48 protein-coding genes and 1 pseudogene are annotated in these 57,364 nt (G+C 48.6%); 11 read left to right on the top strand and 38 right to left on the bottom strand.

Annotated features, from left to right (window positions below; translation table 11 throughout):
* Positions 1-422: 422 nt before the first annotated feature.
* The 10 genes from J8X26_RS05550 to J8X26_RS05505 form a co-directional block, all read right to left on the bottom strand.
* The gene (locus J8X26_RS05550) at positions 423-2,435 is read right to left on the bottom strand and encodes a DNA topoisomerase III (RefSeq protein ID WP_208950347.1); all 2,013 of its coding nucleotides are present in this window, start codon (positions 2,433-2,435) and stop codon (positions 423-425) included.
* Positions 2,436-2,445: 10 nt separating this feature from the next.
* Positions 2,446-3,186, bottom strand: a complete 741-nt coding sequence (locus J8X26_RS05545) for a PFL_4669 family integrating conjugative element protein (RefSeq protein WP_208950346.1) — start codon at positions 3,184-3,186, stop codon at positions 2,446-2,448.
* A gap of 266 nt (positions 3,187-3,452) precedes the next feature.
* Positions 3,453-4,712: an STY4528 family pathogenicity island replication protein gene (locus J8X26_RS05540; protein WP_208950345.1), complete on the bottom strand. Its 1,260-nt coding sequence runs from the start codon at positions 4,710-4,712 to the stop codon at positions 3,453-3,455.
* A gap of 102 nt (positions 4,713-4,814) precedes the next feature.
* On the bottom strand, positions 4,815-5,048 hold the full coding sequence (locus J8X26_RS05535) for a hypothetical protein (protein ID WP_208950344.1): 234 nt from the start codon (positions 5,046-5,048) through the stop codon (positions 4,815-4,817).
* A complete protein-coding gene (locus tag J8X26_RS05530; RefSeq protein WP_208950343.1) occupies positions 5,045-5,626 on the bottom strand; it encodes a DUF2857 domain-containing protein in 582 nt (193 codons plus the stop codon). Before J8X26_RS05530 ends, J8X26_RS05535 begins: the two co-directional genes overlap by 4 nt.
* An 84-nt stretch (positions 5,627-5,710) precedes the next feature.
* The gene (locus J8X26_RS05525) at positions 5,711-6,469 is read right to left on the bottom strand and encodes a DUF2786 domain-containing protein (protein WP_208950342.1); all 759 of its coding nucleotides are present in this window, start codon (positions 6,467-6,469) and stop codon (positions 5,711-5,713) included.
* A complete protein-coding gene (locus J8X26_RS05520; protein WP_208950341.1) occupies positions 6,453-6,704 on the bottom strand; it encodes a TraR/DksA C4-type zinc finger protein in 252 nt (83 codons plus the stop codon). Before J8X26_RS05520 ends, J8X26_RS05525 begins: the two co-directional genes overlap by 17 nt.
* Positions 6,694-8,430, bottom strand: a complete 1,737-nt coding sequence (locus J8X26_RS05515; protein ID WP_208950340.1) for a ParB family protein — start codon at positions 8,428-8,430, stop codon at positions 6,694-6,696. Before J8X26_RS05515 ends, J8X26_RS05520 begins: the two co-directional genes overlap by 11 nt.
* Positions 8,430-9,797, bottom strand: coding sequence for an SPI-7-type island replicative DNA helicase (dnaB-PI, locus tag J8X26_RS05510; protein WP_208950339.1), 1,368 nt, complete (start codon positions 9,795-9,797; stop codon positions 8,430-8,432). Before dnaB-PI ends, J8X26_RS05515 begins: the two co-directional genes overlap by 1 nt.
* Positions 9,790-10,671: a ParA family protein gene (locus tag J8X26_RS05505; protein ID WP_208950338.1), complete on the bottom strand. Its 882-nt coding sequence runs from the start codon at positions 10,669-10,671 to the stop codon at positions 9,790-9,792. Before J8X26_RS05505 ends, dnaB-PI begins: the two co-directional genes overlap by 8 nt.
* Positions 10,672-10,926: 255 nt before the next feature.
* Between J8X26_RS05505 and J8X26_RS05500 the strand changes: the two genes are divergently transcribed.
* Positions 10,927-11,265 (top strand): DUF1294 domain-containing protein, encoded by a 339-nt coding sequence (locus J8X26_RS05500; RefSeq protein WP_208950348.1) that lies wholly within the window; start codon positions 10,927-10,929, stop codon positions 11,263-11,265.
* Positions 11,266-11,342: 77 nt separating this feature from the next.
* On the opposite strand, the gene J8X26_RS05495 is transcribed toward J8X26_RS05500, so the two are convergent.
* The 24 genes and pseudogenes from J8X26_RS05495 to J8X26_RS05380 all read right to left on the bottom strand — a co-directional run bounded on the left by J8X26_RS05495 (position 11,343) and on the right by J8X26_RS05380 (position 41,817).
* Positions 11,343-12,428 (bottom strand): GDP-mannose 4,6-dehydratase, encoded by a 1,086-nt coding sequence (locus J8X26_RS05495; RefSeq protein WP_208950337.1) that lies wholly within the window; start codon positions 12,426-12,428, stop codon positions 11,343-11,345.
* A gap of 145 nt (positions 12,429-12,573) precedes the next feature.
* Positions 12,574-13,728, bottom strand: a complete 1,155-nt coding sequence (locus tag J8X26_RS05490; RefSeq protein WP_152328021.1) for a glycosyltransferase family 4 protein — start codon at positions 13,726-13,728, stop codon at positions 12,574-12,576.
* 144 nt (positions 13,729-13,872) lie between these two features.
* Positions 13,873-15,252: a phosphomannomutase CpsG gene (gene cpsG, locus J8X26_RS05485; protein ID WP_152327725.1), complete on the bottom strand. Its 1,380-nt coding sequence runs from the start codon at positions 15,250-15,252 to the stop codon at positions 13,873-13,875.
* Between the two features lie 14 nt (positions 15,253-15,266).
* Positions 15,267-16,688, bottom strand: coding sequence for a mannose-1-phosphate guanylyltransferase/mannose-6-phosphate isomerase (locus J8X26_RS05480; RefSeq protein WP_208950336.1), 1,422 nt, complete (start codon positions 16,686-16,688; stop codon positions 15,267-15,269).
* Positions 16,689-16,805: 117 nt separating this feature from the next.
* Positions 16,806-17,795, bottom strand: coding sequence for a glycosyltransferase family 2 protein (locus tag J8X26_RS05475; RefSeq protein ID WP_152327724.1), 990 nt, complete (start codon positions 17,793-17,795; stop codon positions 16,806-16,808).
* Between the two features lie 8 nt (positions 17,796-17,803).
* On the bottom strand, positions 17,804-19,267 hold the full coding sequence (locus J8X26_RS05470; protein WP_152327723.1) for a lipopolysaccharide biosynthesis protein: 1,464 nt from the start codon (positions 19,265-19,267) through the stop codon (positions 17,804-17,806).
* Positions 19,268-19,285: 18 nt separating this feature from the next.
* Complete coding sequence (locus tag J8X26_RS05465) at positions 19,286-20,302, bottom strand: polysaccharide pyruvyl transferase family protein (protein ID WP_165059130.1); 1,017 nt, start codon at positions 20,300-20,302, stop codon at positions 19,286-19,288.
* Positions 20,303-20,306: 4 nt separating this feature from the next.
* A complete protein-coding gene (locus tag J8X26_RS05460) occupies positions 20,307-21,545 on the bottom strand; it encodes a glycosyltransferase (protein ID WP_165059128.1) in 1,239 nt (412 codons plus the stop codon).
* Between the two features lie 48 nt (positions 21,546-21,593).
* Positions 21,594-22,619: a cellulase family glycosylhydrolase gene (locus J8X26_RS05455; protein WP_165059126.1), complete on the bottom strand. Its 1,026-nt coding sequence runs from the start codon at positions 22,617-22,619 to the stop codon at positions 21,594-21,596.
* An 80-nt stretch (positions 22,620-22,699) separates the two neighbouring features.
* On the bottom strand, positions 22,700-23,896 hold the full coding sequence (locus J8X26_RS05450; protein ID WP_208950335.1) for an O-antigen ligase family protein: 1,197 nt from the start codon (positions 23,894-23,896) through the stop codon (positions 22,700-22,702).
* Between the two features lie 156 nt (positions 23,897-24,052).
* Entirely contained in the window at positions 24,053-25,042 is a 990-nt protein-coding gene (locus J8X26_RS05445; RefSeq protein WP_165059123.1) for a glycosyltransferase family 1 protein, read from the bottom strand.
* A gap of 14 nt (positions 25,043-25,056) precedes the next feature.
* Complete coding sequence (locus J8X26_RS05440; RefSeq protein ID WP_165059121.1) at positions 25,057-26,214, bottom strand: glycosyltransferase; 1,158 nt, start codon at positions 26,212-26,214, stop codon at positions 25,057-25,059.
* A gap of 89 nt (positions 26,215-26,303) precedes the next feature.
* Positions 26,304-28,475, bottom strand: coding sequence for a polysaccharide biosynthesis tyrosine autokinase (locus J8X26_RS05435; protein ID WP_208950334.1), 2,172 nt, complete (start codon positions 28,473-28,475; stop codon positions 26,304-26,306).
* Between the two features lie 18 nt (positions 28,476-28,493).
* A complete protein-coding gene (locus J8X26_RS05430) occupies positions 28,494-28,928 on the bottom strand; it encodes a protein tyrosine phosphatase (protein WP_208950333.1) in 435 nt (144 codons plus the stop codon).
* Positions 28,929-28,930: 2 nt separating this feature from the next.
* The gene (locus J8X26_RS05425; protein ID WP_165059116.1) at positions 28,931-30,064 is read right to left on the bottom strand and encodes a polysaccharide export protein; all 1,134 of its coding nucleotides are present in this window, start codon (positions 30,062-30,064) and stop codon (positions 28,931-28,933) included.
* A 97-nt stretch (positions 30,065-30,161) separates the two neighbouring features.
* Positions 30,162-31,592, bottom strand: coding sequence for an undecaprenyl-phosphate galactose phosphotransferase WbaP (gene wbaP, locus J8X26_RS05420; protein WP_165059114.1), 1,431 nt, complete (start codon positions 31,590-31,592; stop codon positions 30,162-30,164).
* A gap of 170 nt (positions 31,593-31,762) precedes the next feature.
* Positions 31,763-33,853, bottom strand: coding sequence for a YjbH domain-containing protein (locus J8X26_RS05415; protein ID WP_244370355.1), 2,091 nt, complete (start codon positions 33,851-33,853; stop codon positions 31,763-31,765).
* Positions 33,853-34,596, bottom strand: coding sequence for a capsule biosynthesis GfcC family protein (locus tag J8X26_RS05410; protein WP_165059111.1), 744 nt, complete (start codon positions 34,594-34,596; stop codon positions 33,853-33,855). The genes J8X26_RS05415 and J8X26_RS05410 overlap by 1 nt, the downstream gene beginning before the upstream one ends.
* Positions 34,593-35,249, bottom strand: coding sequence for a YjbF family lipoprotein (locus J8X26_RS05405; RefSeq protein WP_152327710.1), 657 nt, complete (start codon positions 35,247-35,249; stop codon positions 34,593-34,595). Before J8X26_RS05405 ends, J8X26_RS05410 begins: the two co-directional genes overlap by 4 nt.
* 74 nt (positions 35,250-35,323) lie before the next feature.
* On the bottom strand, positions 35,324-35,539 hold the full coding sequence (locus J8X26_RS05400) for a hypothetical protein (protein WP_152327709.1): 216 nt from the start codon (positions 35,537-35,539) through the stop codon (positions 35,324-35,326).
* Between the two features lie 265 nt (positions 35,540-35,804).
* Entirely contained in the window at positions 35,805-36,500 is a 696-nt protein-coding gene (locus J8X26_RS05395) for an EAL domain-containing protein (RefSeq protein ID WP_165059109.1), read from the bottom strand.
* 88 nt (positions 36,501-36,588) lie between these two features.
* Positions 36,589-37,092, bottom strand: a complete 504-nt coding sequence (locus J8X26_RS05390; protein ID WP_259229273.1) for a helix-turn-helix transcriptional regulator — start codon at positions 37,090-37,092, stop codon at positions 36,589-36,591.
* A gap of 1,129 nt (positions 37,093-38,221) precedes the next feature.
* Positions 38,222-38,992 (bottom strand): hypothetical protein, encoded by a 771-nt coding sequence (locus J8X26_RS05385; RefSeq protein ID WP_165059107.1) that lies wholly within the window; start codon positions 38,990-38,992, stop codon positions 38,222-38,224.
* A gap of 130 nt (positions 38,993-39,122) precedes the next feature.
* Positions 39,123-41,817, bottom strand: a pseudogene (locus tag J8X26_RS05380) (cation-transporting P-type ATPase).
* Positions 41,818-42,095: 278 nt separating this feature from the next.
* Here J8X26_RS05380 and J8X26_RS05375 point away from each other — a divergent pair.
* From J8X26_RS05375 to J8X26_RS05365, 3 genes are read left to right on the top strand one after another with little or no spacing between them, the layout of a single operon-like run.
* Positions 42,096-43,196 carry an efflux RND transporter periplasmic adaptor subunit gene (locus J8X26_RS05375; RefSeq protein ID WP_165059105.1) on the top strand — a complete coding sequence of 367 codons (1,101 nt, stop codon included), beginning with the start codon at positions 42,096-42,098 and terminating at the stop codon, positions 43,194-43,196.
* 1 nt (position 43,197) lies between these two features.
* Positions 43,198-46,263: an efflux RND transporter permease subunit gene (locus tag J8X26_RS05370; protein WP_165059103.1), complete on the top strand. Its 3,066-nt coding sequence runs from the start codon at positions 43,198-43,200 to the stop codon at positions 46,261-46,263.
* A complete protein-coding gene (locus tag J8X26_RS05365; RefSeq protein ID WP_165059101.1) occupies positions 46,260-47,225 on the top strand; it encodes an acyltransferase in 966 nt (321 codons plus the stop codon). The genes J8X26_RS05370 and J8X26_RS05365 overlap by 4 nt, the downstream gene beginning before the upstream one ends.
* A gap of 1 nt (position 47,226) precedes the next feature.
* On the opposite strand, the gene J8X26_RS05360 is transcribed toward J8X26_RS05365, so the two are convergent.
* Positions 47,227-47,775, bottom strand: a complete 549-nt coding sequence (locus J8X26_RS05360; protein ID WP_208950331.1) for a helix-turn-helix domain-containing protein — start codon at positions 47,773-47,775, stop codon at positions 47,227-47,229.
* Positions 47,776-47,873: 98 nt separating this feature from the next.
* On the opposite strand from J8X26_RS05360, the gene J8X26_RS05355 reads away from it, so the two are divergent.
* Positions 47,874-48,542, top strand: coding sequence for an AzlC family ABC transporter permease (locus tag J8X26_RS05355; protein ID WP_208950330.1), 669 nt, complete (start codon positions 47,874-47,876; stop codon positions 48,540-48,542).
* Positions 48,539-48,862 carry an AzlD domain-containing protein gene (locus tag J8X26_RS05350; RefSeq protein WP_208950329.1) on the top strand — a complete coding sequence of 108 codons (324 nt, stop codon included), beginning with the start codon at positions 48,539-48,541 and terminating at the stop codon, positions 48,860-48,862. The genes J8X26_RS05355 and J8X26_RS05350 overlap by 4 nt, the downstream gene beginning before the upstream one ends.
* A gap of 48 nt (positions 48,863-48,910) precedes the next feature.
* Here J8X26_RS05350 and J8X26_RS05345 read toward each other — a convergent pair whose 3' ends face one another.
* A complete protein-coding gene (locus J8X26_RS05345; protein ID WP_152327699.1) occupies positions 48,911-50,272 on the bottom strand; it encodes an APC family permease in 1,362 nt (453 codons plus the stop codon).
* A gap of 571 nt (positions 50,273-50,843) precedes the next feature.
* On the opposite strand from J8X26_RS05345, the gene J8X26_RS05340 reads away from it, so the two are divergent.
* Together J8X26_RS05340 and J8X26_RS05335 are read left to right on the top strand one after the other, a co-directional pair.
* Entirely contained in the window at positions 50,844-51,815 is a 972-nt protein-coding gene (locus J8X26_RS05340) for a sensor domain-containing diguanylate cyclase (protein WP_152327698.1), read from the top strand.
* Between the two features lie 101 nt (positions 51,816-51,916).
* Positions 51,917-52,726: an AraC family transcriptional regulator gene (locus tag J8X26_RS05335; RefSeq protein WP_208950328.1), complete on the top strand. Its 810-nt coding sequence runs from the start codon at positions 51,917-51,919 to the stop codon at positions 52,724-52,726.
* On the opposite strand, the gene J8X26_RS05330 is transcribed toward J8X26_RS05335, so the two are convergent.
* Positions 52,716-53,351: a LysE family transporter gene (locus J8X26_RS05330; RefSeq protein ID WP_208950327.1), complete on the bottom strand. Its 636-nt coding sequence runs from the start codon at positions 53,349-53,351 to the stop codon at positions 52,716-52,718. The genes J8X26_RS05335 and J8X26_RS05330 overlap by 11 nt on opposite strands.
* Complete coding sequence (locus tag J8X26_RS05325; protein WP_208950326.1) at positions 53,348-54,640, bottom strand: hypothetical protein; 1,293 nt, start codon at positions 54,638-54,640, stop codon at positions 53,348-53,350. Before J8X26_RS05325 ends, J8X26_RS05330 begins: the two co-directional genes overlap by 4 nt.
* A 171-nt stretch (positions 54,641-54,811) precedes the next feature.
* Between J8X26_RS05325 and J8X26_RS05320 the strand changes: the two genes are divergently transcribed.
* The 3 genes from J8X26_RS05320 to J8X26_RS05310 all read left to right on the top strand — a co-directional run bounded on the left by J8X26_RS05320 (position 54,812) and on the right by J8X26_RS05310 (position 57,277).
* Complete coding sequence (locus tag J8X26_RS05320; RefSeq protein WP_152327694.1) at positions 54,812-55,471, top strand: DUF1345 domain-containing protein; 660 nt, start codon at positions 54,812-54,814, stop codon at positions 55,469-55,471.
* 163 nt (positions 55,472-55,634) lie between these two features.
* Entirely contained in the window at positions 55,635-56,453 is an 819-nt protein-coding gene (locus J8X26_RS05315; protein ID WP_152327693.1) for a transporter substrate-binding domain-containing protein, read from the top strand.
* The gene (locus tag J8X26_RS05310) at positions 56,453-57,277 is read left to right on the top strand and encodes an amino acid ABC transporter permease (RefSeq protein WP_152327692.1); all 825 of its coding nucleotides are present in this window, start codon (positions 56,453-56,455) and stop codon (positions 57,275-57,277) included. The genes J8X26_RS05315 and J8X26_RS05310 overlap by 1 nt, the downstream gene beginning before the upstream one ends.
* Positions 57,278-57,364: the final 87 nt, after the last annotated feature.

Genomic DNA, 57,364 nt, shown 5'->3' with positions numbered 1-57,364 from the left:
GGCATTGGCATGTGATTACCCGAAGGCGTTCCTCTCAAATCACCGGAACATTGGCAGTTGTCAGAGACAACGATTGGCCTGTTCAGTTTTAAACCGCGGCGAGAAGAAGTCAATATAGAGGGTCTAAAAAATTGAAAATGGGGAAGCACAAATAAACAGCGGCACCCTAAGGTACCGCTGTTGCGATCTGCACCATCGATCTGAGGTTAAGCTGTTTAAGCAGCTCCGGGGCATGTTCAGGACCCGGCACGGTTTTCACGGAGGTTATGTGCCTTACAGACTCTTCTCTCAGGTGTGGGAGCGGCCTGTCAGACTGTTCGGCCAGAACGCAATGCATGTAGCATTCTGGCCGACCGCAGTCACGGGGTGCGGCTTCAGAGCCACGAGAAACATAGCAAAATACATGCCCCGCCCGCAATCGGTTAATTCTGCTTTGGTTTACGGGACTTAGGCTTAGACGGTTTTTTCTTCGCCTGGTCAGGGGCGTTGACCACGCCTTTGCAGGTAGGATATTTCTCACAGCTGTAGAAAGTCCCCTTCTCACCGCGCCGCAGCCGGGTTTTACTGCCACAAAGAGGGCACAGTGGCGTCGGGGGGACGCGGATAGTCACATTTTGAACCAACCCCTGAGCAACGAGCTGCCGTGTCCAGCCCGTCTGTCGGGCCATAAAATCTTCCAGCCGCATCCGACCCGCGGCAACCTCGTCGAGCGCCTGTTCCCATAACGCCGTCATGCCGGGCTCTTTCAACGGCGCGGGCAAGGCGTCAATCAGATCCATCGCCACATCGGTCGCCCGCAGATAGCGGCCCTTAATAACGATATACCCCCGCTTGAGGAGGGTGTCGATGATACCGGCGCGGGTCGCTTCTGTTCCCAGACCCGCACTTTCTTTCAGAACCTTTTTCAAATGCAAATCGGTCACGTAAGATGCCGCGTTCATCATCGCCGCTATCAGCGTATCGAAAGTGAAATGCAGCGGCGCTTTCGTTTTAAGACTCTGAACCTCAGCGGCCGTCACGGTACATACGCCCCCTTTATTCAGCGCAGGGAGCGCGTTGTCGCGCTCATCCTCGGCGTTCTCTTTGCCGTCAGCGGCTGAGTTGAACAACGTCTTCCAACCAGGCATGACGACCACCCGACCGGTTGTGCGAAAAAGCTGTCCCCCGATGCTGAGGTCCAGCCGTGTCACATCGCTCTCATGCAAAGGCAGGAACTGGGCGAGGTAGTGGCGGCGTATAAGTTCATACACACGTTTCTCTGCATCATTCATTTTACTCAGGTCGCAGGCATGCTTAGTCGGAATGATCCCGTGGTGAGCAGTGAGCTTTTTATCGTTCCAGATACGTGAGGCAAAACGGGGATCCAGAGTCGCTATGACTGGCGTCAGCGAGGGATCAGTTTTGGCCAGGGCGGCAAGTACCTGAGGGATTTCTTCACGCATCGACTCCGGCAAAAAACCACAGTCGGTACGGGGATAGGTCGTGGCCTTATGGGTCTCATACAAACTTTGGGCGGTATCAAGCACCTGCTGTGGTGACATTTCCCACCGTTTCCCGCAGGCCTGCTGCAGAGCGCCTAACGAAAAGGCCAGTGGGGCAGCTTGTGTCTCACGCTTTTTTTCCTGATCAATAACCTGAGCCTGCCCCGTCTGACGGCACAGCTGGGCAACCTGCTGGGCAATACCCTGGTGGACACAGCGTTTTTCCTCATCGGTGTACATTTTCGCAGGTACCCACTGTGTAGCAAACGTCACGCCACCCGCATGCAAGACCGCACTGACCTGCCAGTAAGGTTTCGGAGCAAAAGCGGCAATGACCCTGTCACGGGTCACCAGCAGTGCCAGCGTCGGTGTCTGCACCCGCCCTACTGACAGCACACCGTCAAAGCCTTTTTCACGGGCCTTCAGCGTATAAAGACGGGTAAGGTTCATGCCTGTAAGCCAGTCAGCACGAGCTCGCCCCAGTCCCGCATAATACAGCGCCTGAGTCTCGCTACCGGGTTTGATGTTACTGAGTCCCTCACGGATACTCTGTTCATCCAGCGCCGATAGCCAGATCCGGTTTACCGGTCCCCGCCAACCGCAAAAGTCCAGCAACTCCCGGGCAATGACTTCGCCTTCGCGATCGGCGTCGGTGGCTATCACTACTTCGTCAACCTGCTTCAATAATTTTGCGATCGTCTTAAACTGGTCTTCTGTGTCCTTCTTGACCGTCATTTGCCACTGTGCCGGCAGAACCGGCAAGGCATTAATATTCCAGGGCTTTGCGAACTGCGGACCGTACGCCTCCGGAGAGGCGTTTTCGAGTAAATGGCCGACAGCCCAGGTGACCGTCACGCCAGGGCCCTGAAGAAAGCCGGCGCCCCTTTTCGTGGCACCGAGGATGGCTGCTATGTCCCTCCCCTGAGAGGGTTTTTCACAAAGGAATAGGCGCATTCTCCCTCCTTTATTTAGCACTACCGCTATTATTTGTCCGGTAGCGGATACGCAGGAGATTAACGCTGGCCTCATTGACGGGCGGGGAGAAAGCAGACCGACGATTACCCAGCAGCACGTCAACATCAGGTTCACCGAGTTCCAAAACCGCCTGCTGCCATACAGCGTTATTTTCAACAGCATCCAACCGGGATATCGCCACTGAACGATACGAAATAACACTGCCATATATCTGCCGAATCAACCGCCCCCCCTCGCTCAGAAGTTGATCGCGCTTGGTGCGTGAAATAAGCGCATAATGTGAAGCTTGAAGTGCTTTTTTTGAGAACTGATCAAAACCGATTAATAAATATACACAGCGATAACCCAGCGGGGTATTGCTGAACACCTTAATATCCAGAGGGGAAGAAACCGCCGGCTCCGTAAAGGTGACACCCACAGGGATCAACTGCATGTCAATGTCCAGACTGTTTATTAGCGCGGACATCGTGCGACTGGCGTCATTGATCTTTTCTTCCAACGCGAGCATGGCAGCATCTGCCCATGGATTATTTTTTAGGGAGTCTAGGTTGATCCTGGATGCCAGGCTTAGAAATCGCGGCATCCCCATAATGGCAGGCTTTCCCTTGAGACCCTCTTCCGATTTTTCAGCCCTTCGACCTTGCCAAAGCCCAATGGCATAGTGGCTGTGGAGTTCAATTTTCAACTCTGAGTGCAATGCACCCGTTCTTTTCTCAGTAATATCAGCCATCGTTGTCACCGTCTTATCAGTTAAGAAGGTCTAGATAGTCATGAAAATACAGAGCCCCCAACAACGAAAAACTCTTCATCCATTCTCTGAATATAAGACCAAGCAATCCCAAACCCTGATGCGAAATAGGTTTCTGTACATTTTCCAACCTTGTTGCGCCCCGCAACAAGGTTGTTTTTTAGGCAATCAGCTTTAATTAATACTCGCGTTGAAAGAGGCACTAAATTTTTGGTTGTTTTTTAATCTTGTTGCGGGGCGCAACAAGATTACTTTTTAACCACTGATGAGCCCCGCAACATCGCATTCCGAATATCAGCGATAACGCTTGAAACACTTTCGGCAGAGGCCCGTTGAGCAGGCTTTCGAACTGCTGGCATCGGCGTTAACGCCGCGTTTGCCTGTCTGACAGGCTGGGACGAAGTAACGGCTTCTGGCAGCATCAGTTGTCCATCTCGGGCCCGTTTGAGCATTGCCAGCATCCAGCCCATAGGGTTGGTTAGCTGGCCCTTACGCAGCTGGTTTTTCAGCATGCCCATCAGCGCTGAAGACTGAGGCTCAGGCAAGGCATCCAACTGGGCCGACAGCGCTGCCGCGTCCTCCGCAGATATCTTGCTCGTCAGCGATTCGGGCAAATCAGATACTGACTTGCCCTTACCACCCTTCTCATCAGATACGTACGTTTTTTTATTCACACCTTGTGTGAAAATACGTACGTTACGGTTCGATTTTCGAACTCCGGCGTAACTCACTGATTTTAGACTGAGTTGGGTATCCGAACCCGGTTCAGACCGCACCTCTTTTTCACTGAGTTCGGTATCCGAACCGGGTATTTCATGATGCTTTTCTGCGCTTTTTATACTGAGTTCGGGAACCGAACCCGGCTGATAAGAACCCCGCAGGCTGGCCATCTCCCGCGGCGTTGATGCCGAACCGAGACGACTGTCGATCATGGCCAGACGCGAATGGCGATGACGCATCGTCGGGTCATTCTTGATGTCGGCCAGAACGGCCATGGCCGTCATGCGGACAGCTTTATTACGGTGCTGGCAACTCGATGCCACAAGGTCAAGCCAACCGGGATCAAAGGTTTCCGCATCACGGCAACTGAGCGGCTCATCATGCTGGGCATAAATGTTTCCCCTTACGCGACCGCGCGCATCACGGACGCGCTTACACAGGCTCAGCCAGCCGGTTATCCTCAGCATGAGAAGTACTCTGCTGATGGTTTCGCGGGACGCCTTTTCCGCATGGGGGGAAGCGAGCTGGAGTTGTAGTTCATCGTATGTAGGAAATACCGCTCCCTCATTTTGCTGCGCGTAGAGGCGGATCATCACCCACGCCGTTTTATCCAGCGGCGAAAGACGCGTATCCATAAACAGCTGACGTGGAAAAGCGTCATGCACATTGCCCAGGAAAAGCAGCCCGCTGCGCTCGCTGGTGACATCATTCTCCGCCGTTCTGTTGGCAAGGTTGTTCTGCATTCGTGACAGCGTAAACTCTACGATGCTGTCTGGCGGTAATCCCATCTCGCGTCCTCTTATTACATGACAGTGACAGCACTGCGGGGCCATAAAGGCCCCCGTTCCTAGATGTGCGCGTCATCGTAAAACTGTGCTAAACCTCCCGCGTTATTTTTTGATTTCGCGGTTATAGGTCTCGTGATTCATCAGCAACCAGCTGTGCCCTCCGTCTTTACTGAGCATCCGCCAGAAAGGACCGATATCAATTTTGAGATAGCCGTTTACATCCAGCCGCTTGCACACCTTTTGGCCGTTTTTAAGGGAGTTCACCATGCAGATGGCTTTACGACGCACAGAAGACGTGACGCGCTGACGCGGGTTGAAATCGATGAGTTCGGTCATATAGCCTCCCGTTTGTTGCCCTTACGGTCGCGCTCACGACACCATGTGGTCACGCGCGTCCAGACGGCCGTCAGTGAGACGTTATGGAGCTCGGCTGCGAGCATCATCACGTCCAGTGCGTCATGAGAGTCCGGCGAGTTGAGACCCGATGCGTCCCATTGCGCCCAGATGCCGGCATCCGCCTCCTCATCCGGCGCCTGCGTGCGACCGCGTGCGGTGTCGATACCCTTAAGACGACGCCGGGCGCTGACCTCCGCGGCGCTCAGCCCAAAGTAGGTCTGCATCAGCTCAATAGAACCGCCGAGCGCTAACGCCCGGTCGATACGCTGCATTCGCTTCTGCTCGGTTCTGGACTGCTGGACGATGATCCAGAAGTTATCGTGGTTGATGCTCAGGTTAAGCACCGATACGCTACTTTGCATCAGGTAATGCAAGTCGTCGACGGTCAGCTGACTCAGCTGACGCACCTCTTCGATCGTCATCCCTAAAGACTCACACCGACGAATATTCCCGGATTTCAGCTCCATAAGGAGATGTGTCAATATGGCATTTGTTGCCTGAGATAAGTTTTGGCTCACAGTAACCCCCCGTTCATCCCCAAATCTGCAAGTAACCAAGCGTCCGTCATCCAGCAGGCAGTACATGCTATGAAAATCAGCGCATTACTCATCATCTTTTCCTCCTATCGAGGACAAAGCTTTCAACTGCGACGCCTGACCGTTAAGTCCCTGATTCAGCCTTGCATGCTGCCCGGCCATCCAGCCTGATACGCGGGCTTTTGTGTCACCGCGGCAGCTCCGTGCTTCCCGAATGTTAAGCTCAGACAGCGCCTGATTTCCGCATCGCTGCGTCAGCCAGTTTCGCAAAACACCCGATTCTTTCTCTGAGGGTTCAAACGACTCAAGAACGTTCCAAACACCCACTACCCAGCCTTCACGGAACTGGTCAGCCCGGTTTCGTTTTGTTTGTACTTTAAGGCGTTTAAGCCGGTAGGCTGAGTGCATGTGTGTATCAGTGGCATCCCTGAGCTGGCGGGAAAGGACCGTGAATACGTACAACCCCACTTCAGAACGCTCATTCAATCCATAAAAATGCAGCGAACGCCGGCGCCGAGGTTTCCCGGTTCGGCTTTCGGAGTGATACCAGCTAAACCAGCAACGGCAACCCGTGGCCATACATACCACGGCAGCCAGTGCATTCAGCCACCCCGGGATACTGATGGCATCGGAATAGATTTGATAACTGACCGCTTCCTGAACGTCGGCGAGCACTACATCCTCCGACGAGAGGTTGTGTCGCTGCATGAGGACCTGCGCAAGACGCACGGCACGCGCGGCCTCATAAGCGTTGTTATTGCGAGTCCCTAAAGCCATAAGCTTACGGATCCGGCGCAAAAGCTTTTCATTACCTTCGGCTGTCATAGCGTTTCCCCATACCAATATGCTGATGATGCTCGCGGACTTCCTGACATCCGATACAAAAACGGACGCCACGAACAACCTGACGGCGTGCTTCGGGAATGGCTGCTCCACAGTCCTCACAATAGTGATGTGACGGTTTATCAGAACGGACTTCGTCAAGAATAAGACTCAGACTTGCCCGGAGCTGCTGTTCAGTAACCGCCTGTGCCATTTCATCATTGAGATCAAAGGTCATCGGAACCTCCCTTTGCGGCATCACGCTGTAACTCACGCAGGCGACGTAAAACGCGGATCAGACGCATGACTTTAACGACGTGCTGATCGGCAAAAACGGGCTGGTCGCTGATGACTGGTGAGCCGAAAAAATTCAGACAGAACATAAACATATTGAAGGGCTGTTTTGGAAAATTCCCCGTCATGCCAGCCAGGAACAGCACGAACTCGTTGCTGCTATGTTCGGAAGCGCTGAACCCCGCCGACTGCGGGGATTTATCCTCTAGAATTCGACCTTCACATCCCATAGCCTCTGCGAGTTCAAAGGCCAGGCGATAGGCCATGTCCTGCAGGTGCTCAATATCATCCTGCAATGCCGGGATGTGCCAGATATCAGTGACCGGCTCAAGCCCCGTCGCGGCAAAGGCAATAGATGACTCGTGAAGCACCGACTGAGCAGAATTATCAGACGTCTCTGACAACGCGGAAAACAAACTAATGTCGTTAAATGCTGACTGCCCACTCGGATCACCGCTGAGAACCGCAGGCCCACCATAAAGATCCGGCTGTGTTTCCGTTCGTTCCGCAGGGCGCAGCTGACTACCATCGGTTAGAGACTGCAAAGAGGCTGGCAATGATGGAACATGCACGTCAGCGTTGTTATCCGCAGCAGGTTCAGGCCGGTTAAGCGTTCCGGTCAGCGTGCCGGAGCGCAGCCCGGTTAAGTGCGTTTTATCATCAGGCTGCGGAGGGAGCTGCCTCACTTCTTTTTCTTGTATTATTGATAGGGTCGTGTCCTGAACAGGACTCATGACGGGCGGTGCCGGCGGTTCACCAAACATCTCGCGGCGCTGCTGCTCTTTAGGATCAAGCTCAATCAGCCAGCGGTCATAGTTCAGGGATGGGTGCGGTAATGCTTTGAGAAGCTCGCCAATGAGCTCATCACGAAACATCTCAAAGGAGTATAAATCTGGGTTATTGAATAAACAGCAGGTATCGGCGAAAACCTCATGAAAATCACGCTCAACAGATACGTCAGGAGAAAATATTTTCCACGTTTTCTCAGCTGTCGAACGCAGACTAAGTAAAGGTGTTATCTGAGATCGACTTAGCCCTGACTCAAGAAGAATCGGCATAGAAGGGTATAAATAGGTCAGGGTATCTTCCATCCGGCTAATCCCTGAGAAATGTATCGGATAGCCCTGCTGATTAAGCAAATCAGAAAGCTCACGCAAGGTGACACCCTTTCCGAGCTGTTCTTCCCAGATTGTCCGCGCTTTATGTATGCCAAAAGCCTTTTCGATGTAGGTGAGATCACCGCGGACTTCATTCTCAGCAAGATGCCCAATCACGCACTGCAGACGTCCGGGCCAGGGCTTAACAATGGTCTGTACCCGATAGAAACGGTCGTCCCCTGTCTCTTGCCAGAGTTCGCAAAGGATCTGATAACGGGTATTCCCGCCATCGCTGAAGATATACACATCCTCACCCTCCGGATCGCGCGTTACTTTGGGAATAGAGTCTAATCCACGCGAGCGAATGGAGGTTTTAATATCATCGAAACGGGGATTGCGCGACGTGCGCGGGTTGTCCGGATTGGGACGTAACTGGTCTAATGTGAGCACCATCGGCATTTCACCAAGTGGCAGCACCGCTGGTGAAGCGTTATCGCCTGTGGTGAGCTGCGACGGTGATTTACCGCGCTGGAGCATGGCATCAGAAAGATTAACTTTGTTGAACTTGCTCATCAGTAAGCTACTCCCTGAAAGGCAGGAGCGCGAACAGACTCAAAGCGGGTAAAGCGGTTGTCGAAACGGAGTGTGACCATCCCAATGGGTCCCTGCCGCTGCTTTCCGATGATCACTTCAGCCAACCCTTTGTCTTCTGTGTCGGGGTTATAGACCTCATCGCGATAAATAAACATGATAACGTCGGCATCCTGCTCCAGCGCGCCGGAGTCACGGAGATCACCGTTGTTTGGTCGTTTGTCTGCGCGGGATTCAAGAGAGCGGTTGAGCTGGGATAGCGCCAAAACCGGGCACTTCATCTCTTTCGCCAGCGCCTTAAGGGAGCGTGAGATTTCAGCGATTTCCTGCGTACGGTTCTCCTGATCGGGACACCGCATCAGTTGTAAGTAATCAATCATGATCAGCGAGGGTTTACCGTACTTACGTGCGCTGCGACGTGCCCGGATACGCAACATCGACGGGGTCAAATAGCTGGTATCGTCAATGATCAGCCTTTCCCGCCAGTCATTTGCGATTAGGCCAGCAACATGACTGATGCGAGCCCAATCCTCATCCTCCAGCAGCCCACTTTTGAGACGTTGAAGTTCCACATTTCCCAATGAGGAAATCATGCGCATAAGAAGCTGTTCAGTCGGCTGCTCGAGACTGTAAACCTGAACGACACTTTCCTTTTGTTGCTCAAGAGCGCCCGTCACCATGCCCATTGCTAACGCCGTTTTACCCATCGATGGACGCGCAGCCAGCAACACAAGATCACTATCCTGAAGCCCGCATGTGCGGGTATCAAGATCGTCATAACCTGTCGGTGTACCGGTTATCCCGTTACCTGACTGATTGCGCATTTCCAAATCACTGATAAGCCGCTCTAGCCCGTCGATCACCGAGGTACCTTTTTCAGGCTCTGCTTTTTCAGCGATATCAATGATGCGTTTTTCGGCCTGTTCGAGGATGGAAGAGATATCGGCACGGGGTGCAGAGACATCCCGAGTCAGATCGTTACCCAAAGCAGCAAGCTGTCGCGCCCTGCTATAGCGGCTAACAATCTCGCTGTACGCGACAATATTGGCCGCGCTTGGCGTGTTTTTACTGAGCGTGGCTGCGTAACCAAATCCTCCCAATGTCTCCAGCGTTTTTTGCTGATCAAGCGTGTCTGTCAGGGTGATAAGATCAATTGGCTTGCCAGCGTCGATTAGGCGCTTCATTTCACGAAAATATGTCTGATGCGTTCTGCTGAAAAAATCATCTGCGGTAAGAACAAGTGCAACATCATCCCAGCGATCGTTATCAAGCATTAAACCGCCCAGTACACCCTGCTCCGCTTCAACAGAAACAAGCCCCCGCAAGGCTTCCATGTTTGATTCAGCCATGTTTCGCCTCCATTTCTTTCGAGGCGATGCGGTTAAACTGCGGTTTCCATTCAGGGAAAAGTTCGCTTGCAAGGTTGTACATCGTGGCGAACGCTGAGTCGCTAACACGGCCGGTTTTCCTTTCCAGGCGATGCGCAGGCTGACCCGCTGCGTGTCCTTCAACATAAATTTCGAGGTCATAAATGAAAGTGCTGAGCAACGAGACTCTGATTTGTTCGCAGTGAGCGCTATACCGGCCATCGTTGATGATCTCTTCGAGTTGCTGGTAAGTATCACGGGCCAGACGGGTGTACTTCATACAGTTAATCAGAATGCGTATTTCTGGGAGTTTCAGACCCAGCGCTGAAAAAGGCAGCAAGTTTTCCATCATATTGATGGTACCGCGGATAAATTCCCTTACATCAGGCAGTACGGGTTTTACGACACCCACGGCCGTTCGCGTTGCTGCCAAAACAATCAGTTCCAACATGATGGAGCGAGCGCCCTGAGAATCGACGATGATGACATCATATGACTGGAAAAGAGGGTGCTGCAGAACGTTGCGTAAGCGTAAACGACCATCCGGAGCGTGAAGCATGGCAGTCGGAAGCTGAGCGTGGGGGTCATTTGAAATAATGATGTCGAGCCCGCTGATGACGCTGTGGGATATGAGACTCGAAGGTTGGTTTAGATCTGCGGTCTGCATGAGCAATTCATACAAACCTTTGGGGGCTTCATAGGAAAGAGAGAAAATGCTACTCGCGGTCGGCTGTGCATAGTCTCCATCGATAAGAAGGACTTTTAAACCTGCATCGGCTAGAAAACCAGCCAGATTGGCGGCTTGAGTGGATTTACCTTCCCCACCTTTGGTAGAAATCACTGGAATTACATGCATTTAGGCACCTGATAATTATCTCAGGATGCAATTTTACATATATAGCACAATCACTTATGAAATCTAACAACTCGACACAGGGATTGAAAATCCCTGTGTCCTTGGTTCGATTCCGAGTCCGGGCACCATCTTTAAAGAAACCAGCTTAACGGCTGGTTTTTTGCTTTCTGTCCTTTCTGTCCTTTCTGTTTTTCTGTCCTTTCTGTCCTTACTTTTCTTTATAGTTACACGGGTCTTCCTTCAATTTCCGGTGATATCTCAATGAACGCGGTCTGTTATGTCCTGCTGATGTTCACGGTCGGCGTCAGTCTCATCTCTCCTTATCCTGTCCGGGTGGGCTTATTACTGATCAACCTGCTGACATTACTGATTTACGGTGCCGACAAGCTAGCCGCCCACAAAGGCTGGCGAAGGATACCGGAAAACACATTACTGCTGTTCGGACTGCTCGGTGGCTGGGCTGGCGCACTGGCGGGTCAGCAACTTTTCCGGCATAAAACGCAGAAGCAACCTTTCAGAACGAGATTTATGCTCAGTATCGCTGCCAATATCGCTGCCGTTTTACTGGCACTCTGGTTGGGCTACGGACGGTAAAAAGCAGGCAAAAAAAAGCCGGAGAATGTCAGCGCATTCTCCGGCTTTTTTATACATCTCAGAAACAGCGGCTGGCGTTATCCGTACAATTTCAGCCGTGCAGCTTTCTTCGCACAAGCAAGGTCCGCCTGCACCATCTCAATCACCATATCCTGCAAAGATGTTTCCGGTGCCCAGCCGAGTTTACGGCGGGCTTTGGTCGGATTGACATTGACCTTACAGGCTTCGGCAGGCCGGATATAACGCGGGTCTACGGCGACAATCACGTCCCCGACTTTCAGGGCCGCCGCAACCGGGCTGATGATCGCGGTAATAATCCCCTTCTCTTCCACGCCCTTGCCTACAAAGCGCAGCTTAATCCCGAGCTCCAGCGCCGCAAACGTCACAAACTGGCGGACGGTATACTGCACACCGGTAGCCACCACAAAATCCTCGGGATTATCCTGTTGCAACATCAGCCACTGCATTTTGACGTAATCCCGGGCATGGCCCCAGTCACGCAGCGCATTCAGATTCCCCAGATGCAGACACTTCTCCAGCCCCTGCGTAATATTGGCCAGGCTGCGGGTAATTTTGCGCGTGACGAAGTTCTCGCTGCGGCGTGGTGACTCATGATTAAAAAGAATGCCGCTGCATGCATATAACCCGAACGTTTCGCGATAATTCACAATGGTCCAGAAATCAGAAATACCCGTGGCATACCAGGAGGGATAAATATTCAGGCTCACCATTTCATTAATCGCGATGCCATTCACCAGACCGCATAACGCCGAAGGCGACGCATGATAATAACGCGTTTTCGTTTCCAGCCCGAGAATACGGATAGCCTCCAGTACCTTCAGCGCACTGAATTCCCCCGTGGAAAACAGATCATCTGCGGAGTCAGAATTTTCAGACAACTGACCTGCTACTCCCAGATTATAAACTTCGTCCGGTCGGATAATAGCGAGCAAATCGCGAGCCGTTCCCGTGCTGATATCAGCATAAGTATAAATATGAAGATCAGAGGATTTATCGTGGGAATTATTGCCCGCATTACCGGTATTATGCGGAACGACATTCCCGCCAATCCCGTGAACAGTATAACCTTTCTTTAATAAAAGCTCGGCAAGATAAGAACCATCCTGCCCGGTTATATGGGTAATCAGTGCGACTTTAGACATATAAGATCCTTTGATTACAATTTAATAAACACATCATGAATGATGCCCGATTATAATCGTAAGGTTATTCACCGGAAGGCAGAGAGTGAACCTGAATTAAGATGCAGAAACGATTTAACAAATGGCATAAGTGAACCGTAAAGAATTAATATATGACTTTCTTACTTTCATTAAACGCTTGCCACTTTGTTTTAATATAGTCATCCAGTTCACTGTGAAAACGTTCTTCAGAGAACCGCAATGCATTGTTGCGGCAATTCACCGGCAGGAAAGATCCCTGAAGGGTCTCGAAGTGCAAAACAGCGCGCAGGAGTGAATCTGCCGTCTGCTCTGCAAAGAAAATACCGGTCGGATTTACTTCACCGTAAGGCCGGATGGACTCCAGTACGCCGCCTTTGCCAAAAGCAATGACCGGTGTTCCGCAGGCCTGCGCTTCAACCGGCGTGATACCAAAATCTTCTTCGGCAGCAAAGACGAACGCCTTCGCACGACGCATATGATCCTGCATGACCTCGTCCGGCTGATACCCTAAAATCTCAATATTCTTGCCCGCTTTCGCTTTTATTTTGGTCATCTCAGACCCGTCACCAATGACTACCAGCTTTTTGTCCGGCATCTGGCTGAATGCTTCCACAATAATATCGATGCGCTTGTAGGGCACCATACGGGACGCGGTAAAATAGAAGTCGTCTTTATTTTCCTGCAACGTAAAACGGTCCACGCTTACCGGCGGATAAATAACATCTGCATCACGCCCATAGACTTTTTTAATTCTCCGCGCGATGAAATGTGAATTAGCAATGAAATGGTCTACGCCGTTGGCGGTACGGCAATCCCAGATGCGTATTTTGTGCAAGAACCATCGTGCTAATTTACCCTTAAGGCCTTTATCTAAACCGGCTTCCCTGAGGTACTGATGCTGAAAATCCCAGGCATAACGTATCGGAGAATGGACATAACTGATATGCAGCTGGTCGGGCCCGGTGAGCACCCCTTTTGCTACGGCATGGCTGCTGGAAAGAATAATATTGTGCTTTGTGACATCCAGCTGTTCGATGGCTAACGGCATCAGCGGCAAATATTGCTGATACTTTGTTTTTGCATACGGAAGCCGTTGAATAAATGATGTCTTAACATCTTTACCGTAAAATTGTTTTCTGGATTCATCAGAGAGAAAATCAACAACCGAATAAAGCTCGGATTCAGGATAAAGTTTTATAAATTCTGCAATAACTTTTTCTGCCCCGGCAAAAGTCACCAACCAGTCAGCGACAATCCCAACACTCACTTCATGTGACATCATTAAAACCTCATAAATTATTATTTTGGTATGATGATAAAAAATACAAATAAGAGTAAACGCGAAACATTTAGGAAATTAAAAGTGAGTAATACGAATTAGATAGTGAGCTGTATTACTCACCAGAAAATATTTTACAGATAATTACATACTGCGGAGAATAGAAAGGATCCTTCTCGTCTGTTCCTGCATCAGTTTTGAATTAGCCCTGGATTCCACATTCAGACGCACAACTGGTTCCGTATTTGAGCTGCGAAGATTAAACCGCCATTCATCAAACTCAAGGCTGATACCGTCCGTATGATCGACATTAATGGCTTCTCCTTCATAAACCGCCAGCACGCGCGCAATAGATTCTTTCGGCTGATGCAGGAAACTGTTTATTTCACCTGAAGCCGGATAGGCAATAATGCGGTCATTAATCAGTTGGCGCAGGGACTTGCCTTTTACATGCAATAGTTCCGCCACCAGCAGCCACGGAATCATCCCGCTGTCGCAATAATAAAAATCGCGGAAGTAATGATGGGCGCTCATCTCACCACCGTAAACTGCATCTTCCTGGCGCATACGTTCTTTAATAAAAGCATGGCCGGTTTTCGACATAACAGGCACGCCGCCCGCACCGGTGACAATATCAATGGTATTCCAGCTTAAACGCGGGTCGTGGATGATTCTTGAGTTGGGATATTTTTCGAGAAAAGCGTCAGCTAATAACCCGACAATATAATAACCTTCGATGAAATTCCCCAGATCATCAAACAGGAAACACCGGTCAAAATCACCATCAAACGCTATCCCCATATCGGCGTTGTGTTTGATAATCGCATCGGTGGTGTCCTGACGACATTCTGGTAATAGCGGATTCGGGATCCCGTTAGGGAACGTACCGTCTGGCTGGTGATGTACTTTGATAAATTCAACCGGCGCACCGGCCTGTTTGAAGCGCGCTTCGATTGCATCAATAACATGGCCCGCAGCGCCATTACCCGAGTTGATGACCAGTTTCAGCGGACGGATAAAATTCTTTAAATCGACATAACTGAGTAATTTATCGATATACGCATCGAGTACCGACGCTTTTTCGTAGGTTCCACGCTGAGCAGGATCGGCAGGTGAAAAATTGTTCTCTTCTGCCAGACGTTGTATTTCCCCAAGCCCGGTATCACCGCTTATAGGTTTAGATTCTTCACGAACTAATTTCATGCCGTTATAGTTCATCGGATTATGGCTGGCCGTCACTTCTATTCCGCCATCCAGTGCCAGATAAGACGTCGCAAAATAGATTTCTTCTGTACCCGTCACGCCGATATCAACAACGTCCGTTCCCGCATCCTGCAAACCTCTCGCCAGCGCAAGTTTTAATGCTTCGCTGGTTAAGCGGACATCGCCTCCCAATACCATTTTATTAGGTTTTAAATATTCCCCGTAAGCACGTCCTATGCGATAGGCAATATCTTCATTTAATTCGACGCCTAATTCACCGCGGATATCGTAAGCTTTAAAGCAAGTTAATGTACCTGACATATTTCATCCCCAAATTAACAGCGACCATAGTGATCTTTTATACGGATAATATCGTCATCTTCCAGATAGGATCCCGACTGAATTTCCAGAAGTTCCAGAGGAATTTTTCCCGGGTTCTCTAACATATGCTGAGCCCCAATAGGGATAAACGTTGATTCATTTTCACTGAGCAGATAATTTTTATCTTCGAGAATAACTCTGGCTGTGCCCGACAGAATAACCCAGTGCTCCGCGCGGTGATGATGCATTTGTAATGAGAACTGTCCGCCCGGTTTAACGGTGATGCGGTTCACATGATAACGGGGTGCAGTCACGACATTATCGTTACGGCCCCACGGGCGATAGGATTCGCGGTGCAAACGATATTCCCGTCGTTTATTATTTTTTAAATATTCGACGACTTTTTTAACGTCCTGCACCTGGTTTTTATCAATCACTAAAACGGCATCTTTCGTATTTACGATGACCAGATTATCCACACCAATGGCGGCCACCAATTTCTCATCGGTGTTGATATAACAATTGTTCGCATTATGGGTAAATACATCGCCATTGATGGCATTCCCTTCAGCGTTTTTATCATTCACTTCCCAAAGCGCCGACCAGGAACCCACATCATTCCAGCCCGCATCTAACGGAACAACAATCGCATCCGTGGTTTTTTCCATTACGGCATAATCAACAGATTCATCCGGACAGGAAATAAATGCCGCTTTATCTACACGGATAAAATCTTGCTGCTCATCAGTATGCGAAGTCTCAATCGCTTTCTGACAGGCTTCGAGTATGTCCGGCCTGAATTTTGCAATCTCTTCAAGAAAACGTCTGGCGCGGAACAAAAACATACCGCTGTTCCAGTAATACTCGCCGCTTTCCAGATATTGCAATGCAGTCTCAAGATTCGGTTTCTCGACAAAACGCTGCACCCGAAAAACAGGATCGGCATCACTGCTGAATTCTGTTCCCCTCTGGATATAACCGTAACCAGTTTCAGGGCCTGTTGGCACGATACCGAACGTGACCAGTTTCCCCTGCTCAGCGAACGGAATAGCATTCTGCACGGCCTGATGGAAGGCATCCGGAGACTCGATAACATGGTCGGCTGCAAGCACCAACAGTAACGGATCAGAACCGTTGTCGATGGCACTGAGCGCAGCCAGCGTAATAGCAGGCGCCGTATTGCGCCCGACAGGCTCAAGAATAATATTGCCGGAGAGCTGGTCTATTTGTCGTAATTGTTCGGCAACAAGAAAACGATGCTCTTCATTACAAATTACCAGCGGTGCAGAAACGTCCAGCCCTTTTAAACGGGTGACCGTTTCCTGCAACATGGAATTATCGCCATGCAGACGAAGAAATTGTTTTGGATAAAGCTCACGAGACATTGGCCACAAACGGCTACCGGTGCCGCCAGCCATGATTACTGGAAGGATCATAGTTTTCGTCTCAAAAATAAAAGAGTTAAATAAGATTAAACCACCGAATACAACCACTCAGTGTGCAGAGGAATAACTTACTAATAATTCAGAAGGGTACAAAGGAATATAAAAACACTATGCTTTTATTTTAAAAGCAGTCTTGAGCATAAAATAGAACAAATAGGGGAAAACTTTAATTAATGAGATGGCGGAGAGTTTTTTTAAACTGACAGATTTAGATAATTTCGCAACATACGAGAGATCAATAGAGCGCCTGATGCCAATAACATCCTTTAACGGCGCCCCATATCTGACGGCGTTTATAAACACCATTAAAATGACCAGATAACTATGTTTAGCCCATTTTTCTTTATCGGTTTCAGTGATAATAAGTGGCGATACAAGTGACTTCGTCCTGTTAAGGTATTCCAGTCGGTTTAATATTTTAAGGTAAGACTGTTTAGTTAATGACGACGCGTGCTGGATGTAATGATATTTACGCTCATTACCGAAAGCGATACTAGCTCCGTTAACAAACATTTTCATAATCACTTCATAGTCTTCAAAAACGGTCAATGTAGTATCAAACCGAATGCCATCAAACAAGTCGCGTTTAAAGATTTTGCTCCACAAATATCCCGTTACCTTACCCTCCAGCATGGAAAAAACAGCATTTTTACCCTGTAAGGTGGTATCCGTTGCAAAATCATTCGTTTTACCAACGGAGACTCCCGAGGGTTCCTCAGAAAAATACAGGCACTGCCCAATACTGGTATTATTTTTCGTCAGAACTCCGATCAGGTAACTGACAAAATCAGGTTCAAGATAATCATCTGAATCTAAGAAACAGATAAACTCTCCTGAAGCATTATCAACCAGGGTATTTCTCCCAAAAGAGACCCCTTGATTAATTTTATTATTGATGACTTTGTGCTGAATATGTTCATATTCTTCAAAAAAAGTGGTGACAATTTTTCGCGATGAGTCTTTCGAACAATCATCCACGATAACTATTTCCACGTTTGAATATGTCTGTTCTGCAACTGACTGAAGCGCTTTCCTGAGGAATTTTTCTGAGTTATAGACTGGTATTAAGATACTCACTAAGGATAATTTTTTTTCCATGAGATCATTTATCCTCTCTGAAGAATTTTTCTTGCAAGAGAAAAAATCATTGTTCTCTTACTCACTGAGGAGAAAGTAAAAATCAAAGCAAAATAGCACACTGCACCAATACCTATTTTTATCATTAATCCAAACCAGGACTCGCTCAGGACAGCGTATTGTTGTACCGCCACGAGTATCATGCACATCAGAACTGAACAAACAATGGGCGTAATCAACTCTTTTACGTATTGTTTGAAAGTTAAATTCAACAGAGTCAGGGCACACCATGCTGAAATAGGGTAAAGCAACACGGTTCGGATTGAGAAGACGAGAGCGGTAGCGATAAGTCCAAATCTTACAAAGAAATAAAAAGCCACCACATTGGTAATAGCGTAAACCAATGTCAGTCGTGCCTGCCATTCAGGCTTATCTCTGGCAAACATCACTGAATGGTTATAATATCCAATTGAAGTGACAAAACCTACAGCACTGACAATTTGCATAACAGGGACAGAATTCATCCACTTGTGCCCTAAAAGTAAAAAAGTAATATCATGGGACAATGTTGCAAGCCCCACAAAAGCAGGTGCAGTGACCAAAACCGTTAAATACGTCGCCTGCAAATACTTCTTACCAAACTCGTTGATATCATTTTTATAACGGCTGAATGCAGGCAGTGAAACACGCATTAAAGCCGATGCCAGAACCAGATTCAATGTATTAACGATACGCTTGCCGGCAGAGTAAATCCCCGCGGCTGCACTTCCCAGGAAATAAGTTATAAAGAAAACATCGCTATTCTGATTTGCAAAGTTAGTGACATTGCTCAACGCGACATGCTTTGAAAATCCCAATGATTCCTTCATTGATTCTCTTGAAATTTTCATTCTGGGCTTCCAGGGTGTCGCCACCCACAGAGCTACCAGTGAAATCAAAGACGTCACAACTTGCTGCACAACTAAACTGGCGACGGCGAAGCCATTGTAGGCCATTACTACCCCGACAATACCGCCGATAGAAATCGACGTCATAGAACGTATCGCTAACGGGCGAAACATCATATTATGCGACAGCCAGGCTTCATGAGTACGACTCAGACCACTCACCAGGATAATAACGCCAGTGCCGCGGATCACATTGGCTAACTGCGGCACGTTCATATACGCCTCAATAAAAGGAGCGGCGAAAAAAACAATCAGAAAAGCGGGAACAGAGAAAGAAAAACACAAAAAAAGGGCAGAGTTATAATCGACTTCAGAAGGTGATTTTTTCCTGATAATTGAAGTCGCAATACTATCAAAGAGAACGCTTTTGAAAAATTGAGTCACTAATAAAGAAACACTTAACATGCCATATATACTGGGCGTTAAAATCTTAGCAAGTATAATAAATATGACAAACGTAATGATCTGAGACGCAGTATTATCCAGAATAGACCAGATTGCACCAGAAAGAATGCTGGGCCTGCGGGCGTTTTCTTGAGATTTCAAGGTTACATCCTTTACATATCACTTGCATTTTGAAAGTATATCAATACCAGCCAGCAGACGTTCTACATTATTATTAAACTGATTATCCTCACTCAAAAAACCAGGATGTTTTCTGGCAGCTAAGAGGATATTGGCTGCATTATCGATAAAGCTATTATCAAGATTTAATTTAGTGGCTTTTTCAATGATTTGAATACCTTTATTAGGGATCCGGTATAAGGCAAGACGTGTCAGGTCATGATAGTGAGGCCACCATTTTTTATTCTTCAGCTCACGCTGTTTTTTAAAATAACTCACGGCATACTCAACGTCAGCATCAGGTAAATGGTATTTCTCGCCATAAACATATAAGCCCTTATCACGCATACACTCACGCAATGAACTGCTACCCAGAACAGTTGGCCTGTAAGGAAGGTTTATTGTCTGAGTCCAGTCTAGCCATTTGAATGTGTTGATCTGTGAAGAAGTAATCAAAGGAACCCAAGGTACACGCATTGCATCTGCAATAATCGCAGCATGCATGGCATCCGCAAGCACCAGTTTGGCATTTCGGATTTTTTGAATAACGGTCTTCGCATCCGACTGTGGATTCACAAACTCAACCCCGGCCTGCTGACAAACCTTTTCCCACTGCCCCGTGACGAGCGCATGGTGATGAGGAACAAAAATCACCCCCTTACGTTCAGCTTCTGTGAGGGGTTTAACCTCGGCGAGCGTGTTTAACAGCGCGGCGCCATCGGTAATAAACTTGTCTTTCGGCAATCCCAAAATTTCAGCACTGAGCGGCCCCCTGACACACAGCGTTTCCCAAGAGCTGTCACCAAAGTTAGCCGGTGGATAGCCATAACCCACCCCGCTGGAGAAGACATACCACTTTTTAGCAGGCGGCATAGCGGAAGTAATAATGGTGCCAATACCGGATACCCTGACGTTCTCATTGTCATCAAAAAAGCCAGGAAGTAGTGCATCCCAAATCCATGCGTTAAGGTCGTCCCCAAAATTCCCATGCGCAGATTTATAATAGTAAATTTTCAATTTATCACCGGTTAATATGTAAAGGCAGGCCGAGTAGAATATTTAACATCCTGGAATAGGATTTATCCTGATCAAATTCGTTATCAATTGTTTGTTTCGCATTACGACAAATATCCGGCAACACACCGGGATTATCGATTATTTCAGAGATGACACCTGCAATGCTGGCGGCATCATTTTCATTGACCAGAAAACCAGACACGCGATCTTCAATAAGCTCAGGGATGCCACTGTGAAACGTCGATATCACAGGTATACCGATTGCCATTGCTTCCATCAGTGCAACCGGGATCCCTTCCATATCACCATCTGACGCCGTGACGGAAGGTAGTAAAAACACATCCGAGTTATTTAAATATTCAGAGACAGTTTCTTGCGTCTGCGCACCTAAAAAGGCAATTTTGTCACCCAATCCAAGATTGGTGACCTGAGATTCAAGTTCTTTTCGCAGAGGCCCGTCCCCGATAATGGTGTAATCAAAGTCAACGTTTTGCTGTTTTAATAACAGGCAGGCATTTATAGCGACGGAGATGCCTTTTTTTTCTGTAAGTCTGGCGATAGAGAGAAGTTTTATTGGATAACTAATAGTAATTCGTTCTTTATAAATGAATTTACTAATATTCACGCCCATTCTTATCACGTGTGTTTTATTTTTTATTGCAGGTGTTAAGGCTATCTTACTCGCCCACAACTCACTCACCGGAAAAATATAATTTGCATCATTGAATAGCTGTTCATAATCGGAATGAAATAAATTCAAAATTCTTTTTTGAGAAATATCATTACCGTGAAAAACAGCAGCTATTTTCCCATCAACAAAACCCAATCTTTTTAGTTGGTTTAACAACGCTGCTGTAGTTCCAAAATGTGCAATGTTTATGTCGGATTTTATTTTCCTGCTATTCTTTGATAAAATTTGGGATAAAATTAGAGTTTTTGCATAATATCCATATTTTTTGAAATTCAAGCTTTCAAATGCTTTTTTATTTGTAAGTGCACCGGTAGCAGCAATAACTCTGGTAATGAGTTTTTGTCCCTTACTGTCTGGTTCTTTATCCAGAAGAAATCTTACTTTATCTAATATGCGATACTGGGTAAGTGACTTGTGCTTAATGTTGAACTCACCAGGGAAAACTGACACGACTTCAACATCGATCCCTTTTTTTATAAAATACGCAATTTGATTAATAATAAATGTCTCTGATGCCACTGGGAATTTATAGACAAAAAACGAAACCTTCATAAATAACGTCCTTTAAATAACAGCTGCAACAATACTAAACAATGACTGTTACTTTTCTATTGATATACTTTTAGAAGCATTTTTTATAGCATCTGCTGTTGATTTTTCACTCAAATCTCTATTAAGAATACCGAAATTATGTTCACGATAATTTTTATTATTCCCATCATTAATAAAATCGTACCACCATACACCTTTAATATAAGGTTTAGTTTTAGCCAGGAGGATATACTTATAGGCATAGTCAGCAATTTCTTGCTGTGTGAGAACAGGCTTTTTATCAGAAGTTGGGAAACCCATCTCAGTTATATACAAAGGTATAGGTGAAGTTCGCTTTGCCAACACCATCAGGTCCTGTTGAGTCTTATCAAGCATTTTTATATTGAATTCGGGGATTGAGGCTCTTTTACTTCCCCACGTATAAGGATGCACTGACAGGCCATCAATATAATCCAGGATGCCCAACTTGACGATTTCTTTACCCCATCGAATATCAATATAATCCATAGGGTTGAAAGAACCGGCGATGACAGTCGCCTGCGGATTTTCTTTTTTAATAACTTTTGAAACAACTTCCACTAACTTGACGTAGTTTTTGGCAGACTCATCATTATTAGCTCCAGGTTCTACCCTGTTGGACCATTCATTCCATATTTCAAAGACAGAAGCCTTACCTTTGAAATGCTCAACAGTCCATGCTGCATAGTTAGAGAAAGCAGAAACTTGCTCGTCAGTTATTGGCTTTCCTTTTCCATATAATTCGTTTCCATAATCTAGTATAACAACAGGATTAATTCCGTTTTGGTAAGCAATGTCGAGCACTTTTTCAGTTTTACTATTCGGTGCAGAATATTGTCCTTTTACCTTTTCCACAGAATCCCATTTATAATCTGTTCTTAAGGAATTTATATCATACTTCTTCATTAATGAAATAAATTCCTCAGGGGTACCATAGAAACCATCGGGGTGTACACCCACACCGACATTAAACGCCAAAGCTTGGTTTATTGATAGAAGAACAAAAGGTACAATTAGAGTGACATTCACGCCCCATCTCATTACCTTATTAATCATCGCGCCCACCTTTTTCTGAACTTTGGCAAATGTAATACATTAAATTTAACTATAATCATAGCTCAAAATGAATCGTATATTTATTTAAGGGGGTTTTCATTGTTAAATATTCTTTTAAAAGTAAATCGATTATGCGACATACAAATTCCAATTAACACCCAGTAATAAGGTCTCATAAAACTAGATTCAATTATAAGAACTATCATTGATATAAGTAATGAGAAGTAAATAACAGTTCCTTTAAACAACACGGCTTCATTAGCAAATAACAACCTATGATGCCATATCAACCATATAATCAGTGCCATCCAACCACATGTAGCCGCCATTTCGACGTAAAGATTGATCGCTGGAAGCCCGAAGGGATTTAAATACCACGGTAGGGAATTGTAAAATGGATAGGCACTTTTATTACTTAACGTATACTCGGTATAAGCACCAATCCCAACCCCCCAAAAATGTTCTAAGGCAACATGATAAGCCATTTCAACTCTGTACCATCTGTTACCCACACGGTCTTTCAAACCATCTAAAACATCACCCGACATAAAAACATTTCTAAAGGTAATAGCAATCAAATCATTGTTTGTTTTAGCATAAAAATAAAGACCCACGAAACCAATAAACATTATAAGTAAAGAAATTGATATTTTTAACATCTTGTTCTTTCCATGTAACGATATGACGCAGGTACCAATTAGGAAAACTAGAAGTAAATTAGCACTTTTGGTTGTATAAATTGCAACGATACATAAAAAAATATCAAAAAACTGTGCTTTGGGTATTTGTATTTTGTTTTCTTTTTGGAAAAAATTACATAAAACGATCACAACATATGGTATTAAAGCGATGGCGAAGTAAGAAGGTTCATAATAGAGAAAGTGCGCCCTGTCTTGCAAATGTGCGAAATAAAAAATTGCACCACAAACAATTTGAAAGCGGTAAGAGTTAAATAGCCCTTTCAAGGTAGCAGAATAATCATTCTGAGCAAGATGTTTGAATACATATGAAATAAAAAAGAAATTAAAAATTATCCATATTAAATATCCAGCGGACTTACCGAAAGCATAACTAAACATAACCGAGGGAGCACAACATAAAAAGAAAACCAAAACAAAGAAAATATTTTTGTCAATGGATTTGTTCTTAATTATTAATGCAACTCCATATATGACCATCGGAATAAGTGATACCCTGAGCCCCATAAAACTTAACAGGTCAACACTCGTACACAATGAAAATGCAAATGACGTAAGTTCTATTTTATTAAACTTCATAACCCATCACTTTTTTTGATCTCGCAGGCCGATTATTAGCTTATTTTTTCGTCAAGCAGTTAACTCACACCATAACTTTATACAGGAAAGATTCATATCCTAACCACTTAGTAAAAAATAGATTATGTCAGTTTGTAGTAGTACAGATTTCACTTTCTATTTTCTTAATTTCGTAAGAGAATGATTAATTAAACTTACAGTTTTATCCCAGGTGAATTGCCTGGCACGATGCAGGCCCTTAATCTGTAGGTCATTAACCAAAACCTTATTATTTATCAGAGAATTTATTCCTCTTGCTATGTCCTCGACAGATTCAGGATCAACCAGAACTGAATAACCTTCAGCGATTTCTTTAAGTGCTGTCGTGTTCGAGGCCAACGTAGGTACACCACAAGCCATTGCTTCAATGACAGGTAAACCAAAACCTTCGTATAACGATGGCATTAGCAATGCCCTAGCACCACGATAATAAGATGGCAATTTTTCTTCATCGATATAACCGGTAAAATAAATATCGTCTGACAAATCCAGAGAAGCAATATATTCTTTTAACTCAGGCGTTTCTTTTCCTGTCAAAACAAGTTTGATTCCATATTTGTCTTCAACAGTGGAGTATGCCTTTATTAACCTTTCTTCATTTTTATGTAGCTTCCTGTTACTTACACATAAAAAGTATTTGTATCCGGGCTTAAAAACATCTCCCTCAGGTTTAAAATCTTTAGATACTCCATTTCCAACTACCACAATTTTTTCGGGAGAGACGCCTGCCCATTCAGCTATCCTCCTTCTTGAGAATTCAGATACGGTAAATATTAGCAACGATTTCTTGCAAGCCCGCTTTAAAACAAAGTCATAATAAATAGTTTTTAGATAACTATCATTTCCGCTGATATCAATATGATTTAAATCATGGATAGTAATAATACTACGATTGACAAATAACCAGGGTGCATTGAATCCGGGGGTGAAATATATTGATTTATTATAAAACAGATACCATGGAGTGACTAAGATATCTAAAGGACTGGTGGGCTTTATATTTAGTTTTATGTATCCGTCGAAGTTGACACGCTTCGTTATTTCTGATGAAAATCTTCCAATCCCATGGCCGCCTTCCCATCTTTTATCGAATATTATTTTTTTCATTACCCCCCTTTTAATTAAGACAATAAATCATTCCATTTATTGACAATATTTTTTGTTTCAAAGTTGTTCAATATAAATTTAAAATGCAGGTTACTTTCTAAATAGTTCCGGATTAATAAAGTAAGTTGTTCTTCATTATCAAATAAAAAGCCTTGGTTATCTGACAGTAATTCAGGAATCCCACCGACTTCCTTCGCTGCGACAGGAACCTTTCTTGCCATACTCTCAATGATCACCCTGCCAAATGGTTCATTCCATTTTGATGGCACAATTAAAAGGTCCAGGCAATCAAGAAAGTCATTTGCAGGCACATTGCCCAGGAACTCAACGTTCAACTTACTTTTCCTGGCTTCATCAGAAAGATGGAGTATGTAATCTTTATCTCCATCACCTGCTATTTTCAAACTAATATTTTTTGTTATACAGTCAGGGAGCTTACTAAGCGCTGCAAATATCAAATCTATTCCCTTTGTTTTATGAACGCGCCCTAAATAACCAAAATTTATTATTTTTCCATTAAAACCATTATATTGCCTTTCCTTTAAAACATCTTCCAAACAAATATTATAAATAACATGTTGTTGTGCGTTTTTGAAATACCCGCTTCTTATATGTTCATCCAAGACAAAGCGACTAATACCAACTACATCATCCACATACTTTGAGTTGGATTTTTTAAGAATAGTCATGCTCTTGCACAATCCACATTGACTACCGCAATTATCTTCCTTATACATATTTGCGTTTACACATAATAATGTATAACTCCTTAAGATATGGATAGTCCGTATTCCTTTTTCCTTTGCAATTTTCCAGGCCAGTGAAGATATATCCTCTATCGTACTGGTAATAAAAATTTCTGGTTTTACTTTTTCTAAAATCGCGCCAATCTTATTTGCAAATGAAATGTTATTAGAATCCACAACATGCCAGATTAGCTTCTTAACTCTAGATACTTCTTTGTTTTTCATGGACCAATATAAATTAGAATACTTAACCCTGTTAACATCTATGCTATTAACCTGATCTTTATAATCAGCATCACTGACAGCAAGTACTTCAACTTCATAGCCTAAACTTGACAATTGTTCAGTCAACAACTTAGTTGAAATTTCGCCCCCCCCGGCGATATCAGGATAATAACCACGACAAGCAACAAGAATTTTTTTCATTTTTTGGCCTGAATTTCTTTATGCGTTAATGTTTAAGACAAACAACCCTCATTCATCAATTAAAGTATCGATCTGACATAAAATGCATACTATTCGTCAGATATTTTATCCGAATATTCATAGCCATAATGATTGTATCCGTAGCCGTAATAATTACTGGCTTTTTTTACAACCCCGTTAAGTATACATCCTTTAATTTCAACGCCACTTTGTGCTAAACGTCTGATACTTACTTCCATTTCTTTTGGAGTATTGACCTCAAATCGTGCCACCAGCAACGATGTGCCAGCATAGCGTCCAATGACAGCCGCATCTGTGACAGCAAGAATAGGGGCAGTATCAATGACAACAATATTGTAATTCTCAGCAGCCCATTCGATTAACTTATTAAAGCGCGAATGCATTAATAACTCGACAGGATTCGGGGGTACCTTACCACGCGTAATATAATCAAACCCGACACTTGGCAAGGTTTTAACACCCTGTTCGATAGTGGATTTCCCAGCAAGAATATCAGACAGACCATGCTCCAGACTACCCTTGAACAGTTTATGCACATAACCTTTGCGCAGGTCAGCATCTATAAACAGTACGCGCTGATTTCCCATGGCTAACAATGCAGCCATGTTGCTGCTTATAAATGTTTTACCTGCATTCGGGCTTGCACTGGAGATCATTAAGACATTATTTTTAGCTTCCATCATGGCAAAGTGCAAACTGGTACGCAGCCCGCGAATTGCCTCCATTGCCAGGTCGGCAGGATTTTCTTGCGCTAAAAATAATAAGTTGTTTTTGTTCTTTTGGTTTTTTCCTTTTTTTGATATTGATTCTTTAACAATCCACTCAGACAGAGGAACGCTTGCATACACATTAATGCCCAATTCTTCTAACTGTTCAGGTGACTCGATACCTCTGTGCAGGAAAATTCTTAACAGGACAATAGATAATGAGAATATTCCCCCTAAAACAATCCCTATAAATATAACCAAAAGCTTTCGCGGTTTTATAGGTTTAGGCTCAGTCATCGCGCTGTCAATTATTCTTACATTACCAATAGCACTTGATTCTGCAATGCTCAATTCCTGCTGCCGGTTCAGCAATTGCATATAGATTGCCTGACCGGATTCTACGTCACGACTCAATCGCAACACTTCTTGTTGGGTTGCTGGCATTCCGGAGACGCGCTTATTGAGCTTCTCTTTTTCTTCCTCCAATGTCTGGCGTTTTTCCATAAGCGCCTTATAGGTTGGATGCGATTTGGTATAAAGCTGAGAAATTTCAGCCTCACGGAAAGTAAGCTCATTTAATTGATTATCAACATTTACAATCTGGTCTAAAGCCGACTTTGCTTCCAGTGACAGGTCAACAGAATCACTTTGTTTCCTGTAAGTATTTAACTTATCTTCCGCAATATTTAAATCGCTACGGACTTTGGGGAGTTGTGTATTTAGAAACTCGAGGCTTTTCGCATCCTGAGCAGCTTGACGGGCGATATTTTGTGCAAGGTAGTTCTCGCTGATACTATTTAAAACAGCTTTAATTAATTCAGGATCATCGCCTGTGAATGTCAAATTAAGGATACCCGTATTCTTCCCCTGATCTTCCGCAGAGAAAGAACCCAGAACTTTGTTAATGGCATCCAGATATGTCAGATAGTTTACTGTAAAACTAGTTCCTGGCGGTGCATCCATTTGACTAACCACTAATGAGATGCCTTTACTTTCGATAAGCTCACCGACGGTTCCTTTTAAATCGATATCATTACCGGTGATCTTAAAATGATGTTTATCAAGCACCGTAAGCGTAATTTCAGGACTTTTACCGGCGACATTTTGCAGATAAAGTCGACTCACGGTCAACTTACCTTTCGGCTGTCCAGTCAGACGAGCCCAACCCCTTCCAAAAATTGGGAAGTAATCTTGTTCAACATTTGCCTGTAGATTCAGATCCTGGACTGTTTTACCCAATATCATTCTGGACTGTAAAAGTGCGACTTCCGGCGCGGAATCAGGCTGACTGTCTGGCAACATCTGACTGATGCTATTAATGAGGGCATTGCCTTGTTTTTGTTCAACCTGAATCAGAGCATCAGCCTGATATATTGGAGTGGCAAATAAAGCATATACTACTGCCAACACCGCAAATATTGCGGTTAAGATAATAATAAGTTTTCTATGGTCAAGTAATTGCCCAATTAACTTACCAAGTTCAATTTCACCCGAGTGTGAACTTTCTGACTTCAAAGAAATAACAGATGACATGCAATAGATTCCTAATTTTTATCCACCCAGTTTAATTGCCCAAGTCTGGCAAGCTCGGTCAATTAGCTGATAAACAAAGTTGAATGCTTCCTGGCTTTGGAGATATGGATCGGGAATTTCTTTTTGCTGCAGCCAGTGCCCCAGTAGCAAAGTCTTACCACGAACCTCCGGAGCCATACGTGTGACAGATTCAATATGGCGTTTTTCCATCACGAGTATCAGATCATACTGACGCCCAAGTTGCTTGGTAAATTGCCTGCCTTTATGCCCATCCAGAGCAACACCATAATGCTGTGCAGTCAGTAATGCCGTTTCGTCAGCGGGATATCCCACTAATGCTTTGACACCTGCAGAGTCTATTTTTTTATCAGGTAATAATTGACGTAATATACGTTCTGCCGTTGGAGAGCGGCAAATATTTCCCGTGCAGATAATCAGCAATGAATCAAACATTCCTAATTCCAGTTATGAATATATCGTGCAGTTTCGGTCATACTATTAACCCCGTTAATAGTAGGAACCAGCTGAGATATCACGCGGTTCCAGCGGACAACCGGTGCGGCGGTAACATAAACAATATCGTACGGCTGTAACTGGAATTCAGTACTCATCACCATTGCGGAGGCATCTTTAGCATTCAGCTGATAGATATTGGCGATTTTCCCCTGTTTATTATCCTTAATCTGGCGGATAACAAATATCCCCGACGCATCCGACATCACCTGTGAAACGCCGTCGGCATTACCTAATGCTTCTGCCAGAGTCATCCCGCTGCGATCCATTTTAAGCGTGCTCTGTTTCCCGACTTCACCCATGACAAATACTTTCAGGTCATCATTACGTGGTACGTAGAGAATATCGCCCGGAAAGAGCAACTGATTTTGGGTTAAATCCCCTTTCTGCATCAATGCTTCAAGCGAGATGCGACGGTCCTTCCCGTTATGAGTTAATACGACATTACGCCAGTCTGCGTCCGGCGCGAGCCCACCCGCGGCGTTGATGGCATCGATGACGGTCAGGGGAATATTGGTAATCGGCTGCTGGCTCGATTTCACAACCTCACCACTGACATAAACTTTTTGCGAGCGGAAAGACGCGACGCTGACATCCACCTGCGGACTTTCAATATACGTCGCCAGACGGCTACTGATCTCCTCACGAACCTGAGAGACAGTTTTCCCCGCCACGGCGACTTTACCTATGTATGGGTAAAATATCGTGCCATCGGTATTGACCCAGTTACCCGTATCACTGGCACTGCGGTACTGACCGGCCGGGGTGGTCAGTTCAGGATGATCCCACACAGTAACCATCAGAACATCACCGGAACCAATACGGTATTGGTAGTTTTGCAGTTGCATATCCAGCTCTGGATTTGGCCGTGCCTGAGCAACGATCGGACGCAGCTGATCCACCAGGCCGGGCGTCATCGGATACACGTTAACTAATTTATCAATGTCATAATTGCTATCAGTAGGTTGAACAACATCTTTGTCCATGGTACTTAACGACTGCCCTGGAATAACCGTACATCCGCTCAGTAACAAAGCTCCGAATAATGCAGAAATCTTAAACGTTTTATTTTTCATAAAATCCATATCATGTGGTTCAACAGAAATTGATGTTGGCCATGACGCTAATAACTAGCAGCCAATACATGAGGGTGATGCATTATTTAAATGACTGTTAATAAGCACCGTCTTTTCTAAGCACAACACTTACTGTTTTAAACAAGATGGCGATGTCATTCCACATCGACCAATTTTTTACATACCAGGCGTCAAGATAGACGCGGGTTTCGTAATCCACATCACTGCGACCACTCACCTGCCATAATCCGGTCATTCCCGGTTTGCTCAGCAAGTAATAATCCACCTCATCACTGTAACGCTCCAGTTCAGCGTTAATAATAGGCCTCGGACCAACAAGGCTCATCTCTCCTTTTAATACATTAAATAACTGCGGCAATTCATCCATGCTGGTTTTACGCAATAAATGTCCGATGCGCGTAATACGTGGATCGTTTTTCAGCTTAAATGTCTCATCCCACTCGGCGCGTGCTTCCGGGTTATTTGCCAGCAATTGCTCAAGCACTTCCTTGGAATTGATTACCATTGAGCGGAATTTAAGACATTTGAAAGGACGCCCGCCTTTACCAATACGCTCATGGCCATAAATTGCCGGGCCGCCATCTTTCCTCACTTTGAAGCTGATATACAGCAGCAGCGGAGACAATATGGCAATAATCCCCAGTGAAGCCACAATATCGAAAGCACGTTTCAGGAAGCGTGATGACCATTTCGCCAGATTCTGATGAACACGTAAGATCATCACTTCGTGGCTGAAAATAAACGACATATCCGTACTGTCGAGCGGCATGCCGCGCAGGGTCGGGATCACCGAGACATAACGGTAACCGTGGATCATAAAGACCCGTAGCCAGTAGTTACGGATATCGCTCTGGTGTGCTTCCACAGCGACAATAAACTGGGTTTTCTTGTCGCACGGCGTTAATAACCACAGGTCATCGCAGAATATGATCGGAATGCCATCAATGCTGTCCCCCGGCTTGTCAGTCAGTTCGCTGGAAATAAATCCGGTGACGTTCAGCCCGAGATTCTTTTCGCTTTGAATCGCTTTGTAAGCCTCGTGAGCATTTTTACCGGTACCAATAATAATGGCATCGCGTTGCCAGATACCCAGAACCGTTAATACACGCTTAGTCATCATGCGGGCACAAGGTACAAATATCAGCACCAACAGCCAGGTGAGGATCCACATATAACGGGAAAAATTCCACTCCGCGAAAGCCATTACCGCGATCTCAATAACGGCAAAAATGACCAGCGTGCGTAAAATTTCTTTCAGTTCAAACCAGAAGGTTTTGCGGTAGTAATAATGCCGCAAGCGCATGCAGAACCAGCCAACACAACAAAATGCCAGCGTCCAGTGTAATAAAACCAGGGCAGTAACATGTTGAGCGGGAATATAGTCATCAAACTCTTTGAGCATGAAGCTCAGTAATATTTTTGCGACATAAATCGACAGGGTGAAACTGACGAAATCAGAAAGAGCAAGAAACAGGCTTGAGTAAAAATTTCTGGTGAGAAATGTCATATTTCCCTCACAACAAGTATCAAAAAATAATTATTACCTGAGGACATCAGGTTAATAGGCTTATAATAATTGACTTCATTAACTGTCCCCTGACATGCTGACATATCAGAAAAATAATAAATAAGTCATTTTGTAGGTGCCTGACTGTTGCAGTCAGACACAACCTTTCATTAAGGCAACTGCGGCGTATCTCTGTCTGAAGTAATACCGTACAAGCCGTACTGTCTGCCCAGCATCTGGCCACCATCACGCGTCAGTGGTGTCCAGCTGACCACTGGCGTGCTACGTGTCGGTTTGACAGTCAGCAAGTCCAGCGGAACAGAGATGTAGAAGCCTTTAGTAAAGGAGCCTTCACCGTATTCCTGTTTAGAGACATTCGTCAGCGTCGCATAAGCTCCCACGGTGACACCGCTGTCAAAGCGTTTGGAGAGATCCAACGTGCCGCCTTTGTCTTTAGCCAGATATTGCCCGACACTCATTTTCACCAGCACATCATCCATAAATGCCGGCCGCCAGTAGGCTGTAAGGTTGCCGGTTGCGGCCTTGTAGTTAGTGAAGCGCATCATGTCGTCCCAGTCGCGCTGTTTGACATAGTTGGCATCAATACCCAGTGCCCAGTCAGAATCCAGTGGCCGGTAGAGCACTTCGCCCCCGACGCCGCCGTACATCATCTCCAGATAACCGCCATAAAGCTGTCCGTAGAAACCGTTGCCCAGATAACGGAAGTAGTTGGCTTGCAGGTTATTCACATAGACATCGTTCTGAACGTATTCACGGATATGCGTTCGTACGCGTGGCAGAGAAGAGTCATTACTGACGCCGTCATAGCGGAACTTATCGTAGTTATTGGCAACGTTGCCAAACACGCCGCCATCGACAAGCAGATGATCTGTCAGCCAGTAGTTGGCATCCGCCAGCACCCCGATCTGATACATATAAAAGTTTTCAGGGCCGCCGACGGATTGTCTTAATACCGGCGACAGGCTGTAATTAAACCGGTCCTTGCCGATAAAGAATCCCTGACCGACGTCTGTGACCGGTTCAATCCGTTGCTGGTTCAGGGACTGTTCCTGCCCCAGCGGATAACCCTGTTGCTGCTGACGCAGGCTCGCCACGCGGGTACGTGTGGTGACCATCGGCATACCAAAGCGGTTTTGGGTAACATCCAGTGTGTCGACATTCTCCGGCAGATTATTCAGCATGATGAGATTGGCACGCTCTACGCCTTTGGACGTATTACGATATTTATCCTGCTGACCCGTAACGTTGAGGGTGTCGTCACGGATGTCGATACGCGGTTCGCTAAACCCGGCATTGCCTTTCAGTTGGGCCAGTTGCCCGGTCGCGACGCTGTAATTAACCATTCCCGCACTTTGCGGCTGCGGCTGATAGGCAGGAACCGGATCATCAATCTGATGAGGAACCCAATCGTTCATGTTACTGCGCAGGGTAAACCCGAACATAAAGGTATTGCCACGCTCGTAGCTGGCGTTGACATCCATCCAGCTTGCCAGGCGATAAACAGCACCGAAGTTAAACTTACTGTTCTGTTTTAGTGCCCCGGCAAAATCATCGCGGTAGTTATTACCATCGTATTCCATCTTCAGGCGCAACGGCTGCCAGGGGGTCTGATACTCCACGCCGCCGAATACCCCTGCAGGCCCGCGGAACATATCATTGAGTGAAATATCGCCGGTGGAATGGCTTTGCGCGCGGGTACAATATTTATCGCTGGCTTTGCAGAAAGGGTTCGTGATATTGCCGCTGTTGCCGATATAACCCCAGCCTACCCCCAGCGTAAAATCTAGCGGTCCGGCCGCTTTACTGGCGACCAGATACTCACTGTCAAACAACCCCGTGCCGCCGATATCGCGCTTGCCCACCGCGAACTGCGGAAGATAGTAGCCCTCTTCCCACAGCCTTAATTTCACATCGAAAGACTTGTCTTTATAGGTTTGATTGCCGCTGAAGTTTGGATCACTACTGTAAAGCCGGTCACGCACGTCGGTATAACGCAACGTGGTCTCCAGCCAGGGAAACAACGCCATCGAGACCGAATAAAAACGGTAGGCATCATTATCGCGGTAGTTGGCACTGAACTCCCCTTCTTTGGGGACCCGCGCCGTCGGTGTTTGTAAAAGTCCCGCGCCGCCGAAATCGGACTGTGAAGGACCAAGGGGTTCATCATACGTTTGCGCACGGACGGAATTAGCGTAAACCACGGACACAGCAAGCAGGCTGAGAAGATATTTTGGTTTCATCATTCAGGGATCCGGTGCGCCAAAACAGAGACGATGTGCTGATTAAGGTTTTTAAACTGGCGCGGCAGCGTCCAGTCAGAAAAACCGACCCAAATGATACTGCCCGGCTGGGCTTCAGCGTGGCGATAATTCCAGTAGGCGACCGGCGCGACCCGGATGGTTCCATTGGGATCAATCACCACGGCTTCATTCAGATTGGCACCAGAAAGAAATTGATGGTCTGCGAGATATTCACGAATCGTACGTCCTGCAACCCACGGCTGTTTTCCCGCCCCACTCACCGCACCCAGCAAAAACACGCTGTTGGGATGCGTTGCGGTATAGACGCGATAATCCCCCTGTAACTGGCGGTTAGCGGCATTGTTGTTGAGGATCAAATCCGCATCCATCGGGGTAAACTGACGACCGGTAACCTGCAACCCCTGCAATTGCTGAATGACGCGGTTAATGGTCTGCTGCGTATCGCCACTCTCCGTGGCACGCCAGGCCTTGAGCTGGTTCTGCATGTACAGATACTGTTGCTGCGCCTCAGGCGTTTCGGCAGGCACAGCAATCACGGTGCCGGGCGACCAGGATTGGCGGATCAGGTCGGACTCCGCCATCATCTGGCGCATATCTTTAATATGGCTGAGTACCTGGGCAGGCTGCCCCTGAGAGGCGCTGGTGTAAACGGCCACGTTGCCCTCGGAAAATGCCATCCCCGGCAAGGCGCTAAAAATGAATAAAAGCGTTTTTATTTTCATGCTGGTGGGATCCCCGCATTGGCAGGTTTGAGCAATGTCATACTCACCGGCATATCTGCTCCCAACCTCTGATTGCTCTTGAGCACTAATCCACTTTGCGGATCTACCCAGAAAGTGTTTTGCCAGCGGTCACCCGTGGCCTCAAGCGTCACATCCTCGCGCCACACCTGACAGGCGACAACTCTTCCGGGAAGTGTCAGGGTTTCGTCGCCCTGACGGCTGAAACGGGATGTCACAACGGATGACAATGGCTGCCGGTTCTCCGTCCAGCGCATCAGACTTGTCCAGCCCGCCCCTTCACGCAAATTTGTTGCATGCAACAGCGGGTCTTGTTGCAGATTGGTGACTTCCAGCAGATCCCCTTGCAAATAACCGGTCGACCGAACCAGGCGACCATTTTGGGTAATAAATACGACCTGGTCGCCGGTACTCCATTTTTCAAAGCCATCCTGGAGATAGCCGACAACAAAGATTTGCGCAGACGTAGGCAGTTTTAAATAAATGCTGCCATAAGGGATAGCGGCAATTCTTTGGGGTGGCACCACAACATCCTGCGGCCCTTTAATGGCAACCTGAAAAGTATCAACCAGACTGTTTTGCGAGGGGGAACACGCTTGTAACAAGAGGCAGAGGAACAATAAGGAATAGCGCACAAGTGATTCCCTATATCTTTATTATCATGTGGGAAAATAACCACACGGATGTGTGGTTATAATTAAGTGACTTATTAGCGTGAGGTTGTGGTGGTAGTTGAGGTGTTAGTGTTGCTGTTACCATTACTATCATCGTTACCTACAGCAATCAGACCTGCGGCTAATATTGCACCGCTGGTACCGACCACTGCCGCCACTGTTTCCCCTTTGCTGAGTTCAGCAGCAGATGTTGTCTGCGAATATAGCGGCAGTAGCATCAGGGAAATAACAGAAAACATGAATTTTCTCATAATTACTCCTCTTCAATTGACAGACGAATTGTTCACCCAATAACCAATGGGCCCTTTGAGTATATCAATAGAAAATAATTATTGTACAATTTAAGACCGGTATATATTTTAGCAATGCTACCGCCCCTGGTTTACGGCCACCAATTTGCCAAAATATTTATCCAATAATTTTCCGCGCAAGGAAGCCTCGCCATTAAATATCAGGCGAAACTTCCTTAGCGTATTCAGAGATCATTAATTCTTTAAAAATTTATGACGATAAAATTCAGCTATTAGAGAAAAAAGACTGAATTAGTTCCTCCTGATTATAGGAGGACCACAATACTCCTTGCATGGCGTGAATATTGCTGCCCGTTAAATACTCTACATGTTGTGCATTTTCGACACCTTTTACGATAACGCCCTGGCAGTAAGGTGTGAGGTGTTCAATCGTTTTTCTAAATGACTGGGTTCCCTGGTGTTGCCAAAAAAAACTTTCGTCGATCTTTATATATTCAAACGATTCGTTCATAACCAGTGAAAGGCTGGTGTTCCCGGCCCCAAAGTTGTCCAACCATAAAGTACAAAATGCTGATAACGACCGGATAATCTTACGCGGAGCTTCTTGCGTAAATTCCGGAAAATTCTGATCCACTTCCAGCCGGATAAAGCGATGTTGTTCTAAAACGTGACATAGTGCTGTGTTGCTAACGATATGACAGGCGATGTCATAATCGATATTTACAGATAATAAAAAGTCATTATCGGTAAATATATTGGCATTGATGCAGGCAAGAGTGACCTGGTTGAAAAATACTTTTATTTTATCTTCAGGAGATAAATTATATTCATAACCAGCAGAATCAGAGCGATTTTCTACTTTGTATGATCTTCTTACTAATTCGAAACCCAGCAAGCCACCGGATGCTGTGACGATAGGTTCAAAAATATGTCCCGGATAACCACGTGTGACCGATTGCATACCGTCCCCTGAGATAAACAGCAGTAGCCGAATAAAACTGATTCAAAGTAGAAATAATCTTTACTGCTCTTTATTTTTATCGGGTAACTCAATTCCCTACCGCATGTCGGTGCAAAAAGAACAATGCCGAGCTGCTGCTGGCATCTACACCAATTTTTCTTAGCGAATTGCATTTGTGCACGCTGATGGTTTTCACACTAAGTTTCAGTATATTCGAGATGCTGGTGACAGAAAGACCGGACATCATCATCACCAAAACCTTCTCTTCCATTCGCGTGATATTGTAATTAAACGCCTCCTTGTTAATCGGCGTGCCACGCAGCTGGATAAACTGTTCCACGGCATTCTCCACGTCGGATAACTCTTTTTTCTTCTTCAGAAATTTAAATTCTTTTTTCAGAAGAAGCTCAAGCATCAGGACATCCACCGCCGAAGACACAATGAGTATCCGTTCCGGGTCCAAAACATTCAGATTCTCTCTCAAAAACTCGTAGCATTTGTGGAAACCGCCCGCTGACGGGTCAATGATCAGATAATCCTTTGTATACAATTGCACCTGTTCGCTCTGGTCAAAGGAAATGACACCGTTCACGTAAGGCACCTTCTTGGAGATTATTTCTTTCAACGCCAGTTTCGTAAACTGGCACTCACTCCAGATAATTACCCGAGGCATTGGGCCGCCTAATTTTGTGGTTTTAAAAACGCTAAAACTCTACTCCGAGAGAACGGGGGAGAATAAAGCACTTTCAGAACGATATAAAGAAAACGAAGTTTACCTGCGTTTTAATTCATATTTTTCCTTTCCAGTGACTGTATGTAGAGTAATACGCAGCGGAAACTCTTCAAATCGTTTTTCTCGCTCATAATCACGAGCAACAATAGGTTTGACCGATCGATTTACACATTCTTATCGTTATTAACCCACCTCCGACCTAGGCGAATTCTTACTTATCTTCCTAATGGCACACAGAAATGTGAGCTATACGACGCTTTTGACTGATATGACTGCAAAAATCTAAGAACTATCTTATTAGGAACTAATCGCATTCTCAGGAATTTGTTTACACCCGATTTAGTCTAAATATTTACACTACAACAGAGCATTATTCTTTTTTAGTGCAAATTTTGGTTTTAATTTTCACCAAAATTAAACACCCGTATTTCAAAACTGGGTTGTTTTCTTAAAAACCCTGTTAAAAATCTAAACTATTGGAATTTAATCCAACTCTGTGGCACAAAATTACCTTTTTTCTTATTCAGATAATTACCTAGGAGTTACCTTAAAAAGACCACAAAATATACTTACTGCTTTATTTTCAGGCCAATATAGGATTTTTATTACTTAAATTCATTTCCCCAACCAAGAATAATCCTAATCGCGATGGCATTAATTGCTAAATAAGGGTGAAGATTCGGGCAGATGACCGCAGGAATACGCCTGTAAATCCCCTGCAGGCAGAATGAACGGTAATAATGCGCTGACGGACAGTCATAAAAAAACCCGCCTCATGGCAGGTTTTTTGCGGGCTAATTAATCGATTTAACGGTGCTTAAACACGGCCTGTATTATTTTTTCCAGCCAGCCATCACTTCACTCATCTAAAAGGGTTTAAGAATGTAATCATCCGCACCGCTTCGCCGGTCATCACGTCATCTTCAACCAGCAGTATTCGCATCGGTAATCTCGTGGAAAGAATCGGTTTCAGGACTGACGCACGCCTTTACTGAGCCATTTTCCTTTCAGTGAACGTGAGATAACCCACCAGGCCGATAATGGCGACGAGAAACAGGCAACTCGTTCCGGTCGTGCCCAATCCGAGGCCGCCGTTATCCGGCGTCTGAGCCAGCAGGTCGCCGCAGGAAGCTCCAAACGGACGGGTCAGCACATAGGCAATCCAGAAACACAAAACCGCATTCATCCGCAGCAGATAATGGGCACAAGCGGTAATCACAATCAGGCCACCAAACGCGATAGCGGCAGTGGAATATCCCAGATTCATGCCTTCGGCCACCCAGTCACCCGCAGCGGTTCCCAGTGCGAAAGTGAAGAGAATAGCTGCCCAGTAAAACAGCTCTCGTCTGACTGTATCAATCTCATGAATCGACAAGGTTTTTTCGTTTTTATACCAGATGCTGAACGTGACAATCAGCAGCGCGCCAAACATCACGGTGGAGAAAGCCAGCGGCACGTTGAAATTGTCGGTGAGGTTATCGGTGAGCAGTGTGCCAAAAACGCTGATCAGCAACACCGACATCCAGTAAAGCGCGGGGACATAGCGTCTGGCTCTGATTTGGAAGAACAACGAAATCACCAGCAAAATGCCGGTCACAACCGACGTATTAGTCAGCCCGAAGTTCAGATTCACGTTGAGGAAATCGGCAGCCGTTTCACCCACCGTGGTAGACATCATTTTGATAAGCCAGAAAAAAAGGGTAATTTCCGGCACTTTGTTTGCCCAGTTAACTTTTTCCTGCGTTGCCACGTTTGTCATCGTAAAACCCGCCCAGTTGGAGATAAGTCAGGCGAGTATTTCACGGGTTTCTTAAGGGCAACTTAGGGCGTGCAAACAAATCCCAAAAACCTGAACGGCTACCTTCGCCGTTCAGGATGTGGGTTTCTCTCTAACTCTTACGCCAGCTGCGCGTCAGCACTTTCTCTATCTCGACAATCACGAACAGCGCGACGCCGATCAGCAGCCCGATGATCCAGTAGATAAACGGCAGCGGACGCGTGCCGAACAGCGTGTTCATCAGCGGCACATAGATAATGATTGCCTGAAGCGCGAACAGCACAACGGTGACAATCCAGATCCCTTTGTTTTCCAGCAGCCCGCGGCTGAGGGAGAAGTTATCCGAATCGCGACAGTTGATCATGTAAACCCACTGCGCGGTCACCAGCGTCTGCAAGAGCACGGTACGGATAAACTCCGGTTCATAACCGCGCGGTTGCAGCCAGGCTTCCAGCATGAAGGCGCTGACGGAAATCAGCAAACCGACGAACGCGACGCGCCAGATGGCGTATTTATCCATTACATGCGCGCTGACGTTACGCGGCGGACGGCGCATCACGCGGCTTTCCGCCTCTTCAAACGCCAGCCCGAATGACAGCGTGGCTGAGGTTGCCATGTTCATCCAGAGAATTTGTACCGGCGTTAACGGCAGAAAATTACCCATCAGAATGGCAATAATAATCAGCAACCCTTGCGCCAGGTTGGTCGGCATAATAAAGAGAATGGTTTTTTTCAGGTTGTCATAAACCCGGCGCCCTTCCCTGACCGCGTTGGCGATGGTGGCAAAGTTGTCATCCACCAGGATCATGTCCGCCGACTCCTTGGTCACCTCCGTCCCTTTGATCCCCATCGCGATCCCGACGTTCGCCTGTTTCAGCGCAGGCGCATCGTTCACGCCGTCGCCGGTCATCCCAACGATTTCACCGGTTTCCTGCAACGCTTTTACCAGCCGCAGTTTATGTTCCGGGCTGGTGCGGGCGAAGATATCAAACTGCGTCGCGGCAACCCGCAGCTGATCGTCATTCATATGCTCAAGTTCATACCCGGTGATCGAGTTTTCGCTGTTGCCGATCCCGAGCATTTTACCGATCGCCATCGCGGTTTCCTGATGGTCGCCGGTGATCATCTTGACGCGGATCCCCGCCTGCTGACATTCACCGATCGCCACAATCGCTTCCGGACGCGGCGGATCCATCATGCCTGCAATGCCTATCAGCACCATGCCGTGGCTGAGTTCCGGGTGATCGAGCGCCGTCACCGGCTGATCTACCGGCTTCCAGGCCGCCGCCACCATACGCAAACCTTCGCTGGCGTATCGGGTGATTGCTGATTCCCAGTACGCATGATCTAACGGAACGGCACCTTCCGGCGTCTGCTGGTACTGACAAAGTTTCAGCAAAACATCCGGTGCGCCGCGCCTCCCCGTTTTTATCGCCCGCCACCGCCATATATTTGTAGAGTGAATCGAACGGAATTTTGCTGCTCAGGTTAAACGGCAATTCCGGTAAATGCGCCTTCGCAGCCAGCACTTTCAGCGCGCCTTCCGTCGGCCCGCCGGTAATGCCCCAGTGGCCCTGCGCGTCCTGTTTTAACGTACTGTCGTTACAGATATCGACCGTGCGAAGAAACTGCGTCAGCAGCGGCGACGAGTCTGGCGGCACCTGCGCTGCCGAACCGGCAAGAGAAAAACTGCCCATCGGCTCGTAGCTGTTGCCTTCGACGGTCCAGACGTTATCCGCCAGAATCACCGCTTTCACGGTCATTTCATTCATGGTCAGCGTGCCGGTTTTATCCGAACAAATCACTGACATCGCGCCGAGCGTTTCGACCGTCGGCAGCTTGCGGATAATGGCTTTCGACCGCGCCATCGCCTGCACGCCAAGCGACAAGATGATCGAAATAATTGCCGGCAGCCCTTCAGGAACGGCGGCCACGGCCAGGCTGATGACCGAGAGCAGCAGCTCGCCAAACGGAATATCGCGCAGCAGGAAACCGAAGATCAGCAGCGCCACCATCATGAACAGAATGATGATAAAAATGGATTTACCCAGTTTATCTATCTGCACCAGCAGCGGCGTTTTATTGTCTTCAATCGAGGAAAGCATTTCATTGATGTGGCCGAGTTCCGTCTGGCCACCGGTGGCAAACACCACGCCGCTGGCAGTACCGGAGCTGACGGTCGTTCCCGAGAACGCGAGGTTTTTGCGGTCGCCGATGGATTTCTCGCCTTCCAGCGAATCGGTTTTTTTCGAGACGACGGTAGATTCACCGGTCAGAATCGCCTCTTCAACGCGCAGGTTATGCACGTCAATCAGGCGTAAATCGGCAGGAATTTTGTCGCCGGGGCGTAACTGAACAATATCCCCCGGCACGATTTCGTCGGTTCCCACGGTAACCTGTTGTCCACCGCGTAATACGACAGCCTCACTGGAGAGCATATTCTGGATGCTCTTCAATGATTTTTCAGCGTTATTTTCCTGGATGAAGCCGATTAGGGCATTAATAACTGCCACCGCTAATATCACCAGCGTATCGACCCAGTGCCCCATTATTGCGGTGACCACGCCCGCCGCCAGTAATATATAAATCAGGATATCTTTAAAGTGAGAGATAAACTTAATAAATAATGACTTACCTTCTTTTTGTGGCAGAACGTTAGGGCCGTAATGTTGCAGTTTGTTTTTGGCTTCTTCGGGTGTCAGCCCGGCTGGCCCGGATTGCAGCCCGGCCAGGCTCTCTTCTACTGTGTGCTGATACCACAATTTTTCCGATGTTTTATCCCCGGAAACTGGTGCTGGATTATTCATGATGCCTGACTCCTTGACCCCTGAAATGGTTCATGAATGAAGCGGATAATGAATTAATTGTCGTGTTGATTCTGGCAAGATACCTAAAGCTGTATAAACTATAATATACCGTGTTAAATAGTGTTAACGGGTTGCCTGAAAAAACAAATTATTAAAGAAAAACAATAAGTCACTGCACAGTTTCAATGGGGATACATCGAAGGCAGAATATACCGAATCCGGTTTATCAAGAGTCCTTATATATTCTGCCGGGATTTATTAATTTCGCGTGTAGTTGCATGAGGGGAAGTATTTTGAAGATCCGTTTCTCTCTCGTTCTGGCCCTCGCTTTAATGTTAAGCGCCTGCGACCAGAAAACGGCGGACGCGCCCGCGCCCCCGCGTCAGGTAAAAATCGCCACCGCCGAAGCGGCCAGCCCGCTAAGTAGCCGCGTTTTTCCGGCACGTATTCTCGCAGGCGATAACACCGACATTGCCTTTAAGCGCGCCGGTCAGTTGCAGACGCTTGACGTCCGCGAAGGCGAAGCCGTGAAACAGGGGCAAGTTCTCGCCCGTCTCACCAACAATGACGCCCGCCAGCGGCTCAACGATCGCCGCAGCGCCGCGACACTCGCTCAGCGCCAGTTCGAACGTTATCAGACCCTCGCCCGTCGCCATGTCGTTTCTCAGGCTGAACTTGAAGTGCATAAAGCCAGCCGGGATTCTGCGGCAGCGGCGCTGAAAATCGCACAAGAAGAACTCAATGATCTCAATCTGGTGGCACCGTTCAGCGGCGTCATTGCCCGGCTGAATGTGCGTAATCATCAGGTGATTTCCGCCGGTCAGCCGGTGGCGACGCTCAGCCGTTCCGATGTGCTTGACGTTATTTTCAGCGTGCCGGAAAACCTCTTCACCAGCCTTGATATGCGTAACGCCGATTACCGTCCGCGGGTGCGCATCAACACCCTTCCCGACCGCGAATTCACCGCGACTTATAAAGAGCACACCGCCAGCAGCGAAGCCAACACGCTGACCTGGCAGGTGACGCTGACCATGCCGCGCCCGGATAACTTCCCGGCGGTGGCAGGACTGAGCGGCACTGTCACGGTGAACCCGGCCAATCTCGCCACGGCCACGCCGGACTCCACGCTGGTGATCCCGGTTGAAGCCGTGTTTAACCCCGACAACACGCAGCGCAACAACCCGCACGTCTGGGTGATCGCCGGAGAAGGCGACACCCTGCACGTTGAAGATCGCAAAGTCACCGTCGGTAAACTCACCTCGCAGGGCATTGAAATTACGGCCGGTTTGAAACAGGGCGACCGCATTGTCGCCGCCGGTGTCGGTGAATTACATGCGCAGCAACCCGTTCGCATCTGGACACGGGAACGGGGCCTGTAATATGGGGATCAACGAGAGTTTTATCAGCAATCCGACACGCGTCTGGCTGGTGATCCTGCTGCTCGGCGTGGGCGGATTAATTGCATTGTTCAACATCGGGCGGCTGGAAGACCCGGCGTTTACCATTAAAACGGCGGTGGTTTCCGTTCAGTATCCGGGCGCATCCTCGCAACAGGTGGAAGAAGAAGTCACGCTGCCGCTGGAAAACGCGCTTCAACGCCTGCCTTACGTCGATAACATCACGTCGATTTCTGCCGTCGGTTTATCGCAAATTACCGTGAATATCGATGCCCGCTATCACTCTTCCGAACTGCCGCAAATCTGGGATGAACTGCGCCGCCGGGTGAATGACGCGACGCTGCAATTCCCGCCCGGCGTCAGTCCGCCGTTCGTTAACGATGATTTCGGCGACGTGTATGGCTATTTTTTCTCGATCTACGGAGACAGTTTTACCAACCCCGAACTGCGCGCCTATGCCGAACAGCTTCGCAGGCAACTGGTTCTGGTGCCCGGCGTGGGCAAAGTCGCGATTGGCGGCGTCATTCCTGAGCAGGTTTACATCGAGATTTCGCGGGCGAAAATGGCGGCTTACGGCGTCACGCTGGCGCGTCTGGCCGATGTGCTGAACCGGCAGAATATGGTTTCCGACGCGGGCAGCATGACGGTGGGAAGTGAATCCATCCGTCTGCATCCGACCGGCGGCTTTCAGAATATCGATGAACTCAATAATGTGCTCATCAGCCCGGCCGGTTCCACGCACAGTATTTATCTGCGCGATATCGCTACGGTTTCGCAGGGCGTGACGGATCATCCCGGCAATATTTACCACGCCAATGGCCGCAATGCGCTGACCATTGGCGTCTCCTATATTCCCGGCGTGAATGTCATGAATATCGGCCACGCCATCGAAGCCAGAATGAACCAGCTCAGCGCCGACAAACCGGCAGGGATCGAGCTTAAAGTCTTCTACGATCAGGCTGCTGAAGTGAAGAAATCCGTCGACGGTTTCATCATTAACTTCCTGATGGCGCTGGCGATTGTGGTCGGCGTCTTGCTGATTTTTATGGGTTTACGCAGCGGGATTATCATCGCCGTGTCGCTGGCGCTGAACGTGCTCGGCACGTTGCTGATTATGTATTTATTTGGCATCGAGCTTCAGCGCATTTCGCTCGGCGCGCTGATCATCGCCCTGAGTATGCTGGTAGATAACGCGATTGTGGTCGTGGAAGGCGTACTGATTTCCCGACAGCAGGGCAATCCGCTGATGAGTGCAATTGCACGCATTATCAAACGCTCCGCCCTGCCGTTGCTGGGCGCGACGGTCATCGCCATTCTGGCGTTTGCACCTATCGGTCTGTCCCAGGATTCGACCGGCGAATACTGTAAATCGCTGTTCCAGGTATTGCTGATTTCGCTGATGCTCAGCTGGGTGACGGCGCTGACGCTCACGCCGGTGCTGGTCAAATGGGCGTTTGCCAATATGCCGGTGCCGGAGAAAAAGCCGGATGAACAGGCCGACCCGTACAGCGGCTGGATTTTCCGCGTTTACCGGCGTTTGCTGTCGGCGCTGCTGGTGCGCCAGACGGTCACGCTGGTCACGCTGGCGGCGCTGCTCGCGGCATCCGTCTGGGGGTTCGGCTTTGTGCGGCAGAACTTTTTCCCGTCCTCCAACACGCCGATTTTCTTCGTCGATCTCTGGCTGCCTTACGGCACCGATATCAATTACACCGCCCGTGTCGCCCGCGAAATAGAACAGAACATCAGCAAACAGGAGGGCGTGGAAAACACCGTGACCACCGTCGGTCAGGGCGGGATGCGCTTCATTCTGACCTACAACGGCCAGCGTCAGTATTCCAACTACGCGCAGATTATGGTGCGGATGGACGACCAGCGGAAAATCGCCGGGCTGGTTCGCCACACCGAGCAGGATATCCAGAAAAATTACCCCGAGGTGAATGCGCGGCTCAAACGCATCATGTTCGGGCCGTCCGGCGACAGCGCCATTGAAGTCCGCATTAAAGGCTCCGACCCGGATACGCTGCGCAGCATCGCCAGCCGGGTGGATAAAATCATCCTCGATGACGGCGCGGCCGACGGCGTGCGCAACGACTGGCAGGATCGTAGCAAAATGGTCAGGCCGGTATTTTCCCCGTATCTGGGCCGTGAACTGGGCGTGGATAAAGGCGAAGTCGACAGCGCCTTACAGATGAATTTCAGCGGCAGCACGGTCGGGATTTACCGCGATGGCTCCACGCTGATGCCCATCGTTTTGCGCCCGCCAGCGGCGGAAAGGCTGGATGTCGATCACATGGCGAACATCATGGTCTGGAGCCAGACGCGCCAGCAGTTTATTCCGCTGAGCAACGTGGTCAGTGACTTCAAAGTGGAATGGGAAGATCCGCTGATCATGCGTCGCGACCGTATCCGCATGCTCACCGTGCAGACCGACCCCGATGCGGCCACCGGCGAAACGTCCGGCGATATGCTCGCGCGCATCAAACCGCAGGTTGAGGCACTGACCTTGCCCCACGGTTACAGCATTGAATGGGGCGGCGATGCGGAGAATTCCGCCGAGGCGCAGGAAGGCCTGTTCACCACGCTGCCGATTGGATTCCTGATGATGTTTATCATCACGGTGCTGATGTTCAGTTCGGTAAAAAATGCGATTGCCATCTGGCTGACCGTGCCGCTGGCGCTGATTGGCGTGACGTTTGGTTTCCTGCTGACCGGCATTCCGTTCGGGTTTATGGCGCTGATTGGCCTGCTCAGCCTGAGCGGCATGCTGATCCGCAACGGTATCGTGCTGGTCGAAGAAATCGGCCAGCAGAAGAAAGAGAAAAATCAGACAGAAGCGATTATCTACGCAGCAACGTCACGTCTGCGCCCTATCCTGCTGACGGCGTTTACCACCGTGCTCGGGCTCGCGCCGTTGTTACTTGATGTATTTTTCCAGAGCATGGCGGTTGTTATCATGTTCGGTCTGGGGTTTGCGACCGTGCTGACGCTTCTGGTTCTGCCGGTGATTTACAACTGTTTCCATCGTGAAGGACAACGAATTCAACAATGAACACAACGGGACTGAACATTATTAAAACGCTCGGCTGCCTGACGGCCGTGACCTTTTTCACCGTCTATAACACGTACGATAATTACAATTATAACTACGATCAGATCCTGGCCTTTCTGACTTTTATTTCCACCATCGCCACGCCGCTGTTTTTTGTCGTGACCGGTTATATGGACGCCGATTCCCAGCACACGCCGGAATGGCAGATGAAAAAGATACGCGGGATCCTGACAATATTTATCTTCTGGTTCTCGATTTATTACCTGTGGGGACCGTATCAGAAAGGCTATCTGATCCAGCCGTGGTTCATCTTTTCGCTGGTGATCATTTACACCTTTCATCCGGTCGTGGAATGGCTGGCGAAACGCCGGGTGATCCTGGCATCGCTGGTGTTCGCGCTGCTGATTTTCTCTTTCGCCTATGATTTGCTGGCGATCTATTTCACTGAAAGTAAAAGCTTCTCCGCGCCCGCGCAATTCCGCATCTGGACGTGGGTGCTTTATTATCTGACTGGCCAGTTACTTTACGATCCGGTGGTTTCCACACTCTACAGCCGCCCGCGCATCGCGAAATACGCCGCCATCGCGATTCCGTTTGTTTATACCTTTACGTGGTTTTATGAGAAGCACTTTTTCTTCTCGATATTCAACGTTGAGCGCAACAGCTTTATTCTGACCGGCTCGCAGGTGTATATCCTGGTGCTGCTTATTATCATTGCCGCGAACGGCGTTAAACCGGACGCCACGCGGCTGCCGGTCAGTGAAATGGTCAGCTCGCTCGGTAAAACCATGACCGGCGTTTATATCCTGCACTACACCTTCTTCAATCTGCTTATCGAGTGGATCCCGATCAATTCCCTGACCGCCAAACTGCTGGTCATTCTGATGACGTTCCTGCTTTCGGTGGCGTCATCCATGCTGCTGCTTAAAAGCAATCTGACGAAAAAGCTGATTACGTTTTGATTTAGCGTTGCTCCGACACCAGCACCGCCATGGTGTCGGGCTCCAGCGCCCTGAAAATATGCTCAACGTCAGCCGGATATGAAATATAGTCACCGGCGTTCAGCTCGACCGGTGAATCCACCATCCCGGCCAGCGCACGCCCCTGTGTGATGATGATGTGTTCCACCGAACCCTGCGGATGCGGGCTGGAAACGCGGTCGCTGCCCGGCTGTGTGGTCAGCAGATAGACATCGCGACGCGCGCCCGGCGGACAGGTCGCCAGAAGCACCGCTTTGTAATCCGCCAGCTCCGCCACCACCGACGGGCCTTCGCCGCGCCGGATCACCTGCATTTTATTCACTTCAGGTTCCATCAGCCGCGCGAAGGGAATATTCAGCGCAACGCACAGCGCCCACAGCGTTTCCAGACTCGGATTCCCGTTACCGGCTTCAAGTTGTGAAAGCGTCGATTTAGCCACACCGGCGCGGCGGGCGACTTCTGCCAGAGACAAGCCCGCGCGCTGACGTTCACGCACCAGACCTTTGGAAATAACGCTGATAGGTTGAGACATTGCGGTACTCCGATCCTTATAACGAACGATCGTTCGACTTGAAGAACGATTCGGAAGTGTTCATTATAATGGATACTCGTTCGTTATGGGATTGAATTATGCAAGCACGTTTCTTTTCACCGCTGGGAAAAGATGTGGTGAAAGCCATCTTTCTGGTCTGTCTCGCCGACGGTCTGGTGGGGATTTCTTACGGTTCACTGGCGGTCGCCGGAGGCTTCCCGCTGTGGGTGCCGCTGATGCTCTCAATTCTGGTGCTCGCCGGCGCTTCGGAGTTTTTATTTATCGCGATTGTCGGCGGTGGCGGAAGCCCGTTCGCCGCAGCGGCTGCCGGTTTACTGGTGAATGCCCGCCATTTGCCGTTCGGTATCGCCGTGAAAGATCTGGTGGGCAGTAAATCGCTCAGCTGGCTCGGATGCCACATCATGAACGATGAAAGCGTGGTATTTGGCATCTCCCAGCCCACCCATGAGAAACGCAAAAAAGCCTACTGGCTGTGCGGCGCGGGCATTGCGCTGTTCTGGCCAGTCAGCGTGATTGCCGGGGCGTACATCGGGCAGTTTATCCCTGATATCAAAGCCATCGGGCTGGATGCCGTATTCCCGGCCATTTTGCTGGCGCTGATTTTCCCGGCACTGAGAAAGCGCAGAACGCTGATCCCGGCGGCGTCCGGCGCACTGATTTCCGTCGCCGCCGTGCCTTTTGTGCCCGCCGGAATGCCGGTACTGTTTTCACTGCTGGGATTACTGGCCTGGAGAAACAAAAAATGACGCAACAAACGTTATGGATTGCCGGGATCGTCGTTCTGGCGGCCGGAACTTTCGCGATGCGCATAGCCGGTTACCGGCTGGGCTCGCGCCTGAATTTTTCACCGGCAACGCAAACAATGTTGTCGGACTCCGCCACGATTCTGTTACTGGCCGTTGCGGCCACGTCAGCGTTGTTTGAAGGCCACCACTTTGGCGGATTTGCACGGGTAGCAGGCGTCGGCGTAGCGCTGTTTTTAGCGTGGCGAAAGGCACCGCTGATTGTCATTATTATCGCGGCGGCGGTCGTGACAGCGCTGATGCGCTGGGCGGGGATCGCCTGAACACAAACAAAAATGGCTCCCGCAGGAGCCATCAATATTCACCAGTCTTTACGCCACATCTTCGTATTGCGGTACCGGATTGCGGAAGCTTTTGGTCATGCAGGCCAGATAGATGAAGCCGACTGCGCCCCAGATCAGCCCCAGCACCATCGAACCTTCTTCCAGATTTACCCACAACGCACCGACCGTCAGCGCGCCGCACATCGGTAAAAGCAGATACTGGAAGTGGTCCAGCAAGGTTTTGTTGCGCTTCTCGCGGATCCAGAACTGCGAAATCACAGACAGGTTCACGAAGGTAAATGCCACCAGCGCACCGAAGTTAATCAGCGCCGTCGCAGTCACCAGATCGAAGTTAATCGCCATCAGGGCAATCGCGCCAACCAGCAACACGTTGAAAGACGGCGTACGCCATTTCGGGTGAATGTAGCCGAAGAAACGTTTTGGGAATACGCCGTCGCGGCCCATGACGTACATCAGGCGCGAAACGCCCGCGTGCGCCGCCATGCCGGAAGCCAGAACCGTGATGCTGGAGAAAATCAGTGCGCCGAACTGGAAAGCGCGTCCGGCAACCTGCAACATGATTTCAGGCTGAGAAGCATCCGGGTTTTTGAAGCTGGAAATATCCGGGAAATACAGTTGCAGGAAATAGGTTGCGCAGATAAAGATGGCACCGCCAATTAACGCCGTCAGGAAAATCGCCCGCGGAATCACGCGTTCGGCGTCTTTCGTTTCTTCCGACAAATTACTGATGCCGTCAAAGCCGGTGAACGAGAAGCACAGGATGGTGGCGCCGGTAATCAGCGGCACAGTATGGGTATTTTCGCCCCAGAACGGTTTCGAACTGGCCAGCGTGCCGTAACCGGTGCCGTGGTTAACGCCGTAAATCACCATGCCGGTAATCACAACAATCAGCACAATCTGCAAGACGACGACCAGCGTATTAATATTGGCGACGGTTTTGATGCTGCGTAAATTCGACAGCGTCATAAAGCCGACCAGCACAATGACAAATATCCACGACGGCACGGAAGGCACCAGCGCTTCGAAATAGATTTTCGCCAGCAGGATATTAATCATCGGCGCGAAAAGGTAATCGAGCAGCGACGACCAGCCCACCATAAAGCCGACAACCGGATGAATCGCTTTTTGCGCGTACGTATAAGCGGAGCCCGCAGAAGGATAGCGGCGCACCAGTTTGCCGTAGCTCAGCGCCGTAAATAAAACAGCGATCAGCGCGAAGGCGTAGGCCGTCGGCACATGGCCGTCGGTCAGGCCGGAGACAATACCGAACGTATCGAACAAGGTCATGGGTTGCATATAGGCCAGGCCTATCATGACAACCGGAATCAGCGTAAGGCTTTTACGCAGTTCCACGCGGGAAGGGGTACCTGTTGCGATGTTATCCGACATGATGTGAATTTCCCATGACGGATGACGTCACATAAAAAGAGTGGTGCACCATTTATGTTTCCTTGCGACAAGACTGTCGATTTCTGAAAGTAAATATCTATCCGGTACTAAGCCCGGCCTCTGGTTTTTGAATGTTTTCTTGTACGAAGAATGATTTCGTTTAATGAAGAAAGAGTGAATCAGCCCGTTTTGCGGGCCGCATATTTTGCCTGATTAAGTATCGAATTGACAAGACTGCTCAGGATAAACAAAGGCAATAAATAAAATAATCCGCCAAAACCGGCACGTATTGTCAAAGCGCTTTCGAAGGGGTGGAATGAAATGTTTTTATAATGTGAAAATAATTAAACACGCCGTTATTGCATCCGGAGATATATCGACAACCCATGTTTAAAAATAACGAGTGCGCCTCTTATTTAACATTTATCGCCCCGAAACGCCGTTGTCCCTTCCCGGTATCACTTATGGGCAAATTCCGAAAATCCGCTCCTCTGACGTCTTTTTCACACCTGATGTTTACAAAATCAGGGTCCGTGGCAAGAATGAAGATTATTTGCTCATAAAATAAGAAATGTCTGATTCCTCACTTTTACAACAACTCCAGAACCTGAAGAAGCACAATGCCCGGCTAAAACGCATCGCGCACGACGCCCGCAACAAGCTGAGTGCCGCGCTGGATGGAACCGGTTTGTGTTTGTGGCAGCTTGACGTGCCCAGCGGAAAACTGGTGATTTACAACCGCCGCTGGGGATCAATGCTGGGTTATCAGCCGAAAGAGCTGAGCGCGCGTTTTGAAGTCTGGCGCGAGCATTTACACCCGGACGACCGGGACGATGTGCTGTCGGCTTTTTACAATCATCTGGAAGGCAAGACGCCGTTTTATGAGGCGCTGCACCGGATGCAGGCGAAAAATGGCACCATTACCTGGGTGCTCGATCGTGGCCGCGTCACCGAACGGGACGATGCCGGACGCCCGCTGAAAGTGACGGGCACCCACATCGATATGACCAAAGAGAAGAATTACGAGCAGCAGCTGGCGACGCTGGCAAACCATGATCCGCTGACCGGGCTGGCAAACCGTCATGCGTTACAGCATCATTTTGCAGCACTGAAAAATGCCGGCCCGTTGTGTGTGGCATTTATCGATCTGGATGATTTTAAGCATGTGAATGATACGCTCGGCCACCGCAGCGGAGATGAAGTTCTGATGCGGCTTAGCCAGCGTTTTCAGGAAGCGTGCCCGCCGGGTGTAATTCCGGGGCGGCTGGGCGGTGATGAATTTGTGCTACTGATGCCGTATTCGCTGAACAATCCGGTGATTAAACGCGTAGCGCAGGCTTGTCTGAATGCGGCGATCATCCCCTTTGAGCTGGATAACGGCAATGCGCAGATTGGCGCGTCAATAGGGATTGATGAAGTGAACGGCAGCGATGATTTCAGCGAAGCGCTGCTGCTCGCCGACCGGGCGATGTATGCGATAAAGCATCACGGAAAGAATGGCGTCATGCTTGGGTCGGAGGTTTTTCCCCTCCGTGCGTCATGAATTTTCCTCGCTTTCAGTGTTAAAAGTTTGTGCTATAAATTTTGCATAAGAAAAAGGGTTAGTTTGTTTTTTTTCGCTCAGCAATGATTTATGGGGGTGATGTGTCTCTTTCTATTTCTGAATGGACGATAGCTAACGACATTGAATGCTCGCATCTGACCGCGAGTAATTCGTCATTTCCGCGTCATACTCACGACGAATACGTCATCAGTGCCAATCTCACCGGCACGGAAGAAATCTGGCTGCACGGCAGAACCGCGCTGGTGCGCGGCGGCGATATCACGATTTATAACCCGTCGACGGTGCAGTCCTCGTTATTCGGCGATGAAAAGGTCGAATTCCTCAGCGTGCATATTCCCCAAGCGTTACTGCGTCAGGTGTCGGTCGATCACAATCTGCGTTCAGACCATCACGCGCCGGTCCTGGCCGAAGGCGTTCTGAGTAATCCCGCGCTGTTTTCCGCACTGTGCCATTACAAACGCACGCTCAATGATGAAGACCAGGAGCAGAATCTGCTGTGGCTGCTGGGCGCGCTGCTGGAAGAACCGGCGAAAGAGCAGGAGCAGTCGCTGCGCCCCATCACACTGGCGCTGGATTTTATGCGCGACCATCTGACGCGGAAAATACATCTCGATACGCTGGCCCAAATCAGCGGACTGAGTAAATTCCATTTTGTCCGGCTTTTCCGTCAGCATATCGGCATGCCGCCGCTGCAATACCATATGCAGCTGCGGCTGCTCGAAGCCCGCAACCAGCTGCGCAAAAACAATAACGCGCTGGACGTGGCAATCCGCCTGGGCTTTTACGATCAAAGCCACTTCATCAATACGTTCCGCAAAATGATGGGGATCACGCCCCACCTTTATTCGCTGTCGCTCAACGCCTCGCACAGCCACGCGGCTATACGATAAATTCGCGGTAGCCGGTGATCACCACGTACAGCGCGAAGTACGAGAATATTGCCGCTGACGCCACGTAAGAGTATTTCAGCATTTTAGTGCCGAGCATTTTTCCGCCCCAACTGCCGACGCAGCACAGCACGATCGTCCAGAACACACCGGCGATAAAGAATCCGGTCAGGAACCACGACGCTTCCACTGTGCCGCCCTGCCCCATGCGGGAAATCAGTGCCCCGCCGACGGCGGCAAACCACAGGATCGCCGTCGGAGAGGACATCGCCAGCAACACGCCACGACCGAAGTTGCGGACAACCGAACGCGGTTGCGCGTTGTCGCCGGAGCTCAGATCGCTGGCCGGAGCCAGCGCCGCGCGGATCATTTTGTAGGTAAACCACATCAGCATCAGCGAGCCGCCGACCCACAAAACCCAGCGGACGCTCTGGTATTGCAGTAACAGCGTCATCCCTGCCAGCGCCAGCACGGCGTAAATCAGGTCGCCAATGCAGGTGCCAATGCCCAGCCAGAATCCGTGAAAATAGCCGCGTTGCATCGCCAGCGTAATCATGGCGATATTGGCAATCCCGATGTCCAGACACAGCGACAGGCTGAGCAAAAATCCATTTGAAAACGGCATCATATCGGAACTCTCTTAATTAACTGGTTGTATTCAATCATGTCATTGGTGGTGCCCAGACGCGCCATCAGCACATCGACATCCTCCGGATTGGTGTGCGGACAACGTTCCAGCATGAAATTTTTTGCCCGTTCCGCGTCGCCGCCCAGCAACTCTTCGCTCATCAGCCGGGTAAGATCCGCCATCTGGGTAAAGAAAAGATCCGGGTGGAAGTCGACAGAGTTCTCGGTCAGCCCGATGCAGCCATGTTCACGCAGGTAGTTGAACTGGATCCAGGCCGCACCGGCGTCTGGATAGCTCGACGGCCCGCGGCGAAGATAGCGAAGCATTTCGAGGAAGTAGATCCGCGCCAGCACGGTGCGGTCGAGTTGCAGACCGTCGGCCACCTGCGGCGTGAGGCACATCAGCAGGCCAAACTGATCGGCCAGCGCTTCCTGCACCATCATCGATCCCCAGCGATCAATCTTGCTGAGTTTCGGGAAGACGTTCTCGTTGCGCACCAGCGAATGTCCCAGGTCGTGCCCGCGGAACCACGCAATCAGATAACGCTGGCACACGCGGCTGTCCGGCAACCGGTCTTCCGGCCAGCCCATTTTTGCCGCTTCGGTGCGCGAAAACAGTTCGAATAATTGCAGGTAAGTGTTGGCGAAAACCACGGTGCGCTTGACCGGCGAATACTTCAGCCCTTCATCCTCCGGGAAGAAATAGGCGAAATGTTTCGGATAGGTATTGGCTTCACCGGCAATGCCAAACAGGTTGATAATTTTGTACGCACAGCCCGGCATCGCCAGTAAATCACCGGCAATTTCCTTTTGCAGATACAGCAAACTTTCCGGGAATAAATCGTCCATCACGTCGGAGATTTCCTGCAACATCGGCGCGGGTTCGCCAAACCACGACGAATAAAAACTCTGTTTGGATTTTCCAACCCACGTCGAGGTATTGCCGATGCCCAGCACCAGCTGCTGTTCATTCAGCCCGGCGATTTGCGGCAGCACGGTTTTCCCGCAGCTGTCGTCCGCCAGTACTTCCGCGCGCAAAAACAGCCCGCGGCGGGTATCAGGGTCATCAAACATCGGCGCAAGACGGAAACACTGGATCGACATTTCCTCGCGCAGCGCATCCAGCAAACGGCTTTCGCAGGCGGCTTCCAGCTGATTAATGGCTTCCGTGAGACGCAGGCAGTAGTGAATAGTTTGCAGAGCTTTAGGACTTAAATTTTCCGGGGCATCCAGATCCATCATTGAAACCTGATATGCCGCCGCGGCTGGCCAAAATGAGGTTGTAAACATGATTTCAAACCCTTAAGCGCAATAGAGACAACCTACTAAATCACTCCCGCGAAACCGGGTATTGGAAGAAATTGCGCAGACGCCAGGAAGTGAAAACCGCCACCAATACAAGCCTGCCATCTGCGTCTACCCTTAACGTATCCATCCCTTTTTCGCTAAGCGCCTAACATCATGAGTCTTTCCCTTCGTCACTACCTCCACGCCCGTTCCCGGCTGGTGATTTCTATCATTGCCGGACTGATTTGTTTTTTTGCTCTTCCCGCACATCTGGGGACGTTGCAGCGCCTGATGATTGGCTGGAATGTGCTGGCATGGCTGTACCTGTTTTTCCTGTGGCTGCGGATGTTGCGCACCGAGCCGAAAGACATTCCGCACATCGCCAAAACGCAGGATGAAAGTGCCAGCATCGTGCTGACGCTGGTGACGCTGACCTGTCTGGTGAGCATTCTGGCGATCCTGATGGAACTGGGGTCACTGAAAGATCTGACCGGCACCGCTCGGGCGCTGCACATTCTGCTGACCGCCACCACGCTGATTGCTTCCTGGGCGCTGCTGCCCACGTCGTTCGCCATGCATTACGCCCATCATCACTATCTGCGGCGCAGCAAAGACTGCACGCCAATGATTTTCCCTGAAAAACCCGACGAACCCGGTTACTGGGATTTTCTCTATTTCTCTTTCACCATTGCCGTGGCGTCGCAAACCGCCGACGTGGCAACCGGCACCACCGATATGCGGCAGATTGCGCTGTTGCAGTCGGTGATTTCATTCGTCTTCAATCTGGCCATTCTCGGGTTTTCCATTAACGTCGGCGCGGGATTGCTAAGCTAATTACTGACTTAACGATTGAAGTAATACGCTGTATTTCGGGGGATTTTCGGCAGAGTTCACTGTAAGTCAAAAAAGGCGCATTTTGGACTTCTATACGTCTAAAACTTAGTGTAGGTTTTCACAATATTCTCCTAATTTGGTTACGTTTAAGGAAACTTTGCTTATGCGCACTTCGTTCGTTGCCCTGACCCTGCTGGCCACCACGCTGTTTTCTGCCACCACTTTTGCCGGGTCGACGCTGGATCGCGTGACCAAAACCGGCGTTTTGCGCAATGCCATCGTTAATGACTATCCGCCTTTCGGCTTTATTGATGACAATAATCAGCTGGCGGGTTTTGACGTGGATGTCGCCAAAGCCGTGGCACAGCGCATGGGCGTGAAGCTGGAAATTATTGCGCCGGGCTGGGAAACGATTGTCGGCGGTAAATGGCAGGGGCGCTGGGATACCTGTATCTGCTCGATGACGCCAAACACCGAACGCGCCAAAGTGCTGGATTTCCCGACGCCGTACTACAACTCTCCGGCGGTTTTGGTGGTGAATAAGAAAGATGACCGCATTAAATCCGCTGCGGATCTGAGCAATAAGAAAATCGGTGTCGGCATCGGTTCAACCTATGAAACGTACCTGCAAAAAGCGCTGGTGATTCCGGGCGCAAAACCGCTGAACTTCCCGTTCGATAACGTGCAGGTTATCCCGAGTGACGAAGAAGTCGCGTTCCAGAATCTGGCGTTGGGGCCGGGCGTGCGACTCGACGGCGTGGTGTCTGATTTAGCCACCGCCAATGCCCGCATCAAACGCGCACCGGTGTTCAAAATTGTCACCGAGCTGTACGCCGAACCGAACTGGGTGGCGACGGACAAAGGCGACGCAGAGTGGGATAAAAAAGTCGCAGACACCATCAAATCGCTGCGCGACGACGGCACGCTGGCCAAAATTTCCCAGCACTGGCTGGGTGAAGATATTACGCACGAGGTACCGTGATGCCACAAATCCCGGACAGCCAGCCGAAGGTGGAAACGCCGGAACGCTGGCACCACGCGCACGCGTTTAAATTTAAAACCGGGCTGACGTGGCTGATTCTGCTCAGCCTGCTGCTCGGCACCTTCAGTAAAATGGGGCTGGACTGGAGCCTGATCAGCCAGAAATTGCCTTTTCTGCTCGGCCTGCGTCTGTCGCCGGACGGTTTTATTCAGGGCGCCGCGCTGACCATTATGATCACCGCCTGCTCGATGTTTTTCTGCCTGCTGATTGGCCTGATTACTGCACTCGGGCGGATGTCCAAAAACGCGCTGGCGTTTGGCTGCGCAACGTTTTATGCCTCGTTGTTTCGCGGTACGCCGCTGCTGGTTCAGGTATTAATTATTTATCTGGCGCTGCCGCAGGTCGGGATTGTGCTCGGTGCGCTCAGCTCCGGCATCATTGCGCTGTCGATGAACTATGGCGCGTATCTGGCTGAAACTATCCGCAGCGGCGTGCTTTCCGTGCCGCGCGGCCAGCAGGAAGCCGCGCTGGCGCTGGGCGTTTCGCGCTGGACGGTGGCGGTTCACGTCACCGCACCTCAGGCGCTGCGCATTATTATTCCGCCCGCCGGCTCGATGTTTATTTCCATGCTGAAAGACTCTTCGCTGGTCTCGCTGATGGGGCTGTGGGAGCTGAATTTTCTCGCGCAATCCTACGGGCGAAGCACCTATCGTTATATGGAAATGCTGGCGACCGCGGCTGCGATATACTGGATTATGTCGATTGTTTTAGAACTGCTGCAAAGCCGTCTTGAGCGCCGTTTTGCGCAGGGCCAGCGCCGCTGATGTTTAAATTTTATTAACGGGAATGAGATGAACGCATCCCACACCACGACAGCGGAGTAATGAATTAGCAATCAATGACCACTTTTT

This window comes from Rahnella sp. ChDrAdgB13, assembly GCF_017655185.1.
Classification (GTDB): Bacteria; Pseudomonadota; Gammaproteobacteria; order Enterobacterales; family Enterobacteriaceae; genus Rahnella; species Rahnella contaminans.
The sequence above is the reverse complement of the archived record's forward strand: the minus strand, read 5'-3'. Positions and strand labels throughout refer to the sequence as shown.

Bases quoted from the DNA above. Each gene is read 5' to 3' on its own strand.
- J8X26_RS05370 (WP_165059103.1), top strand. From the start codon at position 43,198: ATGGGGATCAACGAGAGTTTTATCAGCAATCCGACACGCGTCTGGCTG.
- J8X26_RS05345 (WP_152327699.1), bottom strand. From the start codon at position 50,272: ATGTCGGATAACATCGCAACAGGTACCCCTTCCCGCGTGGAACTGCGT.
- J8X26_RS05540 (WP_208950345.1), bottom strand. From the start codon at position 4,712: ATGGGATTACCGCCAGACAGCATCGTAGAGTTTACGCTGTCACGAATG.
- J8X26_RS05395 (WP_165059109.1), bottom strand. From the start codon at position 36,500: ATGCAATCGGTCACACGTGGTTATCCGGGACATATTTTTGAACCTATC.
- J8X26_RS05550 (WP_208950347.1), bottom strand. From the start codon at position 2,435: ATGCGCCTATTCCTTTGTGAAAAACCCTCTCAGGGGAGGGACATAGCA.
- J8X26_RS05415 (WP_244370355.1), bottom strand. From the start codon at position 33,853: ATGAAACCAAAATATCTTCTCAGCCTGCTTGCTGTGTCCGTGGTTTAC.
- J8X26_RS05525 (WP_208950342.1), bottom strand. From the start codon at position 6,469: ATGACAGCCGAAGGTAATGAAAAGCTTTTGCGCCGGATCCGTAAGCTT.
- J8X26_RS05445 (WP_165059123.1), bottom strand. From the start codon at position 25,042: ATGAAAAAAATAATATTCGATAAAAGATGGGAAGGCGGCCATGGGATT.
- dnaB-PI (WP_208950339.1), bottom strand. From the start codon at position 9,797: ATGGCTGAATCAAACATGGAAGCCTTGCGGGGGCTTGTTTCTGTTGAA.
- J8X26_RS05330 (WP_208950327.1), bottom strand. From the start codon at position 53,351: ATGATGCCGTTTTCAAATGGATTTTTGCTCAGCCTGTCGCTGTGTCTG.
- J8X26_RS05440 (WP_165059121.1), bottom strand. From the start codon at position 26,214: ATGAAAAAAATTCTTGTTGCTTGTCGTGGTTATTATCCTGATATCGCC.
- J8X26_RS05410 (WP_165059111.1), bottom strand. From the start codon at position 34,596: ATGAAAATAAAAACGCTTTTATTCATTTTTAGCGCCTTGCCGGGGATG.
- J8X26_RS05355 (WP_208950330.1), top strand. From the start codon at position 47,874: ATGCAAGCACGTTTCTTTTCACCGCTGGGAAAAGATGTGGTGAAAGCC.
- J8X26_RS05375 (WP_165059105.1), top strand. From the start codon at position 42,096: ATGAGGGGAAGTATTTTGAAGATCCGTTTCTCTCTCGTTCTGGCCCTC.
- J8X26_RS05460 (WP_165059128.1), bottom strand. From the start codon at position 21,545: ATGAAGGTTTCGTTTTTTGTCTATAAATTCCCAGTGGCATCAGAGACA.
- J8X26_RS05505 (WP_208950338.1), bottom strand. From the start codon at position 10,671: ATGCATGTAATTCCAGTGATTTCTACCAAAGGTGGGGAAGGTAAATCC.
- J8X26_RS05430 (WP_208950333.1), bottom strand. From the start codon at position 28,928: ATGTTTGATTCATTGCTGATTATCTGCACGGGAAATATTTGCCGCTCT.
- J8X26_RS05495 (WP_208950337.1), bottom strand. From the start codon at position 12,428: ATGTCTAAAGTCGCACTGATTACCCATATAACCGGGCAGGATGGTTCT.
- J8X26_RS05425 (WP_165059116.1), bottom strand. From the start codon at position 30,064: ATGAAAAATAAAACGTTTAAGATTTCTGCATTATTCGGAGCTTTGTTA.
- J8X26_RS05340 (WP_152327698.1), top strand. From the start codon at position 50,844: ATGTCTGATTCCTCACTTTTACAACAACTCCAGAACCTGAAGAAGCAC.
- J8X26_RS05385 (WP_165059107.1), bottom strand. From the start codon at position 38,992: ATGACAAACGTGGCAACGCAGGAAAAAGTTAACTGGGCAAACAAAGTG.
- J8X26_RS05365 (WP_165059101.1), top strand. From the start codon at position 46,260: ATGAACACAACGGGACTGAACATTATTAAAACGCTCGGCTGCCTGACG.
- J8X26_RS05480 (WP_208950336.1), bottom strand. From the start codon at position 16,688: ATGATCCTTCCAGTAATCATGGCTGGCGGCACCGGTAGCCGTTTGTGG.
- wbaP (WP_165059114.1), bottom strand. From the start codon at position 31,592: ATGACATTTCTCACCAGAAATTTTTACTCAAGCCTGTTTCTTGCTCTT.
- J8X26_RS05400 (WP_152327709.1), bottom strand. From the start codon at position 35,539: ATGAGAAAATTCATGTTTTCTGTTATTTCCCTGATGCTACTGCCGCTA.
- J8X26_RS05490 (WP_152328021.1), bottom strand. From the start codon at position 13,728: ATGTCACATGAAGTGAGTGTTGGGATTGTCGCTGACTGGTTGGTGACT.
- J8X26_RS05515 (WP_208950340.1), bottom strand. From the start codon at position 8,430: ATGAGCAAGTTCAACAAAGTTAATCTTTCTGATGCCATGCTCCAGCGC.
- J8X26_RS05535 (WP_208950344.1), bottom strand. From the start codon at position 5,048: ATGACCGAACTCATCGATTTCAACCCGCGTCAGCGCGTCACGTCTTCT.
- J8X26_RS05325 (WP_208950326.1), bottom strand. From the start codon at position 54,640: ATGTTTACAACCTCATTTTGGCCAGCCGCGGCGGCATATCAGGTTTCA.
- J8X26_RS05455 (WP_165059126.1), bottom strand. From the start codon at position 22,619: ATGATTAATAAGGTAATGAGATGGGGCGTGAATGTCACTCTAATTGTA.
- J8X26_RS05435 (WP_208950334.1), bottom strand. From the start codon at position 28,475: ATGTCATCTGTTATTTCTTTGAAGTCAGAAAGTTCACACTCGGGTGAA.
- J8X26_RS05315 (WP_152327693.1), top strand. From the start codon at position 55,635: ATGCGCACTTCGTTCGTTGCCCTGACCCTGCTGGCCACCACGCTGTTT.
- J8X26_RS05475 (WP_152327724.1), bottom strand. From the start codon at position 17,795: ATGGAAAAAAAATTATCCTTAGTGAGTATCTTAATACCAGTCTATAAC.
- J8X26_RS05310 (WP_152327692.1), top strand. From the start codon at position 56,453: ATGCCACAAATCCCGGACAGCCAGCCGAAGGTGGAAACGCCGGAACGC.
- J8X26_RS05320 (WP_152327694.1), top strand. From the start codon at position 54,812: ATGAGTCTTTCCCTTCGTCACTACCTCCACGCCCGTTCCCGGCTGGTG.
- cpsG (WP_152327725.1), bottom strand. From the start codon at position 15,252: ATGTCAGGTACATTAACTTGCTTTAAAGCTTACGATATCCGCGGTGAA.
- J8X26_RS05520 (WP_208950341.1), bottom strand. From the start codon at position 6,704: ATGACCTTTGATCTCAATGATGAAATGGCACAGGCGGTTACTGAACAG.
- J8X26_RS05360 (WP_208950331.1), bottom strand. From the start codon at position 47,775: ATGTCTCAACCTATCAGCGTTATTTCCAAAGGTCTGGTGCGTGAACGT.
- J8X26_RS05545 (WP_208950346.1), bottom strand. From the start codon at position 3,186: ATGGCTGATATTACTGAGAAAAGAACGGGTGCATTGCACTCAGAGTTG.
- J8X26_RS05450 (WP_208950335.1), bottom strand. From the start codon at position 23,896: ATGAAGTTTAATAAAATAGAACTTACGTCATTTGCATTTTCATTGTGT.
- J8X26_RS05350 (WP_208950329.1), top strand. From the start codon at position 48,539: ATGACGCAACAAACGTTATGGATTGCCGGGATCGTCGTTCTGGCGGCC.